This window comes from Uniformispora flossi (assembly GCF_049534875.1).
Classification (GTDB): Bacteria; Actinomycetota; Actinomycetes; order Streptomycetales; family Streptomycetaceae; genus Yinghuangia; species Yinghuangia aomiensis.
On the sequence record NZ_JBMULZ010000002.1, the window covers coordinates 518,338 to 574,855 of the forward strand.

The following is a 56,518-nucleotide window of genomic DNA, read 5'->3' on the forward strand; positions in this document are numbered from 1 at the left end:
ACTGCCATTCTACCCCCCCGTGTCCCGCTCCCCCCCCCACCCCCCCCCCCGGGGGGGGCCCCGGGTCGTCGCCCCGCCCCGGGCCCGCCCCCGGGCCGCGGGGGCCGCTGGCGTGCCCGCCGCGGGCGGCCGCGGCCGTCACGCACTCACGACTGCTGGTACTCGACGGCGGCCAGCCCGCACGGCGCGTGGAGGAAGACGTACCAGGCGCCTTCGCCGTACTCCCCCAGGTCCGCTCCCCCGACGAGGCCGACGTACGACATCGGTGCACCGCACTCCGGGCAGCGCATGTCGTGCGGGTCCTGGATCCAGTCCGGCGAACCGCCCAGCGTCGAGCCGCCCTCGCCCCACGCGTTCGCGCCGTGGGCCGTCGCCCGCGCCGGGCCGACGGTCAACGGCACGGCGTTGGGGCGTTCCGGCGGCCCGGGGGTGTACCAGTCGGGTTTCCGCGTGTGCGGCGACCACGCCGCGCCGCCGTCGGAGACCACCCGGAAGAAGCTCGGCCCGACGCACGAGCACACCAGACACGGGGTCACCCGCAGCCGCCCCGACCAGCCGGTGTGCGCCAAGGCCGCCGCGACCCGGCCGTCCGCCCCCGTGTCGACGTCGAGGGCCACCCACAACGGCGCCGCACACCACGGGCAGTGCGCGTCGGTCCACGGGAGCGGCCCCGTCGCCCGGCACCAGCGTGTACGCGACGGCGGCCTGCAGTTCGCGAATGCCGTCGCCGGTGACCAGCCACCCCGCGTCGATCGTGCTCTGCTCGACGGCGGCCGCGGCGCAGCCGGCCGGGGGCTCGTCCCGCCAGCGACGGAAGGCGCGTTCGGCATCCGCCCCGCGCGCGAACGCAAGTACGTCCAGATACTGGGCCGCCATCGGATCCGTGCCGGCATCGATCCGCGCCACCAGTGCCCGCTGCGCATCCTCGTCGAGCGGCCGGTAGATCTGCGGCGGCCAGAGGACACCGGCGTCGAGCAGCCGCGGAAGGTGCGGGGCGACTTCGTGCGGGTGCGTCGCGGCAAGCGTGGCGATGTCGTCGATCGCGTCCCCGTCGTCGTCGATCGCGGCGGCCAGGGTCTCGGGGGAAAGCATGGGCGCGACCCTATCCGGCCCTCGCGACAGGCCGGCCCGGCAGCCGCGCGCCCCCTGGACGTGCCCGGGAGTCCGGGCACGTCCGGAGAGGGAACCTCACGCCTCCTGCAGTGCCTTCACCACCTCGGCCACCCGCCCGTCATGGGCCGGATCGGCAGGCAGCGGCACCGTCACCCCGTCGGCCAGGCTCCCCCACCGTCCGAGGATCAGCTCGGGAAGGTCCTCGTACAGCGCCATCGGCACCAGCGCGTCCAGGACCTCGTCGGTCACCACGGCGTGCAGGTCGTCCCACCGGTCCTGCCGCACCATCCGGGCAAGCTGGTCCTGCATCTCGCCCCAGCCGTACAGCTCCAAGGTCCGCCGGTACGCGGGAGTCGAGTACAGGAAAGCGAACAGCCGCCGCTGACGCTCGCGTTCCTTGTCCAGGGCCTCCCGGGTAGCCCCCGCAATGACCTGCGTCCCCGCGACCAGCTCCAACGCCCCGGCGCCGCCTTCCCGCCGGCCACGCCCCTCGGCCAGCCCGGGAAGGCAGATCTCCTCGAGGTACCGCGGCGACGAGTTGGTCGGGTGCGTGACGAAGCCGTCCGCGACCTCCCCCGCCAACGCGCACATGCGACGGTTCACACCGCCGAGGAACACCGACGGCTCGGGCGTCTCCGCATCCGGCCCCGGGTTGAAGTACGGCTGCATCCGCGTGATCCGGTAGTGCTCGCCTTCGAACGCCGGCCGCTCCCCGGTCCGGAACGTCGCGAAGGCCGCCCGCACGGCACCGACGTACTCGCGCATCCGGGCCGCGGGCTCCGACCACGGCATGCCGTACCGGTCTTCGATGTTCTGCTTGATCTGCGTGCCGAGTCCCAGGTGGAAGCGCCCCCCGGAGAACCGGGCGAGGTCCCACGCCGTGTACGCGGTCAGCATCGGCGACCGGGCGAACGCCAGCGCGACCGACGTCCGGACGGTGATCCGCTCGGTGTGCTCCAGCGCCAGCAGCGCCAGCGCGAACCCGTCGTGGATGGTCTCCGAGACCTGCAGGCCGTCGTATCCGGCGGCTTCGGCGCGGCGCGCGTGAGCGCCCACGTCGCGCAGGGAGATCCGCGGGTCCATGCCCGTGTAGACCTTCATCGGGCCGCCTCCGCGTCCTTGTCCTCGCCGGCGATGAAGGTGCGGCCGCGGTCGACGATGTCCTGGCGGACGCCGGCGAGCCGGGCGCGGTCGAAGCGCTGGTCGATCCAATTGCGGGCGCGGGTGTGCTCGCGCGCCCAGGCGGCGTCACCGTCAAGGAGGGCCATTTCCCGGTACATGTCGCGGACTTCGGCGATGTACGCGGACGGGATTTCGGCGATCTGCGCGGCGATGGCGTGGGCGCGCGGCAGGAGTTCCGCGTGCGGCACGACCTCGTTGACCAAGCCCCACGCGAAAGCGCGTTGCCCGTCCACGAATTCTCCGGTGACGCTCATCTGCAGGGCGCGGGCGGGCCCGATGAGCTGGGGCAGGCGGATGGTGAGGCCCCAGCCGGGCATGAGGCCGACGCGGGCGTGCGTGTCGGCGAAGCGGGCGCGTTCGGAGGCGATGAGGAAGTCGCAGCCGAGGGCGAGTTCGAAGCCGCCGGTGACCGCGGGGCCGTTGATCGCGCCGATGACGGGGGTGCTGTGCGGCGGGAACGGGCCCCAGTAGGCGGGGGTGGTCGGCTCGGTGCCTTCGGCGCGGGAGGTGCCGGTGGCGGCCAGGCGCTTGAGGTCGAAGCCGGCGCAGAAGGCCGGGTCGGCGCCGGTGAGGACGATCGCGGAGACGTCCTCGCGGGCGTCGAGTTCGGCGATCGCCTGGGGTATGGCGGCGGCCAGCTCGGGCGACAGGGCGTTGCGCGCCTCGGGGCGGTTGAGTGTGACGGTGGCGACCTTGTCGCGGACGTCGACCAGCAGGACCACGGGCAATCCTTCGTTCCGGTGGGGGTGGTGCCAAGTGCTCGGTGGTGCTCAGATACTCGGTTGTGCTCGGTGGCGCTCAGATACTCGGTTGTGCCCAGTTGTGCTCAGGTACTCGCTTGTGCTCGGTGGTGCTCAGAGGTCCTCGAAGGCGCCGGACGGCGCTCGGGGCTGCTCCGGGTGGTGCGGGTTCAGGCGGTCGTACCGCGCGCCGGCCCCGACGGCCCGACGTCGCGCGCGCCGCCGTCGCAGTGGATGACCTGGCCGTTGACGTAGGCCGCGTCCGCGGACAGCAGGTAGGTGACGAGCCCGGCGATGTCCTCGGGTGTGCCGGTGCGGCCCATCGGGATGCGGTCGGCGATGCGGGCGATGACGTCCGCGGGCATGGCGCTGCTGGCCCCGGGGGTGATGATCATGCCGGGGCAGATCGCGTTGCAGCGGATGCCTTCGTGGCTGTAGGCCGCGACGACGTTGCGGGTGAGCTGGATGACGGCGGCCTTGGAGGTGCCGTAGGCGGCCAGTCCGGGGGTGGCGAGGGTGCCGGATCCGGAGGCGATGTTGACGATGGCGCCGCCGCCGCGGGCGCGCAGGTGCGGGAGCGCGGCGCGGGTGACGCGGACGGTGCCCATGAGGTTGAGGTCCCAGGTCGAGGACCAGAGGCGGTCGTCGTTCTCGGCGACGTTGCGGTCGTGGCCGAGCGAGCCGCCGGCGTTGTTGACCAGCAGGTCGAGTCCGCCGAAGGCGTCCACGGCGGCGGCGATGAGCGCGTCGACGGAGTCCTCGTCGCGGATGTTCATCCGCAGCGCGACGGCTTTGCCGCCGTCGGCGCGTATCTTGCCGGCGAGCGCTTCGGCTTCCTCGCCGTGCAGGTCGCCGATGGCGACCGCGACGTTCTCTTCCGCGAGCCGTACTGCCGTCGCCGCCCCGATGCCCCGGGCACCGCCGGTCACCACCGCGACTTTTCCACCGAGACCGCGCACCGTTCCTCCACATGCTTGACTGAGTCCACCACTATCAGACCGGTGGCCCGGTTGCCAGTCCCCCGGCGCCGCGGAGCGCCGGGTGCATGCGCGGGAACCCGCGCCGTTCCGCTAGGAGGCCGGGATGTGCCGGGTCCCGATGCGCTTCCGGAAGACCCAGTACGTCCACGACTGGTAGCCGATCACCACGGGTGTCGCGAAGACCGCGACCCATGTCATGATCTTCAGCGTGTACGGGCTCGACGACGCGTTCTTCGCCGTCAGGCTCCACGCCGGGTTCGTGCTGGACGGCATGACGTCCGGGAACAGCGCCAGGAACAGCGCCGCGACCGCGGCCACGATGGTCAGCCCGGACAGCACGAACGTCCAGCCCTCACGCCCCAGCCGGTTCGCCCCCAGCGACGCGACCAGCGCCACCACCGCGACGACGACCGCCGCGAGGCTCCACCCGTCGCCGCTGTCCTTCTGCGTCCAGATCAGGAACGCGAGCGCGGGCAGCGCCGTGACCAGCGCCAGCACCGCGGCGAGGCGGTTGGCACGCACCCGGATGTCGCCGGCCGTCTTGAGCGCCGCGAACGTCGCTCCGTGGAAGGTGAACAGGCAGAGCGTCACCACGCCGCCGAGGATCGCGTACGGGTTCAGCAGGTCCGCCAGGTCGCCCGTGAAGTTCTTGTCCGGCCCGATCGGCACGCCGCGCACGATGTTCGCGAACGCGACACCCCACAGGAACGACGCGAGCAGCGACGTCCAGAAGATCGCCAGTTCCCACCTGCGCTGCCAGCGCACGCCGCTGCGCTTCGCCCGGTATTCGAAGGCGACGCCGCGGATGATCAGGCAGGCGAGGATGGCGAGGAGCGGCAGGTAGAAGCCGCTGAACAAGGTCGCGTACCAGTCCGGGAAGGCCGCGAACGTGGCGCCGCCCGCGGTGAGGACCCACACTTCGTTGCCGTCCCAGACGGGGCCGATGGTGTTGATGAGGACGCGGCGCTCGACGTCGTCGCGGGCGAGGACGCGGGTGAGGATGCCGATGCCGAAGTCGAATCCTTCGAGGAAGAAGTAGCCGATCCACAGCACGGCGATGATGAGGAACCAGAGGTTGTACAGCTCCACGAGCCGCAGCCCTTCCCGTCGTCAGTAGGCGAACGCCATCGGCTGGTCCGCGTCTTCGCCGTCTCGCGGCCGCAGCGTGGGGTCCTTGCGCGGCGGTTCCTCGTCGACGGGCGGCCCCGCGTTCGCGTATTTGGCGAGGAGTCTCACCTCGACGATCGCGAGGATTCCGTAGACGGCCGTGAACAGGCTGAGCGACGTGATGACTTCGCCTTGCGAAACGCCCGGCGACACCCCGTTGGCGGTTTGCAGGACGCCGAAGACGACCCAGGGCTGGCGTCCCATTTCGGTGAAGATCCAGCCGAACGAATTCGCGACCAGGGGGAATCCCAGCGTCCAGATGCCCAGCCGCCACGACCACTTGGTGAACCACGGGCTGAATTCGCGGTTCCTGGTGAGCATGAGGCGCGGGACTTCGTCCTCGCCGGTGCGCTTGTCCTCGGCGACCCACCATTTCCGCCGGGTCGTCCACAGGCCGATGAGCGCGGCGACGAACGAGGTCATCCCGAAGCCGATCATGAGGCGGAAGCCCCAGTAGGCGACGAAGATGTTCGGGATGTAGTGCTTCGGATCGCCGCCGTACGTCTCGGCTTCCTGCGCGGCGACGTCGTTGATGCCGGGCACCGCATCGTGGAAGTTGCCCTCGGCGAGGAACGACAGCAGGCCGGGGATCTCCAGCTCGACGTCGTTGCGGCCCTGGTTGACGTTGCCGACCGCGAACACCGAGAACGGCGCCGGTTCCTGGGTGTCCCAGAGGGCTTCCGCGGCGGCCATCTTCATCGGCTGCTGCTCGAACATGACCTTGCCGAGCGTGTCGCCGCTGATCGCGACGAGCAGCCCGCCGGCCGCGCCGACGAACAGCGCCACCCGCAGCGACGTGCGCATCACCGCGGTGGTGCGGCGCTGCCGCTCGTCGGGCTCGACGCCCCGGTTCCGGGCCCGCTTGGCCCGCCACAGGTGGATCGACGCGATGCCGACGACGAACGCCGCGCCGGTCAGGTAGGCGGCACTGAGCGTGTGGAAGACCTGCGCGATGGTGGTGTTCTGGCTGAGCACCCGCCAGATGTCGGTGAGCCGGGCCCGCCCGGTGGCCGGGTCGACGGTGTAGCCGACGGGGTGCTGCATCCACGAGTTGGCGGCGAGGATGAAGTACGCCGACAGCGCGGTGCCGATGGCGACGAGCCAGATGCACGCGCAGTGGAGCTTCTTCGGCAGTCGGTCCCAGCCGAAGATCCACAGGCCGATGAACGTCGATTCAAGGAAGAACGCCACGAGCGCTTCCATGGCGAGCGGCGCCCCGAAGACGTCGCCGACGAACCGCGAGTAGTCCGACCAGTTCATGCCGAACTGGAATTCCTGGACGATCCCGGTGACCACGCCCATGGCGATGTTGATGAGGAAGAGCTTTCCCCAGAATTTCGTGCCGTGGAAGTACTTGTCTTTCCCGGTGCGCACCCACGCGGTCTGCAGGCCCGCGGTGATCGCGGACAGGCTGATGGTGAGCGGCACGAACAGGAAGTGGTAGACGGTCGTGACGCCGAACTGCCAGCGGGACAGTGTTTCGTGGGCCAGCGCCACATTCATGGCCGCCTCCATGCGCGGGGAGTCTCCTTGCCGCCTGTGCCACGGCGCGCCCGCCGTACCGGTGGAGTCTGGCCGCTGCCGGGGCGCCGGACGGCGGAGGCTGGGCCGGGCGGGCACGAGAACGCCCCGTTCGGCGCAGCACGACGCCACTCGTCCGGCCGAGAGGCCGTCCGGCCGGCCGAAGGCGGGGCGCGGGACGGCCGCGGCGTGTGCTCCCGACGTGTGAGCTGCGTCGTGCGGGTGTGTCCTGGAAACATGAGCGAATCACTGATTGCGACGCAGACGGCCCGGCTGGTCGAGTTGGCGGGTATCGACGAGCGCTCCGCACGCGCGTTCGTCGAACAGGTGTGCCAGGAGGCCCGCGCGGAAGCGGACACGCACTGCGCCCAGGAATTGGAGCAGTGCCGGCACGAGTGCGCACACCTGATGCGTGCGCTCGCCGAGGCGCGCGCCGCGAGCTGAACGCCGCCGCCCCTCCCCGTCCCCGCCCTACGACTCCGGGCAGGGCGGTCGGGGACGCTTGCGGGTCAGCTGCACCAGCAGGCCGCCGACGATGAGGAGCACCGCCGCCAGTCCCACCAACTGCGCGGCGGGTCCGCTGCCGCTCGTCGGGACGCGCACGGCCGCCGGGCGGTCGGGGCCTGTCGGCGCGGGCGTGGGCGTGGGGTCGGTGCTCGGTTCGGGCGCGGCGGGGTCGGCGCCGCCCGGGGGAACGACATCGCGTCGCGGGGTCGTGCCGGCGACGTATCCGGCGGCGGCGATGCGGCCGTCGTCGTGCGCGGGCTGGGCGATTGCCTCCCCGAGCGGCACCGCGAGGGCGAGGGCAAGGGCAAAGGCGAGGAGCACGGTGCCGGAGTGGGTGGGGATGGTGGACGAGCGCCGGGGCCGGGCCTTTGCAGGCATGCTCGGCTTCCTCTCGGGCGGGGCGGGAACCAGAGGGACGCGTGCCCGTCACGCCGAGTGAATCAACCGGGTGATCCTCGGAATCACCCGGAAGGCCGCCGAAGCAGTCCGCGTTCCCCGGGGTCAGGCCCGGGTTTCGCGCGGGGGTGCGTCGCCGGTCAGGAGGGCCTGCACGCCCGGCGCGTACCAGTCGGCGACCCGGGCCACGTCTTCCGCGCGGGCGGCTTCGGCCTGCACGACGCCGAGGACCACGCCGAGCCCGACCAGGTGGGCGATGGCCAGTTCGGCGCGCAGCAGGGCGTCGGGGCCGGTGAGGCGGTCGGCGAGGCGGCGGACGACCCGGGATTTGAAGTTCGCCCGCAGCTTGTCGGCCTGTTCGCCCTGCACGAGGGAGAACGCGATGCGCAGGATCGGGTCGCTGTGCCGGTGCGCGTGGCCTTCAAGGATGAACAGGGTCATGTGCCGGCCGAGCCGGTCGGGGGGCGCGTCCAGGAAGTCGTCGATGCCGTCTTCGAACGAGGCGATGCGGGCGAAGAGCTGTTCTTTGCTGCCGAAGTACTTGATGACCAGCGGCGAGCTGACGCCGGCGGCTTCGGCGATCGCCTTGACGGTGATCTCGGTGTAGGGGCGACGGGCGAACGCGCGGCGGGCGGCGAGCAGGATCGCGGCCCGGGTCGCTTCCGCGTCGCGGCGCGGGCGGGATTCGGCGTCGGTGCTGGTCACGTTCCCATTCTTCCGGGTGCGGCCGGGCAGTCCGGTACTCCCCCGTCCGCGCCGCGGCGCGGACGGGGTTTGCCCGTCAGACGCGCGCGGCGTCGACCGCCTTGGCCGGCTGGTGCTGCTTGGCGGTGGGGATCATGCACGCGGTGGCGCAGGCCGCGGTGGCGAGGAGCCCGGCGACCCCGAAGACGAGGATGTACGCGTGCAGGGTCGGCAGCGCGTGGCCGCCGATGTTCATCGTGAACTGGGTGAGGAGGACCGCCACCACGGTGCTGCAGAGCGCTTGGCCGACGGTGCGCATGAGCACGTTGAGGCCGTTGGCGGCGGCGGTCTGCTCGGCGGGGACGGCCTGCATGATGAGGGTCGGGAGCGCGGAGTAGGCGAGGGCCGTGCCGGAGGAGACGACGGTCGCGCCGACGATGATCGTCCACAGGTCGTGGCTGGTGGTCATGCGGACGAGGTAGCCGACGGCCATGCACCCGGTCCCGAGGGCGAGGGCGAGCTTGGGGCCGCGCCGGGCGGATATTCGGGCGGACACCGGCGACAGGAGCACCATGCATACGCCGCCGGGCAGCAGGCACAGGCCGCCCGCGACGATGGACAGGCCGAGGCCGTAGCCGGTCTCCTTCGGGGCCTGGACGAGCTGCGCGGTGGACAGCGAGTTGGCGTAGAAGCCGAATCCGGTGAGCAGGGCCGCGATGTGCGGGATGAGGACGCGCGGCGTGCGGGCGAGGCGCACGTCGACGAGGGGGTCGCGGGTGCGGGTCTGCTGGTAGCCCCACACGACGAGGATGACGGCCGCGGCGGCGAGGAGGCCGAGGGTGCGGGTGCTCGTCCACCCCCAGTCGCCGCCTTTGGACACGGCGAGCAGGCCGCAGACGAGTCCGACGGACAGGCCGATGGCGCCGACGACGTCGAAGCGGCCGGGCGAGCGGACGGACGACCCGGGCACGACCCACCAGGCGGCGGCGGTGCCGAGTGCGCCGAGTGCGGTGGTGACCCAGAACAGCACGTGCCAGTCGGCATGCTGCACGACGAGCCCGGCCAGGGGCAGGCCGAACGCGGCGCCGACGCCGACGGTCGAACTCATGATCGCGGCGCCGGACGCGATGCGGTCCGGCGGCAGGTGTTCGCGCAGGATGCTGATGGACAGCGGGATGACCGCCGAAGCGGCGCCCTGGAGGGCGCGGGCGGCGATGAGGATGCGGATGTCGGACGTGCTCGCGCACAGGGCCGAGCCGAGGGTCATCACCACCAGGGCGCCGAGCAGCATGGGGCGTTTGCCGTACATGTCGCCGGCGCGGCCGAGCACCGGGGTGCACACGGCGCCGGCCACCAGGGTCGCGGTGACCATCCAGCTGACGTCGGTCGCGGACGAGTGGGTGAGCCGCGGCAGGTCGGGCAGCAGTGGCACCACGAGGGTCTGCGCGAGCGCCATGAGGATGCCGCCGAACGCGAGCACCGGCACGATCAGCCGCTGCCGCAGGCCGCCCGGGTCGGCCGCCGCGGTGCGGGCCGCGGCGGCGGGTGGGGCGGGTGCGCCGGGGGCGGCGGGCGCGTGCAGGGTCTGGTCGTCCACGGCGGCTCCGTACGAGGCGGTGCGAGAGGTGCGCGGGTGATGCGGAGGTGCGCGTCGCCCGCGAGAGCCGCGGACGGGAGGTGAATGCGTGTTCACCCACCCTAGGTGAACACGCATTCACCAGTCCACGGGCCCGGCGGAATCGGCGCTGTGGCCTCGGCCACCCGCCCGCACGGGCCCGCGCATTGCCGTGACGTTTCTGCGTGCCGCGACCCTAGAATCCGCCGCCACGAGGCCCCGGTTCAGTGGCCCACGGCCGCCTTCGCCGCGACGATCACGAGGCCGAGGACCAGGTTGACGACGCCTTCCACCGAGGCGAGCTGCCACGACGCGCCCGCGCGGAGTGCGCCCCAGACCGCCCAGGCGGTCTGCTGGCCGACCGCAATGCCCAGCGCCAGCCACGCGGCCCCCACCGGCCCGAGGCCGAACAGCGGACTGATGAGCACCGCCGCGGCGGGCAGCAGCGCGGCTTCGACCAGGCCCCATTCGGCGCGGGCGACCCGGCCGATTTTGCGCCAGGTCGCGGGCCCGTGGGCGAGGCGTTCGCCGGCGAGGCGCGCGTAGACGTGCGCGGCCCAGAAGACGAGGCCGGTGACGATCAGCAGCAGCGCGAGGCGCACCCGGGAGAACTCCGGGCCGAGCGATCCGGCGGTGGCGACGACGGAGGCGGCGAGCAGGGAGCCGTAGACCGCGCCCGTGTAGTCGCCGGAGGTGGCGTCGCTTTCCCGTCCCGGACCGTCGGGGCCTTGGGGCTCGTCGCGTTCGCCGCGGCCTGCCATGGATTCCGACATTCGCCAAAGATATGTGGCAAATGGTGCATTTTCTCGCGCGGCGGGCCGGACGGCCGGGGAAATCGGCCGCCGCGGCCGGGCACGTGCGGACCGCAGGCGGACTCCTGCGGGATTCCCGGCGGCTGCCTACCGGAGCGGCGCGAGCCAGTGGAGGATCGAGGCGGCGATCCGGTCCGGGTGCGTGAGCGGGCCGTTGTGGGTGAGGTCGGGGTGGGTTTCGAGGCGGCCGTCGGGGAACTGCGCGGCGAGGGCGGCGAAGCGGCCGGACTTGGATTCGTTGCCCTCGACGACCACGACAGGGCAGCGGACCTGCGCCATCGCCGCGAAGACCTCGGCGACCAGCGCCGACTCGTACACCTGGGCTTCGTTCGCGGGCAGGCACTTGAGCCGCACGTGGTCGTCCACGTCGTCGAACCCGTGGTCGACGAACGCGGCGAGCGCCTCGGGGTCGAAGGCGTTCATCGGCGGCTTCGACGCGTAGTTGCGCGCCGCTTCGGCACGGTCGGCGAACGTCGCGCGGCGGCGGCGCGCCAGTGCGGCGAGCGGGTTGGTCGGCACCACGCCGGGCGGGGGCGGCGGGAAGGCGGCCGGTTCGTAGAGCCACAGCGCCGCGAACGTGCCGGGGCGGGCGACCTCCGCGAGGACCAGCGAGGCGGCGCCGCACGAGTGGCCGATGCCGACGACGGGGCCGCGTTCGGCGGGGTCGACGCCGTCGACGGTGGCGAGCAGGTCCGCGCCGAAGGCCGACCACGGGAAGTCGTAGCCGTCGGGCACCCGGCTCTCGCCGTGCCCGCGCAGGTCCGTGGCGTGGCAGTCCACGCCGGGCAGGCGCCGGGCGACCGGGCCCCACACCCGGCCGTGGAACCCGGTGCCGTGCGCCAGCACGGCGGTGATCCGCGCGCCGGGCGCGGCGTCGCCGGACGCGTCGGCGGGCAGGCGGTGGACGGCGGGAAGGGCGCTCCCCCGAAGCTCGATCGTCATGGACGAAGTCCACCATCCCGCCGGGTATCGCCGGCGGCCGCCCCCGGGCGCGCCCGGCAACGTCCCCGAGGACCGGCCAGGCGCCATCTAGGCTCGTCGGCATGCTGGTGTGGATCAACGGCCCCTTCGGGGGCGGCAAGACGCAGACCGCGTTCGAGATCAAACGGCGCCTGCCGGGCAGCATCGTGTGCGACCCGGAGACGGTCGGGTTCGGGCTCAACCGCATGGTGCCGCGGGAGTTGCGCGGCGATTTCCAGGACTTCCCGGCGTGGCGGCAGGGCGTGTTCGAAGTCCTCGACCGGGTGGTCGCCGGGCATCCGGGGCCGGTGATCGCGCCGATGACGGTGGTGGAGCCGGACTACTTCGCGGAGACCGTCGGACGGTTGCGCGAACGCGGCCACGACGTGCGGCACTTCACCCTGCTCGCGGAGCGGGAGACGGTGCTGCGGCGGCTGAGCGAGCGCGGCGTCGGGCAGGCGGTGCGGTGGCTGCGCGGCACCGAGCAGGCGCTGCGCCGGGAGTCGTTCGCGGTGCGCAAACTCGACCGCTGCCTGGAGCAGTTGGTCGCGCCGGAATTCGCCGAGCATCTGTGGACCGACCGGATCCCGGTGCCGCGGGTGGCGGAACGCATCGCCGCGTCGGCGGGTCTTCCGCTGGGCCCGGCGGTCGGCGGTCCGGTGCGGCGGCGGGCGCAGTGGGCGTGGACGGGGCTGACGCACATCCGCTTCGACTGACCCGCGTCGTGCACGTGCCGGTCGCCCTCCCCCCTCGGGACGGCGACCGGCACGGCTCGGCGGTCAGGTGAACTGGCTGTTGCGGAAGGGCCGGTCAGGCTTCCCCAGGTTCGGTTTGCCGAGGACGTCGCGGGACGAGATCGCGTAGATGCCGTGGTTGGTGAGCACCCACGCGATGTTGCGGTCCCATTCGACGTAGACGCCGTGCGTCTGGTTGCCCATCGCCCAGTCCGGGAACGAGCCGTCGGCGGTCGGCCAGTCCTTGGTCTCGGTGCCGTAGGCCTTGGGCACGAAGTAGGCCTCGATCTCCGGCTTTGCGGGGTTCTTGACGTCGAAGAACTGCGCGCCCGCGTTGTAGAACCCGTAGACGAGCGTGCCCGCGTCGTGCGTGCCCGGGTTGGTGTAGTAGCCGGTGCGCTTGGGGCCGAAGCTGCCGCGGCGCTGGCAGTAGTCGGTCATGCCGGACGTCTTGGGCGGGGCCGGCCGCGGGAGTTGGCCGACGATGCGCGGCTTGGCGGGGTCGCGGGCGTCGATCTGGTAGATCGGCTTGTACGGCTCGTAGCAGTCCTCGGTGAGGGGGTAGCCGGAGACGTACACCATGCCGGTCTTGTCGAACTGCGACACGTCGATGTTGTCGCCTTCGGTGCCGGACACCGACGGCGGCAGGTCGAGGTGGGAGACCTGCTTCATGTGCGCGGGGTCGGAGATGTCCAGGACGGTGAGGCCGAAGCCGCCTTGCGCGGCGAACGCGAAGCGGCCGCCCTGTTCGACGGGTTTGGGGATGAACAGCGCCATGCGGGCGCCCATCCAGCTGGTGCGGTTGCCGCAGCGCGGGTTCTTCGCGTACGCGGCTTCCTCGCCCTTGACCTAGCCCTCGAGGTGCCAGGTGTCGAGGAGGCGCGGGTGGGCGGGGTCGGACATGTCCCAGGACTGGTAGCCGGCCGAGTGCAGGTTGGTCGGGTACTCGGTGTTGGCGTACGAGTCGTTGGGGGCGACGCCGATGAACAGGTACTTCCCGCCGTCCCAGAACGGCACGTCGAGGGAGCCGGAGCCCTGCTGGGGCTTGCTCAGGTCGCTGTTCAGCGGGTCGGCCTGGGTGGAGTCGGTGCTGACGGCGGCCAGCAGCTTCCAGTCCTTCTTGGTCGGCCCGTCGAGCCGGAAGACCTTGAAGCCCTTCAGGCCCTGCTTTGCCCGGACCGCGGCGACGCCCGCCGGGTTGTCGAACTTGTCGGTGCCCGGTTCGGAGCCGAGTTCGGAGATCTGGCGCTTGTCCTCGAAGGACATCACCATGACGTAGGCGTTGAGGCGGGCGTTCCACTGGATGGTGGTGGCGCCCCAGTAGTCGTAGGCCGCCCACGAGCCGTTCGCCCTGGACTCGTCGCCGCCCACGTCGTCGCGGCTCATGCGTTCGACGACCTTGACGTTCTTGACGTCGGTGATGTCGTAGACGCGGCCTTCGGAGCGGTCGTACTGGAACATGTAGCGGCGGCCGTCGAAGTCGACGATGTTCTGCCACGTGTGGAAGAAGTCCGGGGTGAAGTCGGCCCCTTCGTAGGCCGCTTCGACCTTGACGTTCTTGCTGTACGAGCGGCTGTCGTAGTCGTCGCGGCGGCCGGGGAACGGGTGCGGGTTCTCCTCGTCGACGGGGGTGGCCGCCGGGTGCAGGAACGACCCGTCGAGCTGCATGCCGTACGAGCCGGGGTCGACCGGTTCGGGGCGCCGGTTCTCGCACACCAGCGGAATGTTCGGGTCGGTGACACTGCCCGCCGGGGCGGCGGCGGCCGGCCGCGGGGCCGCGCCGCTCGGGGCGAGCAGGGCGGCGGTCGTCGCGGCGGCGACGGCCGCGGCGGCGAACGCCCCGGATCTGCCGGAACGCGGCAGACCGGGGAGGAAGCGGGGGACGCGCATGCGGACGGTCCTTCCGACAGGGGACGGATGGGTGAACGGGGAGCGCGGAACGGGCGGTGCGGTGTACTGCGCGGGCTCGGGCTCGGGCTCGGGCTCGGGCTCGGGCTCGGGCTCGGGCTCAGGTAACGGCCGCGCGGACCGCGTACCGGCCATCGGTGTACGAGCCGTCCGCGGTGATCTCGCGCAGCGCGGCGACCGCGGCGAACGCGTCCGCGTGCGTCACGTACAGCGCGTTGAAGCCGAAGCGCAGGATGTCCGGCTCGCGCATGTCGCCGATGATGCCGCGGTCGGCGAGCGCCTGGACGAGCGGATAGGCGTCCGCGTGCCGCAGCGCGACCTGGCTGCCGCGCCGGGCGGGCTCGCGCGGGGTCGCCGCGGTGAAGCCCGTCCCGGCCAGAAGGGCGTCCGCGCAGTCCAGGAAGAACCCGGTCAGGGAAAGGGACTTGGCGCGCACGTCGGCCATGTCGACGCCGTCGAACGCGGTGAGTGCCGCTTCGAGCGCCAGCATGGACAGCATCGGCGGTGTGCCGATGCGGGCCCGGGCGATGCCGGATGCGGGGGTGTACATCCCGTGCATCGCGAACGGGTCGGCGTGGCCGTGCCATCCGGTGACCGCGTGGTCGAACGCGTCGTGGTGCCGGGCGGCGACGTAGGCGAAGGCAGGCGCACCGGGCCCGCCGGACAGGTATTTGTAGCCGCAGCCGACCGCGAAGTCGGCCCCGATAGCGTCGAGTTCGACGGGGATGGCGCCCGCGGCGTGGCACAGGTCCCAGCACACCACGGCGCCCGCGGCGTGCACGGCGGCGGTCGGCGCGGCCATGTCGGACAGTTCGCCGGTGCGGTAGTCGACCGGCGCGTAGGCGGCCACCGCGACCCGGTCGCCGTCGGCCGCCAGTGCGGCGGGCAGGTCGGCGATCGGGACACTGCGCACGGTCAGCCCGAGGAGCCGGGCGACCGACGCGGCGAGGTACTGGTCGGTCGGGAAATGGTCGGGGTCGGTGAGCAGCAGATCGCGTCCGGGGCGCAGCCGGGCGGCGGCGGTGAGGACGTTGAAGATCTGGACGCTGGTGGAGTCGCCGCACACGACCTGGCCGGGGTTCGCGCCGACGAGGCGGCCGAGGGTGTCGCCGATCCGGAGGGGTGCGTCCCACCAGGCGTTGGCGTTCCAGGAGCGGATGAGGTCGGTGCCCCATTGGCGGTGCACGGCGTCCTCGAGGGCGGCCGGTACCGCGGCGGGCAGGGCGCCGAGGGAGTTGCCGTCGAGGTAGACGACGCCGTCGGGCAGGAGGAAGCGCGACCGGAGTCCGGCGAGCGGGTCGGCGGCGTCGAGGTCGGCGGCGCGCCGTGCCCAGGCGGCGGGGTCGGACGGTGCTGCGGTGTGCGGGTCCACGGGTCCTCCCTGGCTGCCGGATCGGGCCGCTCGGGACGCGGACCGGGCGCCGGGGTCCGGCGGAGTGTCGGCGGGCACCCCGCCGGACGGTCCCGGCACACGGCATCATCGCGTCGTGGTGCCATACCGAACCAATGCCGATCCGGTTAGCATCCATGCCGTGACCGGTATATCCCGAAGCCCGCGCCGGGCTGTTGCTCCGCTGCCAACTCGTGGGTGGTGTGCGTGACTTCCCGTGATCTGGTGGACGGCCGGCTGAAGTTCCGGCATCTCACGCTGCTGACCGCGATCGCGGAGCACGGCAGCATCGTGCGCGCCGCGGAGGCACTGCACCTGACCCAGCCCGCCGCCACGCGGAGCCTGCGCGAGCTGGAGGACCTGGTCGACGCGCGGCTGTTCGACCGGGGTCCGCGCGGCATGACGCCGACCCGGTACGGCACCGCGCTGGTCGAGCACGCACGGGTGGTGCTGGCCGAAGTGCGGCGTGCGGGCGAGCACTTGGCGGAGCTGCGCGAGGGGCAGGCGGGGACGGTCACCGTCGGCACGCTGCTCGCCGGGACGAGTGTGCTGCTGCCGCGGGCGGTCGCCTCGCTGAAGCGGGAGCGGCCGCGGATCACCGTGGTGGTGCGCGAGGCGACGTTCGACGTGCTCTACCCGCAGCTGCTGGCGGGCGAAGTGGATGTCGTGGTGGGCCGCATCGGTCCGTCGCCGGAAGCGGGCCGGGTCCGGTCGCACACGCTCTACCACGAGCCGATCCGGCTGATCGCCCGCCGCGGCCACCCCTTGGCCGACGCCGACCACGACCTGGCGCTCGCCGACACGGTCGGCTATCCGTGGATCCTCCCGCTCGAACAGACCACGCTGCGCGGCGAGCTGGCGGCCGTGTTCGACGGGCACGGGCTGCCGCTTCCGGCCGACCGGGTCGAGTGCACGTCGATTCTGACGGTCCGTGCGCTGCTCCTCGCCACCGACATGATCGCCGCGCTGCCCGAGCTGGTGGTCACCGGCGACGACCGGCTGGTGCCGTTGCCGGTGCCGCTGGAGGACGTGCGCCGCCGGGTCGGCACCACGCTCCTCGCGGACCGCACGCACACGCCCGCGGTCCGCGAGCTGCTGCGCCACTTGGAGGAGGAAGGCGCCCGCCTGCGCGCGTCGCTGACCGGCTGAGGCGGGCCGCCTTCCGGCGTCGCGCTACTCCTCCCCCAGGTCCCGGGCCAGCAGGTCGGCGACGGTTTCCCGGCGCAGCAGGACGCGCGCCTCGCCGCCGCGAACGGCGACGACAGGGGGCCTGCCGACCATGTTGTACGTCGATGCCATCGACATCTGGTAGGCGCCTGCCGCGGGGGCGGCGAGGAGGTCGCCGGGGCGGATGTCGTCGGGGAGTTCCGCGTCGGGGGCGAGGATGTCGCCGGCTTCGCAGAACCGTCCGACGACGGTGACGGGGCGCAGTGTGCGGGAGGCGGGCCGTCCGATGAGGCGCAGGGCCGGGCGGGCGCCGTACAGCGCGGGCCGCGGGTTGTCGCTCATGCCGCCGTCGACGGCGACGAAGGTGCGTACGGGGGTCCGCTTGACGACGAGGACGCGGTAGACCGCGACTCCGGCGGGTCCGACGAGGGCGCGTCCGGGTTCGACGGTGAGGTGCGGCACCGGGAGCCGGTGGCGGGCGCATTCGCGTTCCAGGTGCCGGGTGACGTCGGCGGCGAAGTCGGCGGCGTCGAGCGGGATTTCGCCGGGGCGGCAGGCGATGCCGTGGCCGCCGCCGAGGTCGAGTTCGGGCAGGACGGCGCCGTGCCGGTCGCGGATGTGCGCCATGAGGTCGACGAGGCGCGCGACGGCCGCGGTGAACGGCCGCACGGAGGTGATCTGCGATCCGAGGTGCACGTGCAGGCCGCGGAGTTCGAGGCGGGGCTGGGCGAGGACGCGGGAGACCGCGTCGAGGGCTTGGCCGCCGGTGACGGGCAGGCCGAATTTCTGGTCGTCGCCGCCGGTGCGTATCGCGCGGTGCGCGCCGGCTTCGATGCCGGGGGCCAGGCGCAGCAGGACCGGCTGCCGGTCGTGCGCGGGGACGAGCGCGGCGAGGCGGGCGATTTCGCCGGTGTTGTCGAGGACGATGCGGCCGACGCCGAGGCGTACCGCGGCGGCGAGTTCGGCCGGGGGTTTGGCGTTGCCGTGCAGGATCAGCCGGTCGGCGGGGATGCCGGCGGTGACGGCGAGTTCGAGTTCGCCGGCGGAGCACACGTCGAGGTGCAGGCCTTCGTCGCGGACCCATCCGGCGACGGCGCGGGACAGGAACGCTTTGGCGGCGTAGGCGATGTCGGCGTGTGGGAGGGCGCGGCGGTAGGCGCGGCAGCGGTCGCGGAACTCGGCTTCGTCGAGGATGTAGAGCGGGGTGCCGAAGCGCGCGGCCAGGTCGGCGAGGTCGGCGCCGGCGACGGTGGTGGCGCCGTCGGGGCGGTGCAGGGTGCGGGTGGGCCAGACGTCGCCGCCGAGGGCGGTGGCGGCGGGGGCGAGCAGGTCAGTCATGGTGGTGCTCCGCGGCGGTTCGGGTCGGGGACGCGGCGACGAGGCGCGGGTCGTGCAGGACGGCGGCGACGCCGAGGCCGGCGAGGGTCTCCCGCAGGCACGTTTCGGCGAGCCGGACCCACTGCTGGTCGGGCCCGCAGGCGCCGCGCAGCCGGGCGATCGAGGTGAACCCGACGGCGACGCGCCGCCCGAGCGGGTCGCGGAACAGGCGCAGCGTGCCGGTGCCGGTGGCGGTGGTGGCGACCGGCACGAGGAGGGTGCGCGGCGCCGGGGCGGATGCGGGTATCGCGGTGGTCGGGCGGGTCGGGCCGGTCGGGGTGGTCTTTCCGGTCGGGCCGGTCGCGGTGCCGGGGGTTCCGGTGGGGGTGTGGCGCGGCCGGTGTACCGGGCTGCCGGCGGCGGCGAGTTTCGCGCCGGGGATCGGCAGGGTGTCGGTCGGCGTGCGGCGGCCGCGCCCGGGATCGGCGGGGTCCGCGTCGCGCGGGTCGGGTGAATCGGTGGTGGTGAACACGGCGTCCTCCGCGGGTGCGAGGCCCGTCCGGGGAGGAGCGGGCCGGGCCGCGGTGTTGCGGCCTCGTTGCGACGTTAGGACGGCGGAATACCCCGGGTCGCGCGGAAACCCGGGGTCTGCCGTGATCTTGACCGCGGGCGGGGAGATCCTGACGGGATGTTGATCCGGGCGGGGCCGATCGGCGAATTGCGGGGGTGCGGGGCGGTACGCCGCGGGGGTGGCTCCCCCGCAACGGCAGGGGATTTGCCGGTGATGGTCCGCGTTTGGTCGGCCGGTGCCGGGTACCTTCGCCGCTAGGTCGTGTCCGGTTCCCCCGGACGAGGCTTGGGCCTCCGGTGCCGTCGCGGCGGCTGGCGGGGGCGCGTCGTCGACAGGAGAGGTCGTCCATGGCCGGTCCCGCCCGATCCGGAAGGTTGCGCCGCTGGCTGCTCGAAGGCCAGTCCGAGATCTCCGGGCGCGACGGCGAGGAGCAGTCGTCGGGTCCGGCCCCGCACGAAGGCCGGCCGTGGTGGCGGGTCATGTGCCTGACCGGCCTCGACTACTTCTCCACGCTCGGCTACCAGCCGGGCATCGCCGCGCTGGCGGCCGGTCTGCTGGCGCCGCTGGCGACGATCGTGCTGGTGGCGCTGACCCTGTTCGGTGCGCTGCCGGTGTACCGCCGGGTGGCGGAGGAGAGCCCGCACGGCGAGGGTTCGATCTCCATGCTGGAGCGGCTGCTGTCGTTCTGGAAGGGCAAGCTGTTCGTCCTGACGCTGCTCGGATTCGCCGCCACCGACTTCCTCATCACCATCACGCTGTCCGCGGCCGACGCGACCGCCCACATGGTGGAGAACCCGCACCTCACAGGCACGCTGAGCGGCCACGAGCTGATCATCACGATGCTGCTGATCGCGCTGCTGGGCGCGGTGTTCCTCAAGGGCTTCGGCGAGGCGATCGGGCTGGCCGTGGTGCTGGTGGGCGTCTATCTGGCGTTGAACGCGGTGGTCGTGGTCAACGGCCTGTGGCAGGTGTTCACCCACCCGGAGGTCGTCACCGACTGGCGGCATGCGCTGGTCGCCGAGCGCGGCAGCATCTGGGTGATGATCGGCGTCTCGCTGGTCGTGTTCCCGAAGCTCGCGCTGGGCCTGTCCGGGTTCGAGACGGGCGTCGCGGTCATGCCGCACGTGCAGGGCGACAAGGGCGATACGTGGGCCAAGCCGGCCGGGCGGATCCGCGAGACGAAGAAGCTGCTGACCACGGCGGCGCTGATCATGAGCGTCTTCCTCATCACGTCCAGCTTCATCACCACGCTGCTGATCCCGAAGGACGACTTCAAGCCGGGCGGCCCGGCGAACGGGCGCGCTCTGGCGTTCCTCGCCCACGAGAACCTCGGGTCGGCCTTCGGCACCGTGTACGACATCTCGACGATCCTCATCCTGTGGTTCGCGGGCGCGTCCGCGATGGCCGGCCTGCTGAACCTGATGCCGCGCTACCTGCCGCGGTACGGCATGGCGCCGGCGTGGGCGCGCGCGGTCCGGCCGATGGTCATCGTGTTCACTCTCGTGGCGTTCCTGGTCACCTGGATCTTCGACGCGAACGTCGACAAGCAGGGCGGCGCGTACGCGACCGGCGTGCTCGTGCTGATCACGTCGGCGGCCGTCGCGGTGACGATCGCCGCCCGCCGGGCGCGGCAGCGCGGCTGGACGATCGCGTTCGGCATCATCGCTGTGGTCTTCGTCTACACCACCGCGGTCAACATCGCGGAGCGGCCGGACGGCGTGAAGATCGGCGCGTGCTTCATCGCCGGGATCATGGCGCTGTCGCTGCTGTCGCGCCTGGTGCGGGCGTTCGAGCTGCGCGTGACCGATCTGGAACTGGACCGGCTGGCCGAACGGTTCGTCCGCGACTGCGGGCACCGCACGATCCGGTTCGTGGCGAACCAGCCGGACACCCGCGACGACGCCGAGTACCGCGACAAGGAAGACCGCATGCGCGCGGAGAACCACATCCCGGAGCACGAGGACGTGGTGTTCCTCGAGGTGACGGTGCTCGACCCGTCGGAGTTCGAGTCCGGACTGAAGGTCGCCGGCAAGGTGATGCACGGCAAGTACCGGGTACTGACCTTGCAGAGCACGTCGGTGCCGAACGCCCTCGCGGCGTTCCTGCTGTACGTCCGCGACAGCACCGGACAGCGGCCGCACATCTACTTCGAGTGGACCGAAGGCAATCCGCTGGCGAACTTCCTGCGCTTCTTCCTGTTCGGCCACGGCGAAGTCGCGCCGGTGACCCGCGAGGTCCTGCGCGAAGCGGAACCGGACCAGTCGCGGCGGCCGCACGTGCACGTGGGCTGACCCGTCTGCCGACGAGTTTGCCTCGTTTGCCCGGTTTTCCGGATGCCGCGTGTCGCTTGCGGGATCCCTGGGGATGAGGGCCCGTATGCCGATTGCTCCCGAACCCGTCCTCGGCCTGGTGAAGCGGCGCAACGAACCGGTGGTGGTGCGGACGCTGCGCAGCACCGTCGCCGCGGTGCTGGCGTTCGTGGTCGCGCAGTGGCTGTCCGGCAACTCGGCGCCGCTGCTGGCCCCGCTGACCGCGCTGCTGGTCGTGCAGGTCACGACGTATTCGACGCTGACCATCGGCATCCGGCGGATGTTCAGCGTGCTCCTCGGCGTGCTCATCGCCGTGGGCTTCGCCGAGCTGGTCGACCTGACGTGGTGGAGCCTGGGCGTGCTCATCCTGGCATCGCTCGTGGCAGGGCATCTGCTGAAGGTCGACCCGTTCGTCGAAGAGGTCGCGATCAGCGCGATGCTCGTGCTCGGCGTCGGCAACCTGCACGCCGCGCACACGACCGCGGCCGGGCGGGTCGGGGAGACCCTGATCGGCGTGGTCGTGGGAATGCTGTTCAACCTCGTGTACGCGCCGCCGACGTACATCCAGCCCGCCGGCGACGCGATCCACGACCTGTGCGGGCGCTTCCGCCGCCTGCTCACGCGGATCGGCGGCGACCTGCGCACCGGGGCGTCGCGCAAGCACGCCGACGCGTGGATGCAGGAGGCGCGGGCCCTCGACGGCGAAATCGTGCAGGCGGACGCGGCACTGTCGCAGGCCGAGGAAAGCCTGCGGCTCAATCCGCGCGCGGCGCGCCACGCGCTGAACGCGGGAATCGTGCTGCGCAGCGGGCTGGACTCGCTGGAGCACTGCACGGTGACGATGCGGTCGGTGTGCCGCGGGCTGCTCGCGTTGACCGAGGAGTCCGGCCGCTACGAGAACGTCTATCCGGCCGACGTGGCCGCCGCCCTCGACAACCTCCTCGGGCACATGGCGGATGCCGTCGACGCGTTCGGGCAGATGGTGACCGCGGAGATCAGCGCCCAGGCGGAGGAAGCGGAAGCGCACCTCGCGGACGCCCTGGTCCGGTCCCGCGACGCCCGCAACGCGATCGCGCAACTGCTGCGCTCGGAAAGCGAGTACGAGCCGGACACCTGGGAGCTGCACGGTTCGCTGCTGGCGAGCGTGGACCAGATCCTCGACGAACTGGACGTCGACAAGCGCGCCGAACCGCGCCTGGCGGCGGCCAAGGCCGCGGCGGGCCCGACGCGCGCGGCACGGCATCTGCTGCGCATGAGCCGGGTCCGGGCACCGGAGGGCGCACGGGGCCGGGAGAACCGCGCCACCGTGGAGTGGCGGGCCGAGCACGAGCCCGGAGAGGAACCGGAGGTCGGGTCGGGACGGCGGTTCCGCGGGTCGCCCTCGGCGTCGCGCGGGCATCCGGGGCCGCCGCAGGCGCCGCGGTAGGCGGTCAGCCGGCCGGGCCGTCGCGGTACGGGGCCCGCCAGGTCAGCACGGTGCCGGAGCCGTCCGGGCGGGGCTGTGCCGTGCACGTGCCGCCGAGTTCGGCGGCGCGGGCGGCGAGGTTGTCGAGGCCGCTGCTGCGGGTGCGGTCGGCGGGTATGCCGATGCCGTTGTCGGCGACCGTCACCGCGACCTCGGCGGCGGTCGCGGCGACGGAGACCTCGACGGCGGTGGCCCGGGCGTGCCGGGCGACGTTGGAGAGCGCTTCGCGGGTGACGGCGAGGACGTGGTCGGCGACGGGTTCCGGCACGGCGGTGTCGAGGAGGCCGTCGAGGCGCAGCGTCGGCGAGAAACCGAGCGTGTCGGAGGCGTGGTCGGCGATCTGGAGGACCCGTACCCGCAGCCCGGCGGCGTTGCGGTCGCCGCGTTCGCGGGCCCGCAGGGAGAAGATCGTCGAGCGGATGAGCCGGATCGTCTCGTCGAGGTCGTCGACGGTCTTCATGATGAGCTTGGCGGCATCGTCGCCGACGATGCGGGTGACGCCTTGCAGGGTCATGCCGGAGGCGAACAGGCGCTGGATGGCGACATCGTGCAGGTCGCGGGCGATCCGGTCGCGTTCCTCGAACGTCGTCAGCAGGTCGGCGTCGCGGCGGCGTTCGGCGATCTCCAGGGCCAGCCCGGCGTGTCCCGCGAACCCGGCGACCATCGCGACCGCGGCCTCGGAGAACGGCGGCCGCCCGGCCTGCGCGGTGAGGTGCAGGACGCCGAGGACGTGGTCCGGGGTGCCGAGCGGCAGCATGATCGTCGGCCCCGCGTCCGGGTCGCCGAGCGCTTCGTGGCCGCCGTGGTCGGCGACGACGCGCTCCCCTGTGGCGTAGACCCGGCCGGCCGGGGACTCTCCGCCGGGCAGCACGAGTCCGCGGACCCGGTCGGCGCCGTCGCCGTCGGCGGCGTCCACGACCAGATCGCCCGTGCCGGGGACCGGCACCGCGACCGTGACCAGGTCGGCGCCGGCCATTTCGCGGACCGATGCGGCGAACGACCGCAGCACGTCGGCCGGCGCGTCCCCGGACAGCAGGCTGCGGGTCAGCTCGGACGCGGCGGACAGCCACTGCTCGCGGCGCCGCGCGTGGTCGTACAGCCGCGCGTTGTCGATCGCCACACCCGCCGCGGCGGCGAGGGTGCGCACGACGGCTTCGTCGTCCTCGTCGAAGTCCGCGCCGCCGCGCTTCTCCGTCAGGTACAGGTTCCCGAACACCTCGTCCCGGATCCGGATCGGCACGCCCAGGAAGCTGTGCATCGGCGGATGGTTCGCCGGGAACCCGTACGAGTCCGGATGGTCCGCGATCTCGTGCAGCCGCAGCGGATGCGGATCCCGGATCACCAGCCCGAGAATGCCCCGACCGGCCGGGAACGGGCCGATCTCGCGGATCGTCCGCGGATCCATGCCCACCGGCAGGAACCGGGCGAGGGTGTCCTCGTCGCCGATCACCCCCAGCGCACCGTACTGCGCATCGACCAGCGTCGTCGCCGACTCGATGATCCGCCGCAGCACCGTCTCCAGATCCAGGTCGCTGCCGACCGACAGCACCGCTTCCAGAAGCGTGTGCACCCGGTCCCGCGTCCCGCGCACCACCTCGATGTGCGCCTGGAGTTCGCCCAGCAACTCGTCCAGCCGCATCCGCGGCAACGGCGCCCGTTCGGCGGGCGTGGACGGCTCCGGCATGGCTCCTCCCCCGGGTGACGGCCCGGCGGCGGCAGGGCTTTGGTGATCGGGCTCCATTATTGCGTCGCCCGACCACCGCGCCTTCACCCCCTCATGCCCCCGGCCGCCGGAACGGCGGCGTCCCCGACAGCTTTCCGCCGTCGATCGGCAGCGTCGCGCCGGTGACGAACGATGACGCGTCGGAGCACAGCCACACCACCGCCTCGGCGACTTCCTCGGGCTGACCGATGCGGCGCATCGGCATGGCCGCGGCCGCCATCGACCGCGCCTGCTCCCCGGCGCGTTCGAGTTGCTCGGTGTGGATCGGTCCCGGCGCCAGGGCGTTGATGCGGATGCCCGCGTCGGCGTAGTCGAGGGCCGCGACCCGGGTCAGGCCGACCAGTCCGAACTTCGTCGACACGTACCCGGCAAGACCGCCGACCGCTTGGAGTCCGGCGGTCGAGGACATGTTGACGATCGCTCCCCCGCCGGACGCGAGCATCGCGGGGATCTCGTACTTCATGGCGAGGAACACGCCGCGCAGGTTCACCGCGAAGGCGCTGTCGAAGTCGGCGACGTCGACCTCGGCGAGCGGCGTCGGCGGGTGGCCGCCGCCCGCGGCGTTGTTGACCGCGGCGTCCAGGCGCCCGTACGTGTCGCAGGTGCGCGCGACGAGGCGCTCGACGGCGAGCGGGTCCGTCACGTCGGTCGGGACGGCGAGCGCGCGCCCGCCGTCCTTGGTGATCTCGTCGGCCAGCGCCTCCAGCGCGTCCGCGCTGCGGGCGGCCAGCACCACCGCGGCCCCGGCCCGGTGCAGAGCCCGGGCGGAGGCCGCGCCGATGCCGCGGGCGGCGCCGGTGACGAGGGCGACCCGCCCGTCGAGCGGGCGCGGAACGGGGGTTTCGTGGACGGTCATGGTCGTTCTCCTTCGCGGAAACACGAACGCGTACGGGACTGCCGGAAACACCGCGCACGTCGGCCGTGCCCTGCAGCGCCCCATCCCCTATGATTGATTGGACAGACTGTAAATACAAATTTCCGCCCCGGTCAAGGAGCCCACCCGATGAGCCCCCGCAAGTACGACTCCGGCAAGAGACAGGCCGCCGCCGAGGAGACCCGCACCCGGATACTCGACGCCGCCCGGGGCCTGCTGGCCGGGCCGACGCCGACCGCGGTCTCGGTCGACGCGGTCGCGAAGGCCGCCGACGTGTCGCGCCAGACCGTCTACAACACCTTCGGCTCGAAATCCGGCCTGCTCGAAGGCCTGTTCGATGCGCTGGCCGCGCACTCGGGCATGCACCTCGCGGACGCGTTCCGGGCGCCCGACCTGCCGACCGCGCTCGCCCACGTCGCCGACTCGTTCTGCCGCTTCTGGGAGTCCGACCGCGTCGTGCTGCGCCGGCTGCGCGGCATGGGCGCGCTCGACGCCGACCTGGGCCGCCAACTGCGCGAGCGCGACGCCATGCGCCGCACGGTGCTGGCCACCGTCCTGGCGAAGTTCGACGCGGCTCCGGACGAGGGCGCGATCGACGCGGTGTGGCAGCTGACCGGCTTCGAGACGTACGACGCGCTGGCCGGGCACCGCGCCGACGGCGCCGCCGAACGCTCCGCAGCCGAGACCGCGCAGGTCGTCACCGCCGCGGCACTCGCGATCCTCGCCGCCGCCACGGAGGACTAGACCGCCCCGGCGTGCCTGGTTGGCACTCTCTGCCACTTGGGCATAAATTGCCAAGAGGGGGTTGTGTACGACGCAAGGAGGACCCCGTGCCACGCACGTATCTCGTCACCGGCGCAGCATCCGGGATCGGCAAAGCGACCGCCGACCGGCTGCGCGCCGAAGGCCATCGGGTGATCGGAGCGGATCTCCAGGGCACCGACATCGCCGCCGACCTGGCCACGCCCGAAGGACGTGCCGAAATCGTGGCGCGCGCGACGGAGTTGACCGGAGGCAGTCTGGACGCGGTGGTGGCCTGCGCGGGCGTGTCGCGGTTCGATCCGCTGACGGTGCGGGTGAACTGCTTCGGCGCGTTCGCGACGCTGGAGGGCCTGCGCCCGCTGCTGGCGGCCGGGACCGACCCGCGCGCGGTGGTCATCGCCTCGGTGGCGTCGGTGCACCCGGCCGACCAGACGATCGTGGACGCGGTCCTGGCCGGCGACGAAGCCGCCGCGGTCGAGGCCGCGCAGGCCGCCGCGGACCGCGGCGAGGGCGGGGTGATCTACGGGTCGTCGAAGCAGGCGGTCGCACGCTGGATCCGGCGTACCGCGGTCACCGACGCCTGGGCCGGGGCGGGGATCCCGCTGAACGCGATCGGCCCGGGAACGATCCTCACCCCGATGACGGAGCCGCTGCTGGCCGATCCGGAGATGCGGGAACTGGTGGACCGCAGCGTCCCGATGCCGCTGCACGGGCACGCGCGGCCGGAGCAGATCGCGCCGCTGCTGGACTGGCTGACGTCGCCGGAGAACACACACGTCACCGGCCAGGTCGTGTTCATCGACGGCGGCGCCGACGCGGTGCTGCGCGGGGACGGTGTGTGGTGACCGCCGCCCGCGAACTCGTCCGCACCGCGGTCGTCAACACGGACCCGGACACCGTGTGGGCGCTGATCGGCGACTTCCACGGCCTGGCCGCCTGGCATCCGCACGTTCCGCCGTCGGAGAAGGACGACGACGGCGCGGTCCGGCTCTTCCGCGTCGACGGCAAGGTCGTGGCACGGGAACGGCTGCTCGGCCGCGACGACGCGGCCCGGTCGTACACCTACACCGTGCTCGACCCGATGCTGCCGATCAGCGACTACGTGGCCACACTGGCCGTCCGCCCGCATGCCGACGGCGTATCGCAGGTCGTCTGGCGCGCGGACTACCGCGCCGAGGACGCGGCGGTGCCGCAGGTCGAGGCCGTGTTCGGCGACGATACGTACGGGACCGGACTGGCCGCACTCCAGGCCCGCTTCGCCTGACCCGGCCCGCCGGCAACCTCACCGACGCCGCCGCCGCGCCACCGCTTCCGCGGCCTCGTGCCACCACTTCGGCGGTGCGGGGCCGCACGGCGCGGCGGCCGGCTGGTCGGGATGCAGGCCGAATCGGCGCAGCGCATCGGCCCGGAGGTACACGTTGCACCAGCATCGTGCGCGCCCCGACCGGTCGCGTCCGCAGATGAGGTCCATGCGGACGTCGTGGGCGCCGAACGGCTGCCAGTCGATCCCGCGGTCGCGCAGTCAAGCCCGCAGCGCGGCGTCGGCGCGGACACCCTCGGGTGTCGTGTCGGAGGCGATGACGCACACCCACGCGGGGGTGCTGCCGGCTGTTCGGGGATCCATGCCCGCCATCATGACGGCCGTATCCGCCTTTGCGCACGGGAAATTCCCGCTGCTCCCATCCGGTGAGCGCCCGCGAAACGTACGCCCTCCGCCGTTTGCTCGCGGGCAGGGCCGTTCGGCGTTCCCAGGCCCGATCGGTAGTGCAGCTTCCGGGGTGGGTGCGGTGGCCGTACTGGGATCCGCCCGGGCCGGCGTTAGGGGGTGCGGCGTTGGCCGGACCTCATCGCGATGGGCGCGGCCACGGTGTTCGTCTGGCGCGGAAGCCGATCGGCTGGGTCGGGCGGCTGCTGCCCGGTCGTGGTCGCATCTCCTTCGGGCCGGCGGCGTGTGCGCTGCTCGTCCGCTACGGCAACGGCCGGCGGGGGCGTGGGGCAACGTGCTGCCGCCCCCGGGCCGACGCGCGGAGGTGGCGGCCTGGGCGAAGACCGGTCGGCGGTGAGGTCAGGCGGCCCGGTTGCGGTGCCGCCCGGCGAACAGCAGCCCGGCCGCCGCGCAGGCGACCGCGGACAGCGCGAGTGCCGCGGCCGCACCGCCGGGTGTCGGGTCGGCTCCGGCGAGCGCCCCCATCGCGGCGACGCCGAGCGTGGCGCCGGTCTGCCGCACGGCGTTGAGGATGCCGCCCGCGGACCCCGCGGTACCGGGCGGTGCGGCGTCGACGATCGCGGCCACCAGCGCGGGCAGCGCGAACGAGATACCGAAGCCGGTGAGCAGCAACCCGCCCGCCAGTACGGGGTACGGCGCGTCCTGCCCGGCGGCGACGGCGAGGGCCGCCCCGCCCGCGGTGAGCAGCGCCGTCCCGGTGAGGATCGGCGCGCGCGGGCCGCGCCGGGCGACGATGCGGCCGGTCAGCGGCGGGTTCGCGACGAACGGGATGGTCAGCGGCAGGAACGCGAGCCCGGTGGCGATCGGCCCGAGCGCGTGGGCGTGCCGCAGGAGCAGCGGGAGCACGAACAGGTCGCCGGCCAGCGTGAAGTTCACCGCCGCGCCGACCGCGAGACCGGCGCGCACACCGCGGCTGCGCAGCAGGCCGCCGCCGAGCACGGGCGCGTCACTGCGGCGTTCCAGCCATGCGAACAGGGCGACCGCGGGCAGGGTCAGCGCGCCGGAGAGTACGGCGTGCGCCCAGGAGGACGATCCGGCGGCGATCACCGCGTCGGTCGGCAGCGCGAGGGCCAGGCATGCGGCGCCTTGGGCGCGCCAGTCGATGCGCCGGTCGCCGCGGGGGCAGGCGACGGTGCGGCCGGTCACCAGCAGCAGGACGGTGAGGGCGAGCGGCGCGTTGACGACGAAGATGGCGCGCCATCCGGCGAGTTCCACGAGGAGTCCGCCCGCGATGGGGCCGGTGGCGACGGCCGCGCCGCTGATGGCCGCCCAGGCGGCGACCGCGCGGGTCCGCTCGGCGGGGTCGGGGTAGAGGCGGGCGACCAGGGCCATCGAGGCGGGGACGACGGCTGCCGCGGCAACGCCCAGCAGTGCGCGGGCGGCGATGAGGGTGCCGAGGCCGGGCGCGGCGGCGCAGGCGAGCGAGACGAGCCCGAAGGCGGCGGTGCCGGTGCGGAAGACGCGGTGTGCGCCGTAGCGGTCGGCTGCGGCGCCTGCGGAGAGGAGGAGGGCGGCGAAGAAGACGGTGTAGGCGGTGGTGGCCCATTGCAGGCCGGTGGTCGAGGCGTGGAGGGAGGCGGCGAGGTCGGGTTCGGCTACGGACAGCACGGTGAGGTCGAGGAGGACCATGAAGTAGCCGAGGGAGATGCCGAGCAGGATGACGGGTCTTTGGCGTTTGCCGGTGGTCGGTGCGGTGGCCGCGGGCCGGACGCGGGGCTCGGTGCGGGGTGGGGCGTCGGTCATGTCCGGCACTCTTCCGGCGGGCCTGCGGGCGCTCCACCGGGGAAGCCGCATATTCCGTTCGGAATTTCCGAACGCTCAAGGCGGGTTGGGCAGGGTCATGGAACTGCGTCAGCTCAGGACGTTCGAGGCCGTGGTGCGTCACCGTACGGTGACCGAGGCCGCGGCGATTTTGGACCTTGCTCCGTCGACGGTGTCCGAGCACATTCGGGCGCTGGAACGGTCGCTGGGGGTGGCGGTGTTCGAGCGGACGGCGCGCGGCATGCGGGTGACGCCGGCCGGGGAGGTGCTGCGGGGGTGGGCCCGCCGGCTGCTGGAGCAGGCGGATCAGGCACGGCGGGAGGTGGTCGGCGCGGCGCGGGCGCTGCGGTTGGGGGCGTTGGAGACGATCGCCGCGTCGCATGCGCCGGGGGTGTTGTCGCGGATCGCGGCGCGGGATCCGGGGGTTGCGGTGGAGGTGCGGCCGTCCCGGAGCCGTGACGCGTTGATGGGGGATGTGGCGGCGGGGGTACTCGACGCGGCGCTTCTTCTGGACGTGGGTGAGGCGCTGGGCGACCTGGGGTTTGCTCCGTTGTCCGCGGTGGCGTCGACCGACGTCGCACCGGTGCGGTCGGCGGTGGGGCCGGGCAGCGGCGAGGGGTCGGACGGTCCGGGGCGGGCGTCTTTCGCCGACGTCGAACCGGCCCGGGGTCCCGGCACGGGCGAAGGACTGGATCGCCCGGGGTTCTCTCCGGCCTTGGCGTTTGCCGACGTCGAGCCGGTGCCGTTGGCGCTGGTGGCGGCGGCCGATCACCCGCTGCGCGACGCGGAAGAGGTGACGCTTGGGGATCTGCGTGACGAGCGCCTGCTGATCAATGTGCCGAACTGCTCGTTTCTGCTGGCCGCCGACCGGGTGTTCGGTGGTGCGCTGCGTCGGGTTCGGGCGGAGGGTGTCCCGGTCATGCGGGCGTGGGCGGAGCAGGGCTTGGGCATTGCGCTGCTGCCGGAGTTCGCGGTGGCGCAGTCGTTGCGGGCGGGCACGTTGACGCGTCTCGCGTTCCCTGTCCCGCCGCTGCAGCTCCGCTTGATCTGGGGGCCGGACGGGGAGACGCGGGCCGACGTGCGCGAGCTGTTGTATGCGGTGGCCGCGGGGTCCGGCCGCCCCTGACGCCCTTCCTTTCGGCACTCCCCCGCAGCGCCCCTCCGTTCTTCTCCCTTTTTCGCGGGCGTGGCGTGCGGAGTTGGGGGCGTGGAGGCAGCGTGGGCGTGGGGGCGGGGGTGGGGGTGGGGGCGGCGGGAGCGTGAGGCGCGGGCGTGGGGGCGTGGCGTGCGGAGTTGGGGGCGTGGAAGCGGCGTGGGCGTGGGGGGCGGGGGTGGGGCGGCGCGAGCGTGAGGCGCGGGCGTGGGGGCGGCGCTTCGACCGGTTCGCGGGTGGCTCGATGCCTTGGCGGTCGGCCCCTCCCGTCCGAGATAGTTGCATGATTGACACAACAATGCTTGGGTGGCCGGGCTGCTTGGTGTGGGGTTTCGGGGTGCCGGGAGGGTGCGGTGGAAGAGCGGATTCGGGCGTGGTTGGAGAAGCATCTCGGGCGGGTCGACCGGCTCGAGCGGCAGGCGCGGTGGCGGCCGGTGTGGTTCGCCGACGTGACGCGGGGCGACGGGGCGCAGCTGCGCTTGTGCGTGCGCGGGGACCGGACCGACTATCCCGGGATCTACCCGCTCGAACACGAGATGCTCGTCCAGCGGTTGTTGAACGAGCGGGGCGTTCGGGTGCCCGCGGTGTACGGGTGGATCGACGATCCGCGCGCCTACGTCATGGACCGGGTGGACGGGCAGGTCGACTTCGCCGGGTGCACTGACGCGCAGCGCGATGCGGTGATGGACGACTATCTCGGCATCCTGGCGGAGATCCACGCGTTGGATCCGGCGCCGTTCGAGGCGGCCGGCGTGCAGGGCGACGGCATGGGCGGCTACGAGCGCTGGTACCGGTCGTCGAAGAAGCGGCCGGATCCGTTCCTGGAGTTCTGCCTCGGCTGGCTGCGGCGTCACCCGCTCGACATGCGGGGCCGCCGGTCGGTGGTGGTGTGGGACTCGGGCCAGTTCCACCACGACGGGCAGCGCATCACGGCCGTCCTCGATCTCGAACTCGCGCACATCGGCGATCCGTTGATGGACCTCGCCGCGTACCGCATGCGCGACACGATCATCGGCTACGGCGACTTCCGCCGCATGTACGCGAAGTACGAGGAGTTGTCGGGCACTCCGGTCGACTTGGAGGCCATCCAGCACCACCACTTCGCGTTCACGCTGTCGAATCAGCTGGCGTTCCATGCGGCGCTCGCCGACCCGCCTCCGGGGTCGGACTACATGACGAACCTGCAGTGGTGCCACGAGACGAACCTGTTCGCGGTCGAGGCGCTCGCCGAGTACCAGGGGGTCGAACTGGCGCCGGTGGAGCTGCCGGAGGCCGAGGTGTCCGCGGCGGCGGTGCCCGGGCGGCACCTGGTCGAGTCGCTGCGGTCGGGCGACTACGAGCAGCGGCGGTTGTTCCGGCTGGCGCGGCACATCCGGCGGGTCGACGAGATCGGCCGCGCGTGTGCCGAGGCGGATCTCGACGATCTGGTGCCGCTCCTGGGCCGGCGGCCGCGCACGTGGCAGGAAGGCGACGCGGCCTTGGAGGAGTTCGTGCTGGCCGACGACGGCCGGTCGGACGAAGCGCTGGTGCCGCTGTTCCACCGCCGCTTGTGGCGTGCGCACCAGATGCTGGGCCCGGCGGGCTCCGCGATGACGACGCATCACGCGTTGCAGCCGCTGGAGTGACGGGTTCGCGATTCAAAAACAGCTTTCCACAAAGCTGTCTGGACGACTCGGGATGGGTGGTGCGGGAATGACGGATCGGGACAAGCGCGCGCAGACGGTCGCCGACTTCTGGCGCGGCGTCGACAGCCACGACTGGGACTTGGTGGCGTCCACGCTGGCCGACGACTTCGTGCGGATCGGGATGCGCGACAACGAGGAGGACACCTGCCGGGGCAAGGACGCGTACATCGCGTTCGTGTCCGGCGTGATCGGGCGTACGCAGACCCACGAACTCCAGTCGCGCTTCACGTTTTTGAGCGAGGACGGGCGCTTCGCGTTCAACGAGGCCGTCGAGATCATCACGTACGCGCCGGGCGAGGAGCCGCTGGCGATGCGGTTCGCGAACTACCTGGAGCTCAACGACGCCGGGCTGATCTGCAAGCTCGACATCTTCTGGAAGACGCCGCCGACGATGCCGCCGGACTGGATCACGGTGGAGTCGGTCATCGGCGAGAAGGGCGATGCCTGACGCAAGCCGCTGAGGGTGCCGCGGGAACGCGGTGCTGCGGCGCGTGCGGAGATGTGCGGTTCGGGCGGTGCGGTCGGCCTTGCGGGGTCGGCGGCACCGCCCGACGGCGTTTTCGGGGCGTACGCGGGGAAGCGCGCGTCAGCGGCCGTCGGCCATCGCGGTGAGGGCGCGGGCGAGGTCGTCGAGGAGCTGCGGGATGCGGTCGCGGTCGGCGGAGTCCCAGTCGGCGGTGGCGTTGCCGAGGAGGCGGGCCCACGCGTCCCAGATGCGGCGCAGCGTGCGGGTGCCCTTCGGGGTGAGTTCGAGGGTCGCGGCGCGGGCGTCCTGCGGGTCGGGGATGCGCCGGACCAGGCCGGCGGCGACCAGGTCGGTCACCTGGCGGCTGAGGGTGGTGCGGCCGACTTCCATCTGGTCGGCGAGGTCGCCGAGGCGGATCGGCTGGAAGTCGCCGATACGGGTGAGCGCGAGCACCAAGTGCGCGGGGACGTCCGCGCGGGCTTCCTTGCCGACGCGGTCGAGCAGGCGGTCGTCGCGGGCGGCGCGGACCAGGTCGCGCAGCGGCGGGATGAGGACGGCCAGCCAGGCGGTGTCGTCCGGGCGGCCGGCGCCGGCCGGGTCGGCGTCCGCGTCCTCGGCCGGACGTGCGGTCTTCGGGTCTGCCATCGCCTGCCTTCGCCTTGCCTCTGCGTCGGATGGTGATCGTAGCCGCCGAGGCGGGGCCGACAGGGAGCGGTGCCACCGCCGAACAGACCCATTGACTTTGTCAACCATTCTCGGATAGTTACGTCAGGTACATATTTCGAAGCCGTTCGAGGACCCTCGGGCAGTTCGAGGCAAGGGAGCACCGCCGCCATGACAGGACGTCTGGACGGCCGCGTCGCGGTCGTCACCGGATCGGGTGCGGGCATCGGCAAGGGCATCGCACGCCGGTTCGCCCGCGAAGGATGCCGCGTCGTCGTCAACGACATCCGCGAGGCACCCGCCCGCGACACCGCCCGCGCGCTCGAAGCCGAGTTCGGCGTCGCGACGCTGGTCCGGGTCGGCGACGTCACCGACCGGGAGTTCGCGACCAGCCTGGTCGCCGACACCGTCACCGAGTGGGGACGCATCGACGTCCTGGTCAACAACGCCTGGGGCGGCGGCCGCGTCAACCGGCTGGAGAACAAGACCGACGCGCAGATCGACCACGGCCTCACCATGGCCCTGTGGGCGGGACGCTGGACCATGCAGGCCGCGTTCGCCCCGATGCGGGACGCAGGCGGCGGGTCGATCATCAACATCTGCTCGCTCAACGGCGTCAACGCGCACATGTACACGGCCGAGTACAACGTCGGCAAGGAAGCCCTGCGCGCCTACACACGCTCGGCCGCCCGCGAATGGGCCCAGCACCAGATCCGCGCCAACGTCATCTGCCCGGGCGCCAAGACCGAAGCGTTCGCGGCCTACGCCGCGGCCAACCCGGAGCAGGCGGCGGCCGCCGAAGCGATGAACCCCATGGGGCGCATGGGCGACCCCGAGTCCGACATCGGCGGCGTGGCATTGTTCCTCGCCTCCGACGACTCCCGCTACGTCACCGGCAACACCCTGTTCGTCGACGGCGGCGGCGCCATCAACGGAGTGGTGTGGCAGCCTGTCCCGGAAGAAGACCTGGCAGCACAAGACTGAAGGGCGGGGGACGTTGGCGGCACGGGCTTCGGGAACGGAAGCACGGGACGGTGACACGGCCACGTCCGCGGGCACTGCCGCGGCAGCGGGCGGGCTCGGGGCCACGTTCGGCGACGAACCCGCCGACCCGGTCGCGGTGTTCTTCGAAGCGTTCGGCGAGGCGTCGCGGCGGATGGCCTACAGCCGCATCGAACAACGCCTCGCCGATCGGCACGGCCTCGACCTGCTGGCCTTCCGCCTGATGCTGCACCTGCGGCGGGAGGGCAGCCGGGTCGGCGACCTGGCGCACAGCGTCGTCGCACACGCCTCGCACACGTCGCGCGCCCTCGCCGTCCTCCAGACCCGCGGGTGGATCACGCGCACCGCAACCCGCGCGGACCGCCGCGTGGTCATCGTCCGCCCGACCGCACCCGGGTGGAACGCCTGCGTCGCCATCCGCACCGAACTGCGCGGCGCCTTGGCGGAACGCGTCCACGACTGGACACCCGACGAACTCCGGACCGCTGCGGCGGCGATGCGGAGGTTGGCGGAGGCACTGTAGGCGGGGTGGGGGCCTGGGACGTCGTCAGCGCCACGGGTGACGTGGGCTGCTTGGCCTACTTGGGGCTACTTGGGCTGCTTGGGCTTCTCGGGCGGCGAAACCACACGGCGCTGCTGGCCCCGCCTGTCATACAGTCCTCCTTGTTTCCGGGCCGCGCCGGGTGGCCGGGGCCCGGCCGGCAGCAGACCGGGACGCCGGAAGTCCCGGCGCCCGCAGGGGGAGACACGATGGCGAACTCACTCGACGATCCCAAACACGTCCTCGTCGACCGTGCCGCACGCCGCATGGCCGAGGAGTTCGGCGACAGCAACCTGACCGTCCGCCAGAAGCTCGCCCTCACGTGCCGCGTCCTGTTCGACGCCGGACACGACTCCGGCCTCGCCGGCCAGATCACCGCACGCGGCAACCGCCCCGGCACCTACTACACCCAACGCCTCGGCTACGGCTTCGACGAAGTCACCGACGACAACCTCCTCCTCGTCGACGAAGACCTCCAAGTCCTCGAAGGCGACGGGATGCCCAACCCGGCCAACCGCTTCCACTCGTGGATCTACCGGGCCCGCGAAGACGTCACCTGCATCGTGCACACCCACCCGCTGCACGCCGCCTCCCTCGCCATGCTCGAGGTCCAGCTGGTCGTGTCGCAAATGGACACCACGCCGCTGTACGACGACTGCGCGTTCCTCCCCACCTGGCCCGGCATCCCCGTCGGCAACGAAGAAGGCGAAATCATCAGCGCCGCGCTCGGCGACAAACGCGCCGTCCTGCTGGCCCACCACGGCCAACTCGTCGCCGGGCGCACCGTCGAAGAAGCCTGCAACCTCGCCGTCCTCATCGAACGCGCCGCCCGCATGCAACTCCTCGCCATGTCCGCCGGCACCATCAAGCCCCTGCCGGACGACCTCGCGCGCGAGGCACACGACTGGACATCCACACCGCAGCGCCACCGGGCAACGTTCGCCTACTACGCGCGCCGTGCACTGCGCCGCCACCCCGACTGCGTGACACCCGGGACCGTGATCGGCTGATCGGCTGATCGTCGGCGCGGCCGGTCGGGGCATGCCCGCGCCTGTGCGCGGCACGGCGGGCACGTGAGCGTACCCCGGGCAGCCCCGACCCGTCCGCCCCCACACACGACACGAAAATTCGTTCCACAGTCCGGTCACACCGGGCCGTCGGGACCTGTCCAATCCTTTGTCGGTCGGAACACGGCGCCGCAAGCACCGTCACGGCACTGGGAGGACACCATGGAACAGCACGACGCTCTCACCACCACCACGGTCCTGGACTCGTGGATGACGCACCGCTCGGCAGGCACCTCGGGACCGACGGTGGTGTTCCTGCACGGGAACCCCACCTCGTCCCACCTGTGGCGGACCACGCTCCCCCACGTCGCCCGCGAGGCCCGCTGCCTCGCCCCGGACCTCATCGGCATGGGCGACTCCGGCAAGCCGGACTCCGCGTACCGCTTCGCCGACCACGCCCGCTACCTGGCGGCGTGGCTGGACACCGTCGTCCCGGACGGACCGCTGGTGCTCGTCGGGCACGACTGGGGCGGCGCGCTGGCGCAGGACTGGGCGGCCCGGCACGGCGCGGACCGCGTCCGCGGCATCGCCCTCGTCGAGACCTTCCTGCGCCCGGTGGACTCGGCGGAAATGACCCCCGTCGCCCTCGACTTCTTCCGTGCGGCACGCACCCCGGGAATCGGCGAGGACATGATCCTCAACCAGAATCTCTTCATCGAAGGCAACCTGCGGCGCCTGGTCCCCGACATCACCGAAGCCGACCTCGACGTCTACCGCGCAACCTGCCCCGACCCGGACTCCCGCCGCCCGATGCTGCAGTGGGCCCGCGAATTCCCCCTGGACGGCGCACCGGCGGACGTGACCGAGCGCGTCACGGCCTACGGCCGCTGGATGCGCGACTCGGCGGACGTGCCGAAACTGCTCATGACCGTCACCCCCGAAGTCGGCCTCGGCTCCCCCGCCGCCATCGCCTGGGCCCGCGACAACGCCGCCAACCTCCGGACCGAAGACGTCGGCGAAGCCGGCCACCATGCCCCGGAACAGGTCGGCCCCCGGATCGGCGCCGCGGTCGCCCGCTGGCTCAAGGAGACCGCATGAACGACGCCGACCTCGCCCTCGCCACCCGCGCCGTCGACGGCGACCAGGCCGCACTCACCGAGATCGTCAAACGTGTCCAGGACCCCGTCTACCGCCTGGCCCTGCGCATGACCGGCCGACCACCCGACGCCGAGGACGCCGTGCAGGAGATCCTCATCCGGATCCTCACCCGCCTGAGCACCTTCCACGGCGAAGCCGCCCTCCTCACCTGGGCCTACCGCATCGCCGTCAACCACCTGGTGAACCACGGCAAACGCCCGCACCGCGAACTCCTCACGTTCGACACCTACCGCCAAGACCTCCTCGACGGCCTGGCCACCCCCGCCTACGAAGGCCCCGACGGCGACCTCCTCGCCGAGGAGATCCGCCTGCTCTGCACCCAGGCCCTCCTCCAATGCCTCGACGAACCCGGCCGCCTCGCCTACGTCCTCGGCGACATCATCGGCCTGACCGGCACCGAAGCCGCCTGGGTACTCGCCACCACCCCCGCCACCTACCGCAAACGCCTGGAACGCGCCCGCCGCCAAGTCCGCAACGCCATGCGCGACCGCTGCGGCCTCCTGAACGCGGCAGCACCGTGCCAGTGCGGCCGCCGCGTGACGTACGCGCTGGCAAAAGGACGCATCGGGGAAAGCGGGCCGGTGTATGCGAGACATCCGACGGTGGGTGGGGGTGAGGACGCGGGCCGGAACGGCCAACCGCCGGGGAGCGGGCCGCGGGGAGGTACCAGGGCCGAGACCCGGACCGGGGCCGGGGCCAGGTCTGGGTCTGGGTCTGGGTCTGGAGCCGGGTCTGGGTCTGGAGCTGGGTCTGGGTCTGGAGCCGGGTCTGGAGCCGGGCATGCGACAGACACCCGACCAGGCAGGGAAATCTCCCACCCGGAAGATCCTCGGCCTCGGCCTCGGCCTCGGCCTCCGACCGGCGCGGAAGCTGCACACCGTCGGGCGGAAACCGAGCACACCGCCGCCGGCATCGCCCACCTCCGAGACGTGGGCGAACTGCTGCGCAGCCACCCGCTGTACGCGGCACCACAGGACCGGGTGGACGCGGTCCTGGCCCTGGCCCGGTCCGGCGACTACACGGGATTGCTGCCGGACACCACCGACGGCCCCTAAGCCCCCGCCTGTTTCCCGTCCGCCGCTGTGTCTGCGTTCCCCCGTCCGCACTCCGCCGACCGGGTCGTGCCATCAACGCGCCACGACCCGGTCGGCGACCGAGAACCCCGTCCCGCAGTCGGGACAGTCCCCCTCGCCGAACAAATACGTCAGCCCACGCGCCACGCGGTGTTGTCCATCGCGCACCGCACGCACATACAAGCGCTCGGCCAAGCCCGCCAACTCCCCCGGCACCGACGGGCGGAGGGGCGTCGTCGCCACCTCGCGCAGCGCACAGTCGCCGCTGGCCGCAAAGCACGCGTCGTCACGCAACACGATGAAGAGGTCGACGCCGCAATGCGGGCAGTCGACTTCGTACTCCCCCGCGTTCAGCCCCTCAAGGCAGCGGTCCCACCTCTCGACCCCCTCGAAGGCCAGGAGGCACTGCACCAGCTCGACGTAGCTGTCCGCGCTTTGCTTTTCCCGAAGCAACTCGTCAACCAGTCGATGCAGCACCGCAATAGGGGCCGTGAAGACCTCGAACACGTCATCACCGCTCACCGCGCAGGCCACGATCGCTCCAGCCGCCTGCACCACGTACCTGCGTTCCTCCCCGCGACGACCGGACGCAAGCGCGGCAAGCCGAGGCAACGCAGCAAAGCTCGCGGAGAAGGCGGTGTCCAGCTGCGGACACAGGTGATCCATCAACTCCGACCAGCGGCCACACACATCGGCCTCGAACCGGTCCAACACCGCGGGGACATGCCCTGCCGACCCACACGCGTCCGCGAGCATCGACCAATCCGTCATGGCCCGATCCTCCACCCGCCGCGCCTCGCACGAGCGGACCACCCCGAGCGCCGAAATCCGTTGCGCCACACGAGACCTCACGTTGGACAGGGGCGCAGCTCGCGGATCGGTCGATCGCGGATCGGTCGAGTTCCCCGTCCTCCAGGTTGCTCAATTCTTGCTTCTGTATGGCCACCATGGCTGGGGCCCGTTACTCGCTGCCCTTGCTCGGGTCACCACGGCGGGCCCGCGACCCTGCGCCGTCGGCCCGCTCACGGCCCAAGTCCTCCCGCCCCTGGGGTGATCAATCCCGACTCGTACGCGGCCACCACGGCCTGGGTCCGGTCCCGGAGGCCGAGTTTGGCGAGGAGGCGGCTGACGTGGGTTTTCACCGTCTCCTCGGTGACGCACAGGCGGGTGGCGATCTCCGGGTTGGAGCGGCCCGTCGCGAGTTGCCGGAGGACTTCGGTTTCGCGCGGGGTGAGTGCGGCGAGTTCGGGTGGTGTGCCTCCCTCGGCGCGAGGACGCATGCGGGCGAACTGGCCGATCAGGCGGCGGGTGACCGTCGGTGCCAGGAGAGCCTCCCCCGCGGCGACCACCCGGACGGCGTCGAAGAGGCGTTCCGCGGTGACGTCTTTGAGCAGGAAGCCGCTGGCGCCTGCGGCCAGCGCGTCGTAGACGTGTTCGTCGAGATCGAAGGTGGTCAGGATCAGTACGCGGGGCCCCGACCGGCCCGCAGCACCGTCCGCGCCGTCTGCGCCGTCTGCGCCGTCCGCGCCCGCCGCTGCCGCAGACCGCGCGGACAGGATGCGCTCGGTCGCGGCGATGCCGTCCAAGCCGGGCATGCGGACGTCCATCAAGACGACGTCCGGCGCCTGGTCGGCGCAGAGCTGTACCGCTGCCGCTCCGTCGGCCGCCGTGCCGACCACGTCGAAGTCCGCCTGGGTCGCCAGCAGTCCGGCAAAGCCCGCGCGCACCACTTCGTGGTCGTCGACCACCACGATCCGGATCGCTGTGTCCGTACTCACCCCGCCCCCTTGTCCGGCACCGGAAGCGTAGCCTCCACGACAAATCCTCCCCCGGCCGCCGCACCGGCTTGGAAGGTGCCGCCGACCATGGCGGCGCGCTCCCGCATGCCGACCAGGCCGTGCCCGGCGGCGGGGTCCTGGGCCGAGAGCTGGAGGCTGCCGGTGGTGTCCTCGCCCGGGCCGGGACCGTTGTCGCGGATGCGCAGGAGCACCCGCTCGGCGGTGTAGGTCAGTTCGACGTCGACGGCGGCTCCCGGGGCGTGGCGGCGGGCGTTGGTGAGGGCTTCCTGCACGATGCGGTAGGCGGTGAGTTCGATGCCGGGGTCCAGGGATACGACGTGGCCGCGGACGATGAGCCGGGTGGCTGCGCCGGCCGCGTCGCGGGCGTCGTCGACCAGGTCGACGAGCTGGTCGAGGGCGGGTTGCGGGGCACGGCCGCTGCCCGTTCCGGCGTCTTCGCGGAGGACACCGAGCAGGCGGCGCATTTCGGTGAGGGCCGCGCGTGCGGTGTCGCCGATGGCCAGGAACCGCTTGCCGCCTTCGGGCGGCAGCCCGGCCGTGGTCAGGCGCGCGGTTTCGGCTTGCACGGAGATCATCGAGATGTGGTGGGCGACGACGTCGTGGAGTTCGCGGGCGATGCGTGCGCGCTCGCCGCGCGCGGCATGCTCGTGCAGCGTGTCGGCGATGGCTTGCGCCGCGGCGCTGTACTCCCGTGCCTTCACTTGGGCCCGGCGCGCGGTGCCGGCCCCCGCGACGACGCAGACGCACGACGCCATCACGACGGCGCGGATGCGTTCGCCGACGTCCGCATCGACCGCGGCGGCGATCGCGAACCCGACGAACACCGGCACCGGCACGATCGCCAGGACCCGCGACGCGTGGCGTCCCGCGTGGTAAAGGACGAGCAGCTGGGCGGCGATCCCGGCGGCCGTCGGCCCGTCGAAGATCGCGAACGCCAGGACGTTCGTCGTGGTGACCAGCACCGTCGCGGACACCGGCGAAGCGCGCAGCAAGCCGGCCGGCAACGTCGCGCTCACCGCGAGGAGGAGACCGAACACCCGGTCGGAGGCGAGGCCGCCCACCGGGACATAGCCGCGGCTGTTCCAGCGGACCGTGAACTCGACCACGGCCGCCGCCACGAGAAGGACCGCGGCGACGGCGGGGCCGTCCGCGACGGTCCACCAGCGCACGAAGCGCGGGTGGCGCAGGCGCGATCGGTCCACGCCCCGGCGACTGCGCGGGGAGGTCCCCGCGGGTGGGGATGTCGTGGGGAATGTCGTGCGGGATGTCGTGCGGAATGTGGTGGGGGACGTCGTGAAGGCTGCTGCGGTTGCGGTCGTCGGGTCCGGCGTCCGCTCGGATGACGTCGTCGACGCGTCCGGCGGCACCAAGTCGGGTGACATTGCGGTTTCCTCCTCTCTTGTCCGGGCCGTCTCGCCTGCACCGGAGTCGCAGCCGGTGTAGATGTCGGTGTCTGTGTCGGTCTGTGTGTCGGTATGTGTGTCGGTGTCGATATCGGTGCCGGGTGGGGTCTCGTGCGGGGGTCTCGTGCGGCTTTTCGGTGGGGAGCGGCCATTCTTTCGGGACGGCAACGCGACCGTCGTCACCCCTGGGAGAGAACTTTCCTGTCCCTCGTGTGAGCTACGACCCCGGCCGAACGTCACTCGCGCCCGCGACGCAAAAGACTGCTCTCCCGCGTGACGACCCGGACCCCTCCGAATTCCTAATCTCGCTGCCATGGACACGACCATCGAAGTCTCCGGGCTGCACAAGCGGTTCGGCCAGACCCCCGCAGTGGACGGGCTCTCGTTCACCGCACGCCCAGGCCACGTCACGGGTTTCGTCGGGCCGAACGGCGCCGGCAAGTCGACGACCATGCGCATGCTCGTCGGGCTCGACCTGCCCGACAGCGGACACGCACACATCGGCGGACGCCCGTACCGCGCGCTGCGCACTCCCTTGTACGAGGTGGGTGCACTGCTCGATGCGGGTGCGATCCATCCGAACCGGCGCGGCCGCGACCATCTTCTCTGGCTCGCGCATTCGCACGGCCTATCCGCTCGACGAGTCGACGAACTCCTCGAACTGGTAGGGCTCGCGTCGGCCGGGCGACGGCGCGCCGGCGGCTACTCGCTCGGCATGCGGCAGCGCCTGGGCATCGCCACGGCCCTGCTCGGCGACCCGCCGGTACTACTCCTCGACGAGCCGGTCAACGGGCTCGATCCGGAGGGGATCCGGTGGATACGCGGGCTGCTCCGTTCCCTCGCCGCCGAGGGGCGCACCGTGCTGATCTCCAGCCACCTCATGAGCGAACTGGAGGACAGCGCGGACCACCTCGTCGTGGTCGGGCGCGGGCGCCTGGTCGCGGAAACCGGTGTCGCGGAGCTGCTGGCCGCTGCCTCCGGAAACCGCGTCGCGGTCCGCACCGAAGCACGCGTCCAGGCGATCGCCGTCCTGACCGGCGAGGGCGCCGCGGTGGCCGCCACCGGGCGGGACACGCTGACCGTCACCGACCTGCCGGCCGAACGCGTCATCGCGCTGCTCACCACGCACACCATCCCGTTCTCCGAGGTCAGCGCCCATCGGGCGACCCTCGAAGAGGCCTATATGGAACTCACCCGCGACAGCACCGAGTTCCACGCCGCCGGGGACTCCGCCCTGGCCCACCACCCGGGGGAAGACTGACATGAGCACTACCGAAACGACCGCATCGCCGCATCCCCAGCCGACCGGCTACACATCGACGCTGCCCCGCGGCCGCGACGGATTCCGGCAGCTGCTGCACGCCGAGTGGACAAAGCTGCGCACCGTGCGACGCTGGTCGCTGACGCTGCTCGGCGCCGTGCTGGCGACGATCCTGGCCTCCCTGCTCAGCGCCCAGGGCAACCGGACCGCGGGCGGCGAGGACACGATCGCCGTCTCCGCCGACGGCACCACGGTGCGCGACAACTTCCGGTTCGTCCACCAGTCGCTCACCGGCGACGGATCCGTGACCGTGCGCCTCGCCGGCATCGTTCCGGCACCCGGCCGGAATGCCGACCGGCCGCCGGTCCTGTCCCCCTGGTCCAAGGCCGGGCTGATCGCCAAAGCCTCCACCGTGCCCGGCACGGGATATGCGGCCATCATGCTCACCCCGGGGCACGGCGTCCGCTTCCAACACGACTTCACCGGCGACACCGCGGGCAGTTCGGCCGGCGCGGCCACCCCGCGCTGGCTGCGCCTGACCCGCACGGGCGCGCTGCTCACGGGATACGAGTCGACCGACGGCGCGACCTGGCACAAGGTCGGTTCGGCAAAGCCGGCCGGGCTGTCCGACACCATCGAGGTCGGCATGTTCACCACATCCCCGGAAGCCGTCACCACGAACCGCTCGTTCTCGTCCACCGAGGTCAGCGGCGAACTCAGCATGGCCACGGCCACCTTCGACCACTACACCGCGGACGGCAGGGTCACCGGCACGCTGCGCCCCGACGACGTCCGACGCGCTGCACCCTCCCCCAACGGCCCGTTCCCCGGTATGCCGTCGAACACGTCGACTGCGGACAACGGCACGTACACCATCACGGCCGCCGGCGACATCGCCCCGCTCGAGCCGGATACGGACCCGGTCCGGCAAGGTCTCCGCGGCACGATGACCGGGCTCATACCGCTGGCCGCGCTCGGCGTCCTGTTCATCACCGCCGAGTTCCGCCGGGGCATGATCCGCACGACCTTCACCGCCAGCCCCCGGCGCGGGCGCGTGCTCGCCGCAAAGGCGGTGGTCCTGAGCGCCGTCACCTTCGCGGCCGGGCTCCTGGCGGCCCTGGTGTCCTTCGGCATCACCCGCGGCATCCTCCGCGACAACGGCTTCAGGCCGCCCATGTTCCCCAAGGCCGAGTGGTCCGACGGTTCGGTGCTGCGCGCCCTGGTGGGCACCGGCGTTCTGATGGCCCTGGTCACGGTCTGCGCTCTCGCGGTGGGGACGCTCCTGCGCAACACTGCGGCAGGCATCGCCGTGGTCGTCGTGGTCATGGTGCTGCCGCAGATCCTGATCTCGGGACTCCCGCTGGGCGCTGCCCGGTTCGTCGTCCAGTCCACGCCGATGGCCGGGTTCTCCATCCAGAACACCACGGACCAGGTGCCACAGGTCGACAACGTCTGCCTTCCCGAGGAGGGGTGCTACACCTACAGCCCCTACGCCGGCCTCGGCGTGCTCGCGGCCTACACCGCCGTCCTGCTCGCCCTCGCCATCTGGCAGTTGCGGCGACGGAAGGTGTGACCCCCATGCCCTCACCCATCACCGAGCGCTCCCCCGCCCGTCGGCCCCGGGCCGCCATCCCCCGGGCGCCCGACCACACCCGCCGCGGCCAACGCCCGCTCCGCCTCTTCCCCGCGGCCCTCCACGCCGAGTGGACCAAGCTCCGCACCCTCAGCAGCACCTGGTGGCTCCTCGCCGCCATCACCGCAGCCACCGTGGCCGCGGGGGCGGCGGCAACCGGTGCCCTATCGGCCGAACACTGCCCTCCTCCGGGCACCTGCGACCCGGATCAGGTCCGCACCGCACTCACCGGCCTCTGGATCGGCCAAGCCATCGTGGCCGTCCTCGCTGTACTGACGGCCTGCAACGAATACGCCACCGGCACCATCCACACAACCCTCACCGCCATGCCCGACCGCCTCCGGGTCCTGGCCGCAAAAGCAGTGCTCCTCGCCGGCATCACCACAGCGACCGCCGTACCGGCCGTCGGCGGATCACTCCTCACCGCCCGATTCATGCTGCCCACCCGCGGTGACAAGCTCGCCCACCCCGGCATTTCCCTCACCGACGGCGCAACAGCCCGCGCCGCCATCGGCGGAGTCCTCTACCTGGTCGCAATCGCCCTGCTCAGCCTCGGACTGGCGCTCCTCCTCCGCGACACCGCAGGCGCCACCACCACCTCACTGGGCCTGCTGTACGTCTTCCCTCTGCTCGCCGGCTTCGTCAACAGCCCCACCTGGCAGGACAACATCCGCAAGCTCGGCCCCGCCTCCGCCGGCCAATCGATCACCGCCACACACCACCTCGACACCCTCTCCATAGCCCCCTGGCCAGGCCTGGGCGTCCTGGCCTTGTACGCAGCCGCCGCCCTCACCTGTGGCAGCATCGCCCTCTGCCGCAGGGACGCGTGAAGCGCCACCGGTCGACGAGTCCGTCCGGCAGGGCACACCGCCCGAGGCTCGGACGGCTCCTCCTACGAGAACAGCGAGGGTGCAGGCGGGGTGCAGGCCTACGGCGTCGGCCCTCAGAGGTGAGGGTGACTCTGTCACCAAACGGCCCGTCACCGACCGGCCCGTCACCGAGCCGAACCGCCAGGAGCAGCGGCTCGGCGTACGTCGACGGCCAGGATTCCTCGTCATCGCGACCGTTCCACAAGTGGAAGAACACCATGGGTTCCTCCAGGACTGGCCCGACCCGAACACGTTCGCCATCACATCTCAGGCCCGCGGCTGTCGTCCGCCCGCGGGACCTGGACTCTCGAACCCGAGGACGGCTATGACGACCCGAGCCCGGACTGCGTAGCACTCGGGTATCCCACACGTACTCGTTCCCCTACTCGGTGGCCGGATCACGCCGGCAGCCTCGGATCTACCGGTCCGCAGGCGACCCGGACAGCTGCGACTTCCACACGCTCCGTCGCCCGCAACGCTGAGCGTCCTGGTCCGGCCCCGAGCCGCACGTCCCGGCGCACATCAAGCACGCGCCTGTCACCCCGCGGCGAACTCGCCCCGGCGTTCGGAACGTCGACGCCAGCGGCAGCCCACCGTCGCGCCCATACCCGAGCCCGAACGCAGCAGCCCACACGACGCGAACTCCCCGACGCCACACCAGGCAACCCCGCCCCCGGTCCGGGCAGCGCACGCCGCACAGTCACCCACCCGCCGGGCTCCTATGAAGTCACAGCCGCCCGACCGGCCACTGCAAGGCGACACCGCCCGGACGGCCAACGATTCGCGTCAAGGACAGCCACAGCGTCAGTCAGTCGAAAAGTCAAACCCCCGAGCAGTGCCACCTGCATCCTCACCGTCAGTCGTACGCCAGTTCCCGGCTCTCCGGCGCCTGCGGCAGCGCGCCGCGGTCGTGCGGCTCGGGGCGGGCGCGGGTGTCGAGCAGATGGCTGAGGCCGCGGACGACGGCGTTGGCGGGGTCCGGGGCAACGTGCACCGGGACACCGGCGGCGTCCCGGACCATCGTGTCCATGCCGGGGAGGGCGGCCAGGCCACCGGCCATGACGATGCCGCGGTCGGCGAGTTCGATGACGAGTTCGGGGGTGCAGCGGCCCAGGACTCGGCGGACGGCGTCGACGACCATGCCGACCGGGCGGTCGACGGCCGCGCGGAGCGTGTCGAGGTCGACGTCGATGGTGCGGAGACTGGCGCTGCGCAGGTCCCAGCAGCGGAGCGGGACGTAGCCGAGTTCGCAGGTGCCGGGGCCGAGGCGGGCGAACAGGCTGGGGGTCTCGCGGCGGGGCAGGACGACGCCGTAGGCGGCGCGGAGGTGTTCGGTGATGGCGCGTTCGACTGCGTCGCCGCCGACCGCGACGATGTCGTGGTCGACGACGGTGCCGTCGGCGATGATCGCGGCCTGCGTGGCGGATGCGCCGCACACGACGGACAGCGAGGCTTCGGCTTGGTGGTACGGGATGCCCGCGCCGACCGCGGCGGCCAGCGGTGCGGGGATGCTCTCGACGTGGCGGACGCCGAGGGGCGCGAGGGCCGCGGCGGCGGTGCGGCGGCCCGCTGGGCCGCTGCCGCACGGGAGTGCGACGAGGGCGCGGCGCCGGCGGCCGAAGAAGCGCGGACGGCGGCCCGCGAGGTGGCGCAGCAGTACGCCGACTTGGTCGGGGTCGGCCACGATGCCGTTTTCGAGGGGGTGGACGACCCGGACGTGGGGTGCGCCGCGCCCGCGCATTGCCGCCGCGGCTTCGCCGGCGGCGACGATGTCGCCGGTGCGCGTGTCGAGGGCGAGGACGCTGGGGGCGTCGACGATGAGGCCCTCGTCGCGCACGGCGATGCGGGTGCGGGCGGCTCCGAGGTCCACGGCCAGGCGGCAGCGTGCGATACCCGTCGAGTGAGCAGCCAAGGGGGACCTCCAGAGCCGGGCTGAGGGCGGTTGCCGTGCGGTCCGTCCATCCTGGGCAGCGTTCCGCGGGCTGGCATGTCGAGTGCTCCGGAGGGGTTACGTGCTTGATCGCGGGTGGATGCGCCGATCGCAGTACGCAGGACGGCCGGGCGTGTGAACCGAAGCGCTTGGGACGTTGCGCCGGGCGCGGGTCCGGTGAGTAGTGGAGCACCCGTTCGGCCCGAGTCGCCCGTTCGGCACGTGTGACGGGCGTCGGCGGGGCGGGACTTGGCGGGCGTGGGGGTGCGGCGAGGCATGTCACGGCGCCACGATGGGGCCGTGAGGTCGGCCATTCGGTGGATCGTGCCGGAATCCCGCCTGGTTCGGTCATCCGGCGGCCCCTCGAACGGCGGAATCCGCCGGATTCGGGCGGCTGATTCCGGCGGGCAGAGTCCACACGGAGCGCTGCACCGCACGCGCGCCACCTGTCAGACGCACCGCGTGGAGGCCCACTACAAGCAGTGACCGGACGCTCGTGCAGCGGCCGGCGGCAGCGGCGCTATCGTCGGGGACTAACGATCATCCGCACCAGGAGCACCACCATGAGTCTGTTCGACAGCGTGAAGAAGCTCAATCTCGGCGACCTCAAGGACAAAGCCGCCGACCTCGCCGCCAAGCACGAGGACAAGATCGAACAAGGCATCGACAAGGCCGCCGACTTCATCGACACGCGCACCGGGCACAAGCACAGCGACAAGCTCGACAGCGGGGCCGACAAGCTCAAGCAGGCCACGGAGAAGCTCGGTGACCAGGCCCGCCACGACGAGCCGGGCCGGCACCCGGAGAAGTAGCGACGGGATGGCCCTCGCGTCATCCCCACCCCGGCGCTGCGCCGCTGGACGCCCAGACCCCCGCCGCACGAGACTTCGGTCGTCGCCACGAGCCCACCGCGGCGGGGGCGCGGGCGGCCGAGGACGGATGAGGACGGATGAGGACGGATGACGATGCTGCTCACAGATCCGTCACCCCACAGCGTGGTCTGCGTCAGCATCCGGCCGTTCAGGGCCGCCCTTGTGGATTCCGTGGATTCCGTGGATTCCGGAACGGACCGATCCGCGGAGGCTGTCGCAAACCCGCTCCGCAGCGGGTAGCTTCCGTGCGATAAATCGCAGCCCGGCGACCGCGAGCCGGTCCCCGATCTCGACGTCGGTCGGCATCACCACGACGATGTAAGGCCCAGGGCATCCCGCCCACGCCGGACCGCAGTCAGCGGTCCCACCGCGAACGTCGGCAACCCCACATTCGGCGCGCGGCTGTCCAGCACCTCCAAGCCCGCTCGCTTCAGCGGCCGGTGGGCCTTGCGCCGGGTCTCCTGCCTGCCCATATGCCCCCAATGCCGTGGTCGTGGCGGGAAAGGCGGCCCCGTTTGGCTGCAGCGGATCCGGAACAACCCGCCTACCTCGCGCTTTTCGGATACCACCGGCACCGGGCACGTGTCGACTTCTTACTCTCCACAATCGGGGGCCGGGAGCGGCCCCCGGACACGGGGGAGGTGTCGGATGCCGCATGCGGACCGAGCCGGAACGGCGCGGTTGGGAACGGCTGTGGGACGGGCAGCGGTCGGGAACCGGGACATGGCGGTGGGGCCGCTGCGGCCGCGGGGCGTAGGGCCGAGGTCCGCGTGTCCGGCTTCTTCCACCACCTCCGCACCACCGGAATCGCCCCGCTACTCGGGTGCGTTGACCGAGCCCGCGGTCGCCGCCGCGCCTCTACCGGGCTCGGCAGCCGACGACGGAAACGGTGCGGCAGTTGCCATCCTCGGCGCGTTGGAAGTCCGCCCCGCGCGTTCCGACGGGGCCGCGGCTCGGGACTGGCTGCCGGTCGTCGGTGCCCGTCCGCGTTCGTTGCTGGCGCGTCTTGCCGCCGCGTCGGGACGCGTTGTCCTCACCGAGCGTCTGCTGGCCGAGGTGTGGCCTGAGGCTCCACCGGCCGGACGCGGCAAGGCGGTCGCTCAGGTCGTCCATCGGCTACGGCGCCTGCTCGGCGACCGCGACGGCGAGTTCATCGCCACCCGGCCGCAGGGCTACGAACTGCGCGTCCCCGATGTCGAGATCGATGCGGCCGTCGCCCGGCTTCTCATCGAGCGCGGCCGTGCCCGTCTGGCTTGCGGCGACGCGGATACCGCGACCGTGTTGCTGGGCCGAGCGCTGGATCTGTGGCGTGGGGAGCCGTATGCGGGCATCGAGTGCGGCGGTCCGTCCGGTGTGGTCGCCCGGCACGGTGCGCATCTGTCGCGGCTGCGGGTCACCGCGCTCGAGTCTCGGATCGATGCGGATCTGGCGCTGCGCCGGTACGGCGAAGTGATCGACGAGCTGGCGTACTTGATCGCCGGAGATCCGTTGTACGAGCCGTGGTGGCCACGCCTCATGCTCTCGCTGGACGGTGCCGGCCGTCGGGCCGACGCGCTCTACACCTACCAGCGTCTGCGCACGCTGCTCGTCGACGGGCTCGGCGTCGAGCCGGGGCCGGAGGCCCGGCGCGTCCATCAGCGGATCCTCGCGGGTGATCCACCGCGGCGGGGCTGCAACTGCGCCTAGGCTCTGCCTGATGACGGGATCGTCGTTTGATGTGATGTGGGTGTCCGTGGGGGCCTGACTGATGGCCGGTGGAAGCTGATAGAGCCGTTGCTGCCGGACCGGACGCCGCGTCGGGGCGGGCAGTGGACCGACCACCGCGAGGTGATCGACGCGGTCGCGTTCAAGTACCGCAACAACCTCGCATGGCGGGACCTGCCGGGCGAATGCCCGCCGTGGCAGACGGTGTTCGACCGTTTCACCCGCTGGGGCCGCGACGGAACGCCGACGGCCGCTGCCGACCCCTGTGGTCACCGCCGGACAACACGGCGACCAACCCCAATTCACCGACGTCATGGCCGCGATCCGGGTCCCGCGGCCGGTCGGAAGACCGCGTGTCCGCCCCGATGCGATGCTCGCCGACAAGGCCTACTCCTCGAAGGCGATCGGCGCCCACCTGCGCAGACGCGGCATCCGTGCTGCCTGGCGGGGGCGGACAGCGGGACGGGTCGGGGCTTCACGTACGAGCCCCGACCCGTCCCTTCCCCGGGTTACGCGCAGACCCGGACCGCCGGCGTGTAGATCGTCCGGTCGCCGAAGGTCGTGAAGCCGAGCATGTCGTAGCAGCCGCCCGGCGTGAGCGTGTACACCGTGCCGTTGCAGGACTTCATGATGTTGTTCGGCACCGACGTCGCGACACAGGAGGTCGCGGTGGTGTTGAAGATGAACGCCCCGGTCTGCACGCCCGGCAGCGGGTTCGTCTGGCCGCTCGTGTTGACACCGAGCGTGTAGCCCTGGACCTTTCCGCTGCCATAGGCCAGGCAGCCGATGACCTGTACTCCGGTGTAGACCGTCACCGGGTCGGTGCAGGTCGCGTTTCCGAACGTCGGATACGTCGAGGTCCACGTCGACGTCCCCGCCGATGCCGGTCCCTGGGCGAGTGCGCCGAGCGCGAACACGGTCGCGACCACACCGAGCGCCTTGGCAATCTTCGAGCGAATCACAGCAAACCCCTCCGGCTCCCGCCGGTCTCCCGGCCGGAACCTGATGCGATGTCAGATGCCGAAGATCGTCACTCGCCCGTATTCCAGACCGGTTCCATTCGGGTTCCATGCGGCAGTGCCGCAGGCCGCCGACTCGGCGGTGGTCACGCGGGCCCGGTGCCGACCTGAGAGAGGACGTGATGGACCAAGCCCCCCGTAGCGAGTTCATCGGTCGGCTGGCACACGCGATCAGCTCCGTCACGGCCACGCACCCGCTGCGGGTCGCCGTCGACGGGCCGCCCGCCTCCGGCAAGACCACGCTGGCCGACGAACTCGCCGCCGTTCTGGGCGCGCAGGACCGCGACGTCATCCGCGCGACCATCGACGACTTCCTCGTCCCCCGTGCTCGGCGCTACCGACGCGGTCGGTACTCGGCCGAAGGCTGCTACTTCGACGCGCACGACCACGCCGCGCTGTGCCGGGTGCTGCTCGATCCGCTGGGCCCGGACGGGGACCGCATGTTCCGGCCGGCCGTCCTCGACGGCGACACCGACACCCCGTCGTCCGCGCCGGCCACGACCGCCCCCGCGGACGCCGTCCTGCTCTTCGACGGCGTCTTCCTCCTGCGCCCGGAACTCGTCGACCGGTGGGACCTGCGCATCTTCGTGTCCGTCCCCTACGAGCTGACGGTAGAGCGCGCCAAAAACCGCGGCACGGCCTTGGCCGGACCCACCCGCGACACGGCCGACCCCGCCCGCACCACCAACACCACCACCGCCCGCACCGCCGAAATCGAACGGTCGTGGCGCAACCGCTACATCCCCGCCCAACAGCTCTACTTCGCCATGGCCCACCCGACCGACCACGCCGACATCATCGTCTACAACGATCAACTCGAACGGCCGACTTGGGACGTCCGACCGCGCTCGCCGATACACCGGATCTGAGAGCGGAGTCTCTCTCCCCTCGAAGGAAGCAGGAAGGAGAGAGACTCCCGCCCCCTGCCCCTCACCCCAGAGCCCTCGCCAACGCCCCGTACATAGCCCCGCGAGCCCTCTCCGCCACCTCCGCGCCCGGCAATGCGTTGGACCCGTGGAACGTCCCCGGCAGGTGGTGCAGTTCCACCGGCACCCCCGCCCGGATCAACCGCACCGCATAGTCGAGGTCCTCGTCCCGCAGCGGATCGAACTCGTTGGCCGCCACGTACGCGGCAGGCAGCCCCCGCAAGTCCTCCGCCCGAGCCGCGGCCGCATACGGCGACACCTCGCCGGGCGTCTCCCCCAGGTAGAACCGCCACCCCAGCACGGCCTGTTGCCCCGTCCACAGCGGCGTGTCGGTGAACTCCGTCGCCGACTGCGTGACGACGCGGTCGTCCAGCATCGGGTTGTCCAAGACCTGCAGCACCAGCTCCGGTCCCCCGTGGTCCCGGTTGTACAGCGCCAACGCCGCCGCCAGGCCCGCTCCCGCGCTCACGCCGCCCACCGCGATCCGCGCAGGATCGGCGCCGATATCCGCGCTCTCCCCCGCCACCCACGCCAGCGCCGCCCGGGCATCGTCCAACGCCGCCGGATAGGGGTGCTCGGGAGCCAGCCGATACTCGACGCTCACCACCAGGCACCCCACCTTGGTCGCGAGATCCGCACAGGACCGGTCCGAACTGGCGATGTCTCCGAAGACATACCCGCCCCCGTGGAACCACACGAGCACCCCGAGCACCCCGGACGACCCCTCCGGCCGGTAGATGCGCACCGGGACGTCCGGCTGCCCCGCCACCCCGGGCACCACCCGGTCGTCGACCGTCACCCCCTGAAGCGGCCCCGCAGCCGCCGCGACCTGCAGCCCACGCAGGCGCTGAGCCTCACGAAACGCCGCCGGGTCGCTGATGTCCACCTGCGGCAACGCAGGCAGGATCGCGCGGAGCTGAGGGTCGATCCGATGGTCCATTAGTCCTCCTCGATGCCGCCAAGTGCACAGCCGGCCATACACGCCGCATCCGGACGGCCCCCGCAGGCGAGCAGCGCACCCGCCGCCCGGCCCGACACCCCAATGCCACGCCCCGATGTGACGCCCCGTCAGTTTGGCGCATCGCCCCCGCCCACCCCACCGCAGGGCCGTTAGGCCCTGTCCCCTCCTCCCCCTCCCCCGGAGACTCCCGACCGAAGAACCACGACCAACACCCACGCCCCCACGCCCCGAATCGGACATCAGCCCCATGCCCCCCAGCACCCGCACCCGCCTCGAAGCCGATCGCACCGCCCGCCGAGCCGCGGAACGACGCAAGCGCACGCTCGTCATCTCCACGGCCGTCGTCGTCGTCCTGGCCGTCGCCGCCACCATCGGCATCGTCGTGGGCCGCCATACATCCGCGGCCGACGAGGCCGACTGGGCCTCCGTGGCCCGGAAAGACCTAAGGCTCCCCTCCGCGCAAATGGGCACCGGCATCCGCTACGGCCGTAACGCCGTCGCGCCGATCCTGGTCGTCTACGAGGACTTCCGGTGCCCGATCTGCCGTGAGGTGGAAACGACGCTCGGCCCGACCATCCAGCGCCTCGCCGACGAAGGCACGATCCGGGTCGAGTTCCGCATCGCCTCGTTCCTCGACGGCAAGCTCGGCGGCAACGGCTCCAAATACGCGGCGAACGCCGCCGGTTGCGCCCAGGACGCCGGAGCCTTCAAGGCCTACCACGACGTCCTCTACGCCCACCAACCCGACGAACGCTCGGACGGCTTCGGCAGCCGCACCCGCCTCCTCGAACTCGCGTCGCAAGTCGACGGTCTGCGCGGCGAAGCGTTCGACCGCTGTGTACGCGACCTCGCCTTCGCCCCCTGGGTCCAGGCTTCCCAGGCCGAATTCGCACACGCGCAGATCGGCGGACGCCGCGTCACCGGCACCCCCACCCTCGCGTTGGCCGGGCGGCCGGTCGAGGTCCTGACCGACCGCGGGCCCGTCGCCCCGGAGACATTCGCCGCTCAGCTCAAGGCGCTTGCCGCGCCGACGCCGTAACTGCGCCGGGCACCTTCCTGGGCCGGGAGCTGGGCAAGCCGCGCATCACCACCCCACCATAGAAGCCCCGACTCCCCCATCCCCCACGACTTGGCCGATACCGGGCTCACCGCCCACCCGCGGAGGCCCCAACCGCACGACGTCCCCCACTCCGGTCCGGAACACCAGCGCATCGTTGACGCAGCCCGCCCCGGTCGCCCGGACATGGAACTCGACCTCCCCGTCCGACCCCGGCGTGCTCACCAGCCGGTACGCCCGCCACGCCTGCTGGACCAGCGGCGACTCCACGGCCGCGAACTGGCCCGCCGCGTACGCGTACGGCTCGTGCGGCCGGACCCGGATCACCGCGGTGTCCGGCAGCGGCAGCCGGCGGAAGACTGCAGTGCGGCGGCTCGGTCAGCGCCGCATCCGCGCCGTCGACCATCGCCGCGACCGCGAACCGCGGCATCCTCAGTCAGGCATCCTCGGCGGCCGCCGTCCACCGCACCCCGCCCCGCCGCCGCAGCGCCTCGCAGAGCGCATCCTCGAACGCCTGGTAGGGCGCGGGCCGGACGCCGAGCTTGCGGTGGTCTCTCCCCGGCCTCGCAAACGTCGCCGCGATCTCCTCGGGCCGGTCGAGACGGTCGACCAGCTAGTCGAACATCCGCGCGAGATGCGTCCGTTGAAACGCCATCGACTCCGGGAGAGCGCACGCAAGTACGGATGCCGTTCGAACATCACGTCGTACAGATCTAAGGGCATCGAACGGCAACACCAGCCCGACACATGAGCCAGAATCACCTCCCGGCCCGCGACTCCGTCATCGAGCATGGCGGACGGCAAGCCGGCTCCCGCGGCCGCGGCGGAAGCGGAAGGAAGCGGAAGCGGAAGCGGCGTCCCCGAGAATGCGCCGACACAAGCGCGAAGCGTCGTGGCGGGCGGGCGGGCAGGGCGTAGGAGTCGCGGCCGACGGAGATGGCTGCGGCTCCAGTCGTGCACACGGACGAACTGCCCGGTGCAGAGCCCGTTTCGGGCTGTCCGGCGGGCCGGTATGGCACCGGCCCGGAGAGCCCGAAGGGCCCTGCCACCTGGGCCGTTCGGCCCTGAACACGGCCTCGCCGTATCGCGTTGACTATGTCGTGAGCCCGCCGCCGCGCCCCGTCATTCCATGACCGTCCGGGGCTGCGACCGAGCGGCGGCGGGCCCACATCACGGACCGAAGCCGCAGCGCAGCGCACGCAAGCAAGCAAGCAAGCAAGCAAGCAAGCAAGCAAGGCTTCCGCCTCACCCCGCCGCTCTCCGCACGCGCAGCAGTGCTTCCGCCCTACCCCGCACTCCCCGCCGACACCGCTCCCGCCGCCGCCAGCAACCGCGGTGCCATCGCCTCCAGTTCGGCCACTCCCGCCCGCGACACCGGCGCGGTCACCAGCAGCGTCCCCACCGCCGAAGCGCCCGGTCCCGGGCCCGGTGCGTACACCGGTGCCCCCATGGCGATCGTCCCCGCCGCGCCTCCGGTGGTGACGTAGTACCCGCGCGCCCGCACCTCCGCCAGCTCGTCCTCCGGCGGCACGGCATCCCCGAGATGCCCCCGCGCTTCCTCGTCCAGGAACGCCGCCACACCCGGCCCGGTCGTCAACGGCGCCTCCAGCCCGACCGGGATCACGATGCGCAGCGGCTGGCTGCTCTCGACCGAGTCCACGACGACGAACGACGGCCCCCGCACGACCCACAGCGTGACGGTCTCTCCCGTCGCCGACGCGAGCGCTTCGAGGTGCGGCCGGGCCCGGTCGAACAGGCCGCCCGCGAATCGGCGTCCCACGACCAACGCTTGGGCGTCCAGGCTCCACGCGCTCGTCGCGGGGTCCTGCCGCAGCCAGCCGGCGTCGTGGAGGGTCACGACGGTGCGCTGCACGCCGCTTTTGTCCATGTCCAGGGCGCGGGCGAGGCGGGTGACGGTCACGGGCTGTTGTTCGGAGATGGCGGTGAGGACGCGCAGCGCCTTCTCCACGGTGCCGAGTCGGCCGACGGCCATGCGGGCCCTTCCCCCTTCGACGGAGTTCAGCTAGCGTCACCGTGTCACAGAGCAATCCCATGGGTCAAATAGTGACCTCACAGAGGGAGGGAGGGGTGTCCGTGGGCGCAGGGCCCAGCATCGGCATCCTGGGGGCGGGCGCGGGCGGTCTGGCGATGGCCGTGCGGCTCAAGCAGGCCGGGTTCCACGACCTCACGATCTTCGAGAAGTCCGACGGCGTGGGCGGGACTTGGCGCGACAACACGTATCCGGGCGCGGCGTGCGACATCATGTCGCACCTCTATTCGTTCTCGTTCGCGCCGAACCCCGAGTGGAGCAAGACCTACGCGGACCAGCCGGAGATCCTCGCCTACCTCGAAGGCATCGCGGACCGGTTCGGCATCCGACCCCATCTGCGACTCGGCACCGCGATCGCCGAAGCCCGGTGGGACGACACCGCGCGCCGATGGAAGCTCACCGCCGAGACCGGCGAACTGTTCGAAGTCGACGTCCTGGTCAGCGCCCTCGGCATGCTGAACCTGCCCGCGTACCCGAACATCGAAGGCCTCGACGACTTCGCGGGCACCACCTTCCACTCGGCCCGCTGGAACCACGGCGAGGAACTGGCCGGCAAGCGGATCGCGGTGATCGGGACCGGGGCGAGCGCCGTGCAGTTCGTCCCCGAGATCGCGGAACCCGCCGCGCAGGTGCACGTCTTCCAGCGCTCCCCGGCGTGGATCGTGCCGAAGGCGCTGCGGCCGTACGCGCCCGAGGAGATCGAGAAGTTCCGGCGCAGTCCGCTGGCGATGCGCAAGCACCGCTGGGAGATCCTCGCGCAGCTCGAACGGCACACGTCGATCCACAAGGCCGACGCCCGGACCGCCGAGCGGCAGAGCTGGCACCACGGCCTGCTGCGCCGCCAGATCCCGGACGACGAGGACCTCCGCGCCGCGCTCACACCCGACTACGCGATCGGCTGC

At 72.2% G+C, this 56,518-nt stretch carries 54 protein-coding genes (1 of these 54 cut by a window edge); 26 read left to right on the forward strand and 28 right to left on the reverse strand.

The annotated features are described in order from the left end of the window. Positions 1-146 precede the first annotated feature (146 nt). The 6 genes from ACPA54_RS06585 to ACPA54_RS06610 all read right to left on the reverse strand — a co-directional run bounded on the left by ACPA54_RS06585 (position 147) and on the right by ACPA54_RS06610 (position 6,685). Entirely contained in the window at positions 147-617 is a 471-nt protein-coding gene (locus tag ACPA54_RS06585; RefSeq protein WP_423527713.1) for a hypothetical protein, read from the reverse strand. A gap of 571 nt (positions 618-1,188) precedes the next feature. Further along, positions 1,189-2,214 carry a TIGR03617 family F420-dependent LLM class oxidoreductase gene (locus tag ACPA54_RS06590; protein ID WP_423527714.1) on the reverse strand — a complete coding sequence of 342 codons (1,026 nt, stop codon included), beginning with the start codon at positions 2,212-2,214 and terminating at the stop codon, positions 1,189-1,191. After that, positions 2,211-3,017, reverse strand: a complete 807-nt coding sequence (locus ACPA54_RS06595; protein WP_423527715.1) for an enoyl-CoA hydratase — start codon at positions 3,015-3,017, stop codon at positions 2,211-2,213. The genes ACPA54_RS06590 and ACPA54_RS06595 overlap by 4 nt, the downstream gene beginning before the upstream one ends. A 188-nt stretch (positions 3,018-3,205) precedes the next feature. Next, a complete protein-coding gene (locus tag ACPA54_RS06600; protein WP_423527716.1) occupies positions 3,206-3,994 on the reverse strand; it encodes an SDR family NAD(P)-dependent oxidoreductase in 789 nt (262 codons plus the stop codon). 111 nt (positions 3,995-4,105) lie between these two features. Next, on the reverse strand, positions 4,106-5,104 hold the full coding sequence (cydB, locus tag ACPA54_RS06605; RefSeq protein ID WP_423527717.1) for a cytochrome d ubiquinol oxidase subunit II: 999 nt from the start codon (positions 5,102-5,104) through the stop codon (positions 4,106-4,108). A 21-nt stretch (positions 5,105-5,125) separates the two neighbouring features. Continuing rightward, complete coding sequence (locus ACPA54_RS06610) at positions 5,126-6,685, reverse strand: cytochrome ubiquinol oxidase subunit I (RefSeq protein WP_423527718.1); 1,560 nt, start codon at positions 6,683-6,685, stop codon at positions 5,126-5,128. 255 nt (positions 6,686-6,940) lie between these two features. Here ACPA54_RS06610 and ACPA54_RS06615 point away from each other — a divergent pair, with 255 nt between their 5' ends. After that, positions 6,941-7,147: a hypothetical protein gene (locus ACPA54_RS06615; RefSeq protein ID WP_345676309.1), complete on the forward strand. Its 207-nt coding sequence runs from the start codon at positions 6,941-6,943 to the stop codon at positions 7,145-7,147. A 27-nt stretch (positions 7,148-7,174) separates the two neighbouring features. On the opposite strand, the gene ACPA54_RS06620 is transcribed toward ACPA54_RS06615, so the two are convergent. The 5 genes from ACPA54_RS06620 to ACPA54_RS06640 form a co-directional block, all read right to left on the reverse strand. Continuing rightward, positions 7,175-7,588: a hypothetical protein gene (locus tag ACPA54_RS06620; RefSeq protein WP_423527719.1), complete on the reverse strand. Its 414-nt coding sequence runs from the start codon at positions 7,586-7,588 to the stop codon at positions 7,175-7,177. A gap of 123 nt (positions 7,589-7,711) precedes the next feature. Next, positions 7,712-8,311: a TetR/AcrR family transcriptional regulator gene (locus tag ACPA54_RS06625; RefSeq protein WP_423527720.1), complete on the reverse strand. Its 600-nt coding sequence runs from the start codon at positions 8,309-8,311 to the stop codon at positions 7,712-7,714. Positions 8,312-8,387: 76 nt separating this feature from the next. Beyond that, a complete protein-coding gene (locus ACPA54_RS06630; protein ID WP_423527721.1) occupies positions 8,388-9,887 on the reverse strand; it encodes an MFS transporter in 1,500 nt (499 codons plus the stop codon). A 242-nt stretch (positions 9,888-10,129) separates the two neighbouring features. Beyond that, positions 10,130-10,678: a hypothetical protein gene (locus ACPA54_RS06635; protein ID WP_423527722.1), complete on the reverse strand. Its 549-nt coding sequence runs from the start codon at positions 10,676-10,678 to the stop codon at positions 10,130-10,132. Between the two features lie 126 nt (positions 10,679-10,804). Continuing rightward, positions 10,805-11,659 (reverse strand): alpha/beta fold hydrolase, encoded by an 855-nt coding sequence (locus ACPA54_RS06640; RefSeq protein WP_423527723.1) that lies wholly within the window; start codon positions 11,657-11,659, stop codon positions 10,805-10,807. Positions 11,660-11,760: 101 nt separating this feature from the next. Between ACPA54_RS06640 and ACPA54_RS06645 the strand changes: the two genes are divergently transcribed. Next, positions 11,761-12,393, forward strand: coding sequence for an AAA family ATPase (locus ACPA54_RS06645; protein ID WP_423527724.1), 633 nt, complete (start codon positions 11,761-11,763; stop codon positions 12,391-12,393). A 63-nt stretch (positions 12,394-12,456) separates the two neighbouring features. On the opposite strand, the gene ACPA54_RS06650 is transcribed toward ACPA54_RS06645, so the two are convergent. The 3 genes from ACPA54_RS06650 to kynU form a co-directional block, all read right to left on the reverse strand. Next, positions 12,457-13,188 (reverse strand): LVIVD repeat-containing protein, encoded by a 732-nt coding sequence (locus ACPA54_RS06650; RefSeq protein ID WP_423527725.1) that lies wholly within the window; start codon positions 13,186-13,188, stop codon positions 12,457-12,459. 72 nt (positions 13,189-13,260) lie between these two features. Then, positions 13,261-14,301 carry a hypothetical protein gene (locus tag ACPA54_RS06655; protein WP_423527726.1) on the reverse strand — a complete coding sequence of 347 codons (1,041 nt, stop codon included), beginning with the start codon at positions 14,299-14,301 and terminating at the stop codon, positions 13,261-13,263. A gap of 118 nt (positions 14,302-14,419) precedes the next feature. Then, positions 14,420-15,691 (reverse strand): kynureninase, encoded by a 1,272-nt coding sequence (kynU, locus tag ACPA54_RS06660; protein WP_423527727.1) that lies wholly within the window; start codon positions 15,689-15,691, stop codon positions 14,420-14,422. 225 nt (positions 15,692-15,916) lie between these two features. On the opposite strand from kynU, the gene ACPA54_RS06665 reads away from it, so the two are divergent. Continuing rightward, a complete protein-coding gene (locus ACPA54_RS06665; protein WP_423527728.1) occupies positions 15,917-16,858 on the forward strand; it encodes a LysR substrate-binding domain-containing protein in 942 nt (313 codons plus the stop codon). A gap of 24 nt (positions 16,859-16,882) precedes the next feature. On the opposite strand, the gene lysA is transcribed toward ACPA54_RS06665, so the two are convergent. Beyond that, on the reverse strand, positions 16,883-18,214 hold the full coding sequence (gene lysA / locus ACPA54_RS06670) for a diaminopimelate decarboxylase (RefSeq protein ID WP_423527729.1): 1,332 nt from the start codon (positions 18,212-18,214) through the stop codon (positions 16,883-16,885). After that, positions 18,207-18,725: an SAV_915 family protein gene (locus tag ACPA54_RS06675; protein WP_423527730.1), complete on the reverse strand. Its 519-nt coding sequence runs from the start codon at positions 18,723-18,725 to the stop codon at positions 18,207-18,209. Before ACPA54_RS06675 ends, lysA begins: the two co-directional genes overlap by 8 nt. A 386-nt stretch (positions 18,726-19,111) precedes the next feature. Between ACPA54_RS06675 and ACPA54_RS06680 the strand changes: the two genes are divergently transcribed. Together ACPA54_RS06680 and ACPA54_RS06685 are read left to right on the forward strand one after the other, a co-directional pair. Beyond that, positions 19,112-21,055 (forward strand): APC family permease, encoded by a 1,944-nt coding sequence (locus ACPA54_RS06680; RefSeq protein WP_423527731.1) that lies wholly within the window; start codon positions 19,112-19,114, stop codon positions 21,053-21,055. An 85-nt stretch (positions 21,056-21,140) separates the two neighbouring features. Next, complete coding sequence (locus ACPA54_RS06685) at positions 21,141-22,499, forward strand: FUSC family protein (protein ID WP_423527732.1); 1,359 nt, start codon at positions 21,141-21,143, stop codon at positions 22,497-22,499. A 4-nt stretch (positions 22,500-22,503) separates the two neighbouring features. Here the strand turns inward: ACPA54_RS06685 and ACPA54_RS06690 are convergent, their stop codons facing one another. Beyond that, positions 22,504-24,222, reverse strand: coding sequence for a sensor histidine kinase (locus tag ACPA54_RS06690; protein WP_423527733.1), 1,719 nt, complete (start codon positions 24,220-24,222; stop codon positions 22,504-22,506). A 91-nt stretch (positions 24,223-24,313) separates the two neighbouring features. Continuing rightward, positions 24,314-25,117 (reverse strand): SDR family NAD(P)-dependent oxidoreductase, encoded by an 804-nt coding sequence (locus tag ACPA54_RS06695; protein ID WP_423527734.1) that lies wholly within the window; start codon positions 25,115-25,117, stop codon positions 24,314-24,316. 147 nt (positions 25,118-25,264) lie between these two features. Between ACPA54_RS06695 and ACPA54_RS06700 the strand changes: the two genes are divergently transcribed. From ACPA54_RS06700 to ACPA54_RS06710, 3 genes are all read left to right on the forward strand, one after another. Next, entirely contained in the window at positions 25,265-25,879 is a 615-nt protein-coding gene (locus ACPA54_RS06700; protein WP_423527735.1) for a TetR/AcrR family transcriptional regulator, read from the forward strand. An 86-nt stretch (positions 25,880-25,965) separates the two neighbouring features. Next, positions 25,966-26,742 carry an SDR family oxidoreductase gene (locus ACPA54_RS06705; protein WP_423527736.1) on the forward strand — a complete coding sequence of 259 codons (777 nt, stop codon included), beginning with the start codon at positions 25,966-25,968 and terminating at the stop codon, positions 26,740-26,742. Then, a complete protein-coding gene (locus ACPA54_RS06710; protein WP_423527737.1) occupies positions 26,739-27,161 on the forward strand; it encodes an SRPBCC family protein in 423 nt (140 codons plus the stop codon). The genes ACPA54_RS06705 and ACPA54_RS06710 overlap by 4 nt, the downstream gene beginning before the upstream one ends. A gap of 801 nt (positions 27,162-27,962) precedes the next feature. Here the strand turns inward: ACPA54_RS06710 and ACPA54_RS06715 are convergent. Next, positions 27,963-29,366, reverse strand: a complete 1,404-nt coding sequence (locus ACPA54_RS06715) for an MFS transporter (protein ID WP_423527738.1) — start codon at positions 29,364-29,366, stop codon at positions 27,963-27,965. On the opposite strand from ACPA54_RS06715, the gene ACPA54_RS06720 reads away from it, so the two are divergent. From ACPA54_RS06720 to ACPA54_RS06730, 3 genes are all read left to right on the forward strand, one after another. Beyond that, a complete protein-coding gene (locus ACPA54_RS06720; protein ID WP_423527739.1) occupies positions 29,317-30,510 on the forward strand; it encodes a LysR family transcriptional regulator in 1,194 nt (397 codons plus the stop codon). The two genes, ACPA54_RS06715 and ACPA54_RS06720, sit on opposite strands and share 50 nt — an antisense overlap. Positions 30,511-30,890: 380 nt before the next feature. Further along, a complete protein-coding gene (locus ACPA54_RS06725) occupies positions 30,891-32,162 on the forward strand; it encodes a phosphotransferase (protein WP_423527740.1) in 1,272 nt (423 codons plus the stop codon). Positions 32,163-32,229: 67 nt separating this feature from the next. Next, positions 32,230-32,670 carry a nuclear transport factor 2 family protein gene (locus ACPA54_RS06730; protein ID WP_423527741.1) on the forward strand — a complete coding sequence of 147 codons (441 nt, stop codon included), beginning with the start codon at positions 32,230-32,232 and terminating at the stop codon, positions 32,668-32,670. A gap of 138 nt (positions 32,671-32,808) precedes the next feature. On the opposite strand, the gene ACPA54_RS06735 is transcribed toward ACPA54_RS06730, so the two are convergent. Continuing rightward, complete coding sequence (locus ACPA54_RS06735; protein WP_423527742.1) at positions 32,809-33,333, reverse strand: MarR family winged helix-turn-helix transcriptional regulator; 525 nt, start codon at positions 33,331-33,333, stop codon at positions 32,809-32,811. A gap of 189 nt (positions 33,334-33,522) precedes the next feature. Between ACPA54_RS06735 and ACPA54_RS06740 the strand changes: the two genes are divergently transcribed. From ACPA54_RS06740 to ACPA54_RS06760, 5 genes are all read left to right on the forward strand, one after another. After that, entirely contained in the window at positions 33,523-34,335 is an 813-nt protein-coding gene (locus ACPA54_RS06740) for an SDR family NAD(P)-dependent oxidoreductase (protein WP_423527743.1), read from the forward strand. Between the two features lie 13 nt (positions 34,336-34,348). Then, positions 34,349-34,876: a MarR family winged helix-turn-helix transcriptional regulator gene (locus tag ACPA54_RS06745; protein ID WP_423527744.1), complete on the forward strand. Its 528-nt coding sequence runs from the start codon at positions 34,349-34,351 to the stop codon at positions 34,874-34,876. A gap of 227 nt (positions 34,877-35,103) precedes the next feature. Further along, entirely contained in the window at positions 35,104-35,904 is an 801-nt protein-coding gene (locus ACPA54_RS06750; protein WP_423527745.1) for an aldolase, read from the forward strand. Positions 35,905-36,123: 219 nt separating this feature from the next. Further along, positions 36,124-36,999 (forward strand): haloalkane dehalogenase, encoded by an 876-nt coding sequence (locus ACPA54_RS06755; RefSeq protein ID WP_423527746.1) that lies wholly within the window; start codon positions 36,124-36,126, stop codon positions 36,997-36,999. Beyond that, complete coding sequence (locus ACPA54_RS06760) at positions 36,996-38,114, forward strand: RNA polymerase sigma factor (RefSeq protein WP_423527747.1); 1,119 nt, start codon at positions 36,996-36,998, stop codon at positions 38,112-38,114. Before ACPA54_RS06755 ends, ACPA54_RS06760 begins: the two co-directional genes overlap by 4 nt. A gap of 72 nt (positions 38,115-38,186) precedes the next feature. Here the strand turns inward: ACPA54_RS06760 and ACPA54_RS06765 are convergent, their stop codons facing one another. The 3 genes from ACPA54_RS06765 to ACPA54_RS06775 form a co-directional block, all read right to left on the reverse strand. Next, a complete protein-coding gene (locus ACPA54_RS06765) occupies positions 38,187-38,903 on the reverse strand; it encodes a hypothetical protein (RefSeq protein WP_423527748.1) in 717 nt (238 codons plus the stop codon). 251 nt (positions 38,904-39,154) lie between these two features. After that, on the reverse strand, positions 39,155-39,910 hold the full coding sequence (locus ACPA54_RS06770; protein WP_423527749.1) for a response regulator: 756 nt from the start codon (positions 39,908-39,910) through the stop codon (positions 39,155-39,157). Beyond that, a complete protein-coding gene (locus tag ACPA54_RS06775) occupies positions 39,907-41,133 on the reverse strand; it encodes a sensor histidine kinase (RefSeq protein ID WP_423527750.1) in 1,227 nt (408 codons plus the stop codon). Before ACPA54_RS06775 ends, ACPA54_RS06770 begins: the two co-directional genes overlap by 4 nt. 514 nt (positions 41,134-41,647) lie before the next feature. Between ACPA54_RS06775 and ACPA54_RS06780 the strand changes: the two genes are divergently transcribed. From ACPA54_RS06780 to ACPA54_RS06790, 3 genes are read left to right on the forward strand one after another with little or no spacing between them, the layout of a single operon-like run. Then, the gene (locus tag ACPA54_RS06780) at positions 41,648-42,595 is read left to right on the forward strand and encodes an ABC transporter ATP-binding protein (protein ID WP_345676280.1); all 948 of its coding nucleotides are present in this window, start codon (positions 41,648-41,650) and stop codon (positions 42,593-42,595) included. 1 nt (position 42,596) lies between these two features. Beyond that, entirely contained in the window at positions 42,597-44,168 is a 1,572-nt protein-coding gene (locus ACPA54_RS06785) for an ABC transporter permease subunit (RefSeq protein ID WP_423527751.1), read from the forward strand. A gap of 5 nt (positions 44,169-44,173) precedes the next feature. Continuing rightward, a complete protein-coding gene (locus ACPA54_RS06790; protein ID WP_423527752.1) occupies positions 44,174-45,058 on the forward strand; it encodes an ABC transporter permease in 885 nt (294 codons plus the stop codon). An 895-nt stretch (positions 45,059-45,953) separates the two neighbouring features. Here the strand turns inward: ACPA54_RS06790 and ACPA54_RS06795 are convergent. Then, positions 45,954-47,009: a rod shape-determining protein gene (locus tag ACPA54_RS06795; RefSeq protein WP_423527753.1), complete on the reverse strand. Its 1,056-nt coding sequence runs from the start codon at positions 47,007-47,009 to the stop codon at positions 45,954-45,956. Positions 47,010-47,590: 581 nt separating this feature from the next. Between ACPA54_RS06795 and ACPA54_RS06800 the strand changes: the two genes are divergently transcribed. From ACPA54_RS06800 to ACPA54_RS06810, 3 genes are all read left to right on the forward strand, one after another. Then, positions 47,591-47,839, forward strand: a complete 249-nt coding sequence (locus ACPA54_RS06800) for an antitoxin (protein ID WP_423527754.1) — start codon at positions 47,591-47,593, stop codon at positions 47,837-47,839. An 888-nt stretch (positions 47,840-48,727) separates the two neighbouring features. After that, positions 48,728-49,585 carry an AfsR/SARP family transcriptional regulator gene (locus ACPA54_RS06805; RefSeq protein WP_423527755.1) on the forward strand — a complete coding sequence of 286 codons (858 nt, stop codon included), beginning with the start codon at positions 48,728-48,730 and terminating at the stop codon, positions 49,583-49,585. Between the two features lie 36 nt (positions 49,586-49,621). After that, positions 49,622-50,143, forward strand: a complete 522-nt coding sequence (locus ACPA54_RS06810; protein ID WP_423527756.1) for a transposase — start codon at positions 49,622-49,624, stop codon at positions 50,141-50,143. Here ACPA54_RS06810 and ACPA54_RS06815 read toward each other — a convergent pair. After that, positions 50,113-50,565, reverse strand: a complete 453-nt coding sequence (locus ACPA54_RS06815) for a hypothetical protein (RefSeq protein WP_423527757.1) — start codon at positions 50,563-50,565, stop codon at positions 50,113-50,115. The genes ACPA54_RS06810 and ACPA54_RS06815 overlap by 31 nt on opposite strands. Positions 50,566-50,744: 179 nt before the next feature. Here ACPA54_RS06815 and ACPA54_RS06820 point away from each other — a divergent pair, with 179 nt between their 5' ends. Further along, positions 50,745-51,491 (forward strand): cytidylate kinase family protein, encoded by a 747-nt coding sequence (locus ACPA54_RS06820; RefSeq protein ID WP_423527758.1) that lies wholly within the window; start codon positions 50,745-50,747, stop codon positions 51,489-51,491. A gap of 61 nt (positions 51,492-51,552) precedes the next feature. Here ACPA54_RS06820 and ACPA54_RS06825 read toward each other — a convergent pair whose 3' ends face one another. Beyond that, entirely contained in the window at positions 51,553-52,488 is a 936-nt protein-coding gene (locus ACPA54_RS06825; RefSeq protein WP_423527759.1) for an alpha/beta hydrolase, read from the reverse strand. A gap of 268 nt (positions 52,489-52,756) precedes the next feature. Between ACPA54_RS06825 and ACPA54_RS06830 the strand changes: the two genes are divergently transcribed. Then, the gene (locus ACPA54_RS06830; RefSeq protein ID WP_423527760.1) at positions 52,757-53,548 is read left to right on the forward strand and encodes a DsbA family protein; all 792 of its coding nucleotides are present in this window, start codon (positions 52,757-52,759) and stop codon (positions 53,546-53,548) included. 45 nt (positions 53,549-53,593) lie between these two features. Here the strand turns inward: ACPA54_RS06830 and ACPA54_RS06835 are convergent, their stop codons facing one another. Beyond that, a complete protein-coding gene (locus ACPA54_RS06835) occupies positions 53,594-53,893 on the reverse strand; it encodes an FAD-binding oxidoreductase (protein WP_423527761.1) in 300 nt (99 codons plus the stop codon). 4 nt (positions 53,894-53,897) lie between these two features. Here ACPA54_RS06835 and ACPA54_RS06840 point away from each other — a divergent pair, with 4 nt between their 5' ends. Then, complete coding sequence (locus ACPA54_RS06840; RefSeq protein ID WP_423527762.1) at positions 53,898-54,317, forward strand: phospholipase D-like domain-containing protein; 420 nt, start codon at positions 53,898-53,900, stop codon at positions 54,315-54,317. A gap of 534 nt (positions 54,318-54,851) precedes the next feature. Here the strand turns inward: ACPA54_RS06840 and ACPA54_RS06845 are convergent. Then, a complete protein-coding gene (locus ACPA54_RS06845) occupies positions 54,852-55,559 on the reverse strand; it encodes an IclR family transcriptional regulator (RefSeq protein WP_423527763.1) in 708 nt (235 codons plus the stop codon). Between the two features lie 95 nt (positions 55,560-55,654). Here ACPA54_RS06845 and ACPA54_RS06850 point away from each other — a divergent pair, with 95 nt between their 5' ends. After that, positions 55,655-56,518 carry the 5' portion of a flavin-containing monooxygenase gene (locus ACPA54_RS06850; RefSeq protein ID WP_423527764.1) on the forward strand. It continues 600 nt past the right edge of the window, so the window shows 864 of its 1,464 coding nt (coding positions 1-864); the start codon lies at positions 55,655-55,657; its stop codon lies off the right edge, out of view.

Coding starts and splice junctions, on each gene's coding strand:
- ACPA54_RS06635 (WP_423527722.1), bottom strand. CDS start 10,678: ATGTCGGAATCCATGGCAGGCCGCGGCGAACGCGACGAGCCCCAAGGC.
- ACPA54_RS06735 (WP_423527742.1), bottom strand. CDS start 33,333: ATGGCAGACCCGAAGACCGCACGTCCGGCCGAGGACGCGGACGCCGAC.
- ACPA54_RS06755 (WP_423527746.1), top strand. CDS start 36,124: ATGGAACAGCACGACGCTCTCACCACCACCACGGTCCTGGACTCGTGG.
- ACPA54_RS06590 (WP_423527714.1), bottom strand. CDS start 2,214: ATGAAGGTCTACACGGGCATGGACCCGCGGATCTCCCTGCGCGACGTG.
- ACPA54_RS06825 (WP_423527759.1), bottom strand. CDS start 52,488: ATGGACCATCGGATCGACCCTCAGCTCCGCGCGATCCTGCCTGCGTTG.
- ACPA54_RS06765 (WP_423527748.1), bottom strand. CDS start 38,903: ATGACGGATTGGTCGATGCTCGCGGACGCGTGTGGGTCGGCAGGGCAT.
- ACPA54_RS06730 (WP_423527741.1), top strand. CDS start 32,230: ATGACGGATCGGGACAAGCGCGCGCAGACGGTCGCCGACTTCTGGCGC.
- ACPA54_RS06620 (WP_423527719.1), bottom strand. CDS start 7,588: ATGCCTGCAAAGGCCCGGCCCCGGCGCTCGTCCACCATCCCCACCCAC.
- lysA (WP_423527729.1), bottom strand. CDS start 18,214: ATGACTGACCTGCTCGCCCCCGCCGCCACCGCCCTCGGCGGCGACGTC.
- ACPA54_RS06780 (WP_345676280.1), top strand. CDS start 41,648: ATGGACACGACCATCGAAGTCTCCGGGCTGCACAAGCGGTTCGGCCAG.
- ACPA54_RS06650 (WP_423527725.1), bottom strand. CDS start 13,188: ATGGCGCTGTTCATCCCCAAACCCGTCGAACAGGGCGGCCGCTTCGCG.
- ACPA54_RS06800 (WP_423527754.1), top strand. CDS start 47,591: ATGAGTCTGTTCGACAGCGTGAAGAAGCTCAATCTCGGCGACCTCAAG.
- ACPA54_RS06750 (WP_423527745.1), top strand. CDS start 35,104: ATGGCGAACTCACTCGACGATCCCAAACACGTCCTCGTCGACCGTGCC.
- ACPA54_RS06645 (WP_423527724.1), top strand. CDS start 11,761: ATGCTGGTGTGGATCAACGGCCCCTTCGGGGGCGGCAAGACGCAGACC.
- ACPA54_RS06740 (WP_423527743.1), top strand. CDS start 33,523: ATGACAGGACGTCTGGACGGCCGCGTCGCGGTCGTCACCGGATCGGGT.
- ACPA54_RS06715 (WP_423527738.1), bottom strand. CDS start 29,366: ATGACCGACGCCCCACCCCGCACCGAGCCCCGCGTCCGGCCCGCGGCC.
- ACPA54_RS06680 (WP_423527731.1), top strand. CDS start 19,112: ATGGCCGGTCCCGCCCGATCCGGAAGGTTGCGCCGCTGGCTGCTCGAA.
- ACPA54_RS06820 (WP_423527758.1), top strand. CDS start 50,745: ATGGACCAAGCCCCCCGTAGCGAGTTCATCGGTCGGCTGGCACACGCG.
- ACPA54_RS06785 (WP_423527751.1), top strand. CDS start 42,597: ATGAGCACTACCGAAACGACCGCATCGCCGCATCCCCAGCCGACCGGC.
- ACPA54_RS06655 (WP_423527726.1), bottom strand. CDS start 14,301: ATGCGCGTCCCCCGCTTCCTCCCCGGTCTGCCGCGTTCCGGCAGATCC.
- ACPA54_RS06700 (WP_423527735.1), top strand. CDS start 25,265: ATGAGCCCCCGCAAGTACGACTCCGGCAAGAGACAGGCCGCCGCCGAG.
- ACPA54_RS06610 (WP_423527718.1), bottom strand. CDS start 6,685: ATGAATGTGGCGCTGGCCCACGAAACACTGTCCCGCTGGCAGTTCGGC.
- ACPA54_RS06615 (WP_345676309.1), top strand. CDS start 6,941: ATGAGCGAATCACTGATTGCGACGCAGACGGCCCGGCTGGTCGAGTTG.
- ACPA54_RS06790 (WP_423527752.1), top strand. CDS start 44,174: ATGCCCTCACCCATCACCGAGCGCTCCCCCGCCCGTCGGCCCCGGGCC.
- ACPA54_RS06760 (WP_423527747.1), top strand. CDS start 36,996: ATGAACGACGCCGACCTCGCCCTCGCCACCCGCGCCGTCGACGGCGAC.
- ACPA54_RS06640 (WP_423527723.1), bottom strand. CDS start 11,659: ATGACGATCGAGCTTCGGGGGAGCGCCCTTCCCGCCGTCCACCGCCTG.
- ACPA54_RS06830 (WP_423527760.1), top strand. CDS start 52,757: ATGCCCCCCAGCACCCGCACCCGCCTCGAAGCCGATCGCACCGCCCGC.
- ACPA54_RS06690 (WP_423527733.1), bottom strand. CDS start 24,222: ATGCCGGAGCCGTCCACGCCCGCCGAACGGGCGCCGTTGCCGCGGATG.
- ACPA54_RS06695 (WP_423527734.1), bottom strand. CDS start 25,117: ATGACCGTCCACGAAACCCCCGTTCCGCGCCCGCTCGACGGGCGGGTC.
- ACPA54_RS06685 (WP_423527732.1), top strand. CDS start 21,141: ATGCCGATTGCTCCCGAACCCGTCCTCGGCCTGGTGAAGCGGCGCAAC.
- ACPA54_RS06845 (WP_423527763.1), bottom strand. CDS start 55,559: ATGGCCGTCGGCCGACTCGGCACCGTGGAGAAGGCGCTGCGCGTCCTC.